General features: G+C 41.5%; 55 protein-coding genes, 1 tRNA gene and 4 pseudogenes (1 of these 60 only partly in view). 32 read left to right on the top strand and 28 right to left on the bottom strand.

Annotation, left to right across the window (positions count from 1 at the left end; all coding sequences use genetic code 11):
• On the top strand, positions 1–976 hold the 3' portion of the coding sequence (gene hemW / locus AACQ38_RS11035; RefSeq protein WP_011145503.1) for a radical SAM family heme chaperone HemW. It extends 155 nt beyond the left edge of the window; 976 of the gene's 1,131 nt are visible here — the last part of the coding sequence; the start codon falls outside the window, past its left edge; its stop codon occupies positions 974–976.
• 587 nt (positions 977–1,563) lie between these two features.
• Positions 1,564–2,226, top strand: a complete 663-nt coding sequence (locus tag AACQ38_RS11030) for a hypothetical protein (RefSeq protein ID WP_011145502.1) — start codon at positions 1,564–1,566, stop codon at positions 2,224–2,226.
• A 499-nt stretch (positions 2,227–2,725) separates the two neighbouring features.
• On the opposite strand, the gene AACQ38_RS11025 is transcribed toward AACQ38_RS11030, so the two are convergent.
• From AACQ38_RS11025 to trmB, 6 genes are all read right to left on the bottom strand, one after another.
• A complete protein-coding gene (locus AACQ38_RS11025) occupies positions 2,726–2,863 on the bottom strand; it encodes a hypothetical protein (RefSeq protein WP_165578116.1) in 138 nt (45 codons plus the stop codon).
• Between the two features lie 47 nt (positions 2,864–2,910).
• Entirely contained in the window at positions 2,911–3,861 is a 951-nt protein-coding gene (locus AACQ38_RS11020; protein WP_165578115.1) for a siderophore ABC transporter substrate-binding protein, read from the bottom strand.
• A 117-nt stretch (positions 3,862–3,978) separates the two neighbouring features.
• On the bottom strand, positions 3,979–4,701 hold the full coding sequence (locus AACQ38_RS11015) for a YggN family protein (RefSeq protein WP_011145500.1): 723 nt from the start codon (positions 4,699–4,701) through the stop codon (positions 3,979–3,981).
• Between the two features lie 47 nt (positions 4,702–4,748).
• Positions 4,749–5,675: a glutaminase B gene (glsB, locus tag AACQ38_RS11010; protein WP_058588827.1), complete on the bottom strand. Its 927-nt coding sequence runs from the start codon at positions 5,673–5,675 to the stop codon at positions 4,749–4,751.
• 79 nt (positions 5,676–5,754) lie between these two features.
• Positions 5,755–6,081, bottom strand: a complete 327-nt coding sequence (locus AACQ38_RS11005; protein WP_011145498.1) for a YggL family protein — start codon at positions 6,079–6,081, stop codon at positions 5,755–5,757.
• Complete coding sequence (gene trmB / locus AACQ38_RS11000; RefSeq protein ID WP_165578114.1) at positions 6,081–6,800, bottom strand: tRNA (guanosine(46)-N7)-methyltransferase TrmB; 720 nt, start codon at positions 6,798–6,800, stop codon at positions 6,081–6,083. Before trmB ends, AACQ38_RS11005 begins: the two co-directional genes overlap by 1 nt.
• Positions 6,801–7,169: 369 nt before the next feature.
• On the opposite strand from trmB, the gene mutY reads away from it, so the two are divergent.
• The 4 genes from mutY to AACQ38_RS10980 all read left to right on the top strand — a co-directional run bounded on the left by mutY (position 7,170) and on the right by AACQ38_RS10980 (position 9,886).
• Positions 7,170–8,210 (top strand): A/G-specific adenine glycosylase, encoded by a 1,041-nt coding sequence (mutY, locus tag AACQ38_RS10995; RefSeq protein WP_041379970.1) that lies wholly within the window; start codon positions 7,170–7,172, stop codon positions 8,208–8,210.
• Between the two features lie 30 nt (positions 8,211–8,240).
• Complete coding sequence (locus tag AACQ38_RS10990) at positions 8,241–8,513, top strand: oxidative damage protection protein (RefSeq protein WP_011145495.1); 273 nt, start codon at positions 8,241–8,243, stop codon at positions 8,511–8,513.
• A 63-nt stretch (positions 8,514–8,576) separates the two neighbouring features.
• Complete coding sequence (mltC, locus tag AACQ38_RS10985; RefSeq protein ID WP_165578113.1) at positions 8,577–9,650, top strand: membrane-bound lytic murein transglycosylase MltC; 1,074 nt, start codon at positions 8,577–8,579, stop codon at positions 9,648–9,650.
• Between the two features lie 160 nt (positions 9,651–9,810).
• Positions 9,811–9,886, top strand: a tRNA-Phe gene (locus AACQ38_RS10980).
• 378 nt (positions 9,887–10,264) lie between these two features.
• On the opposite strand, the gene AACQ38_RS10975 is transcribed toward AACQ38_RS10980, so the two are convergent.
• Positions 10,265–11,266: a tyrosine-type recombinase/integrase gene (locus AACQ38_RS10975; RefSeq protein WP_165578112.1), complete on the bottom strand. Its 1,002-nt coding sequence runs from the start codon at positions 11,264–11,266 to the stop codon at positions 10,265–10,267.
• 78 nt (positions 11,267–11,344) lie between these two features.
• Entirely contained in the window at positions 11,345–12,862 is a 1,518-nt protein-coding gene (locus AACQ38_RS10970; protein WP_339367041.1) for a conjugal transfer nickase/helicase domain-containing protein, read from the bottom strand.
• A 597-nt stretch (positions 12,863–13,459) separates the two neighbouring features.
• Here AACQ38_RS10970 and AACQ38_RS10960 point away from each other — a divergent pair.
• Complete coding sequence (locus AACQ38_RS10960; RefSeq protein ID WP_157866896.1) at positions 13,460–13,600, top strand: hypothetical protein; 141 nt, start codon at positions 13,460–13,462, stop codon at positions 13,598–13,600.
• On the opposite strand, the pseudogene AACQ38_RS10955 reads toward AACQ38_RS10960, so the two are convergent.
• The 5 genes and pseudogenes from AACQ38_RS10955 to tnpA form a co-directional block, all read right to left on the bottom strand.
• Positions 13,586–14,508: pseudogene (locus tag AACQ38_RS10955) on the bottom strand (DUF1281 domain-containing protein). The gene AACQ38_RS10960 and the pseudogene AACQ38_RS10955 sit on opposite strands and share 15 nt — an antisense overlap.
• Before the next feature lie 125 nt (positions 14,509–14,633).
• Complete coding sequence (locus AACQ38_RS10950; RefSeq protein WP_242685561.1) at positions 14,634–14,825, bottom strand: hypothetical protein; 192 nt, start codon at positions 14,823–14,825, stop codon at positions 14,634–14,636.
• 109 nt (positions 14,826–14,934) lie between these two features.
• Positions 14,935–15,846, bottom strand: a complete 912-nt coding sequence (locus tag AACQ38_RS10945) for a hypothetical protein (protein ID WP_165578110.1) — start codon at positions 15,844–15,846, stop codon at positions 14,935–14,937.
• Positions 15,782–16,938, bottom strand: a protein-coding gene (locus AACQ38_RS10940; RefSeq protein WP_445260622.1) for an IS3 family transposase whose coding sequence is annotated in 2 segments (ribosomal slippage) — positions 15,782–16,674 and positions 16,674–16,938 — 1,158 coding nt in all. Because the reading frame shifts where the segments join, the coding sequence is not laid out codon by codon here. The genes AACQ38_RS10945 and AACQ38_RS10940 overlap by 65 nt, the downstream gene beginning before the upstream one ends.
• A 54-nt stretch (positions 16,939–16,992) precedes the next feature.
• The gene (tnpA, locus tag AACQ38_RS10935) at positions 16,993–17,181 is read right to left on the bottom strand and encodes an IS66 family insertion sequence element accessory protein TnpA (RefSeq protein WP_011145380.1); all 189 of its coding nucleotides are present in this window, start codon (positions 17,179–17,181) and stop codon (positions 16,993–16,995) included.
• 416 nt (positions 17,182–17,597) lie between these two features.
• Here tnpA and ltrA point away from each other — a divergent pair.
• Positions 17,598–19,100: pseudogene (gene ltrA / locus AACQ38_RS24080) on the top strand (group II intron reverse transcriptase/maturase).
• A gap of 170 nt (positions 19,101–19,270) precedes the next feature.
• Here ltrA and AACQ38_RS10920 read toward each other — a convergent pair.
• Entirely contained in the window at positions 19,271–19,891 is a 621-nt protein-coding gene (locus AACQ38_RS10920; RefSeq protein ID WP_165578109.1) for a TetR/AcrR family transcriptional regulator, read from the bottom strand.
• A gap of 140 nt (positions 19,892–20,031) precedes the next feature.
• Here AACQ38_RS10920 and AACQ38_RS10915 point away from each other — a divergent pair, with 140 nt between their 5' ends.
• Together AACQ38_RS10915 and AACQ38_RS10910 are read left to right on the top strand one after the other, a co-directional pair.
• Positions 20,032–20,757, top strand: a complete 726-nt coding sequence (locus tag AACQ38_RS10915) for a Tm-1-like ATP-binding domain-containing protein (RefSeq protein ID WP_242685560.1) — start codon at positions 20,032–20,034, stop codon at positions 20,755–20,757.
• A gap of 598 nt (positions 20,758–21,355) precedes the next feature.
• A complete protein-coding gene (locus AACQ38_RS10910; protein WP_165578108.1) occupies positions 21,356–21,592 on the top strand; it encodes a helix-turn-helix domain-containing protein in 237 nt (78 codons plus the stop codon).
• Between the two features lie 514 nt (positions 21,593–22,106).
• Here AACQ38_RS10910 and AACQ38_RS10905 read toward each other — a convergent pair.
• Positions 22,107–22,291, bottom strand: a pseudogene (locus AACQ38_RS10905) (transposase domain-containing protein); the annotation flags it as partial.
• Positions 22,292–22,481: 190 nt separating this feature from the next.
• A complete protein-coding gene (locus AACQ38_RS10900) occupies positions 22,482–23,102 on the bottom strand; it encodes a TetR/AcrR family transcriptional regulator (RefSeq protein ID WP_165578107.1) in 621 nt (206 codons plus the stop codon).
• A gap of 140 nt (positions 23,103–23,242) precedes the next feature.
• On the opposite strand from AACQ38_RS10900, the gene AACQ38_RS10895 reads away from it, so the two are divergent.
• The 3 genes from AACQ38_RS10895 to AACQ38_RS10885 all read left to right on the top strand — a co-directional run bounded on the left by AACQ38_RS10895 (position 23,243) and on the right by AACQ38_RS10885 (position 25,600).
• Positions 23,243–24,487 carry a Tm-1-like ATP-binding domain-containing protein gene (locus tag AACQ38_RS10895; protein WP_165578106.1) on the top strand — a complete coding sequence of 415 codons (1,245 nt, stop codon included), beginning with the start codon at positions 23,243–23,245 and terminating at the stop codon, positions 24,485–24,487.
• Positions 24,471–25,301 carry a phosphoenolpyruvate hydrolase family protein gene (locus tag AACQ38_RS10890; RefSeq protein WP_011145374.1) on the top strand — a complete coding sequence of 277 codons (831 nt, stop codon included), beginning with the start codon at positions 24,471–24,473 and terminating at the stop codon, positions 25,299–25,301. The genes AACQ38_RS10895 and AACQ38_RS10890 overlap by 17 nt, the downstream gene beginning before the upstream one ends.
• A gap of 110 nt (positions 25,302–25,411) precedes the next feature.
• Positions 25,412–25,600, top strand: a complete 189-nt coding sequence (locus tag AACQ38_RS10885) for a hypothetical protein (RefSeq protein WP_165578105.1) — start codon at positions 25,412–25,414, stop codon at positions 25,598–25,600.
• 157 nt (positions 25,601–25,757) lie between these two features.
• Here AACQ38_RS10885 and AACQ38_RS10880 read toward each other — a convergent pair whose 3' ends face one another.
• The 3 genes from AACQ38_RS10880 to AACQ38_RS10870 form a co-directional block, all read right to left on the bottom strand.
• On the bottom strand, positions 25,758–26,216 hold the full coding sequence (locus AACQ38_RS10880; protein WP_011145372.1) for a hypothetical protein: 459 nt from the start codon (positions 26,214–26,216) through the stop codon (positions 25,758–25,760).
• Positions 26,217–26,325: 109 nt separating this feature from the next.
• The gene (locus tag AACQ38_RS10875) at positions 26,326–26,556 is read right to left on the bottom strand and encodes a helix-turn-helix domain-containing protein (RefSeq protein ID WP_071824087.1); all 231 of its coding nucleotides are present in this window, start codon (positions 26,554–26,556) and stop codon (positions 26,326–26,328) included.
• A 584-nt stretch (positions 26,557–27,140) separates the two neighbouring features.
• Positions 27,141–27,668, bottom strand: coding sequence for a hypothetical protein (locus tag AACQ38_RS10870; protein WP_011145370.1), 528 nt, complete (start codon positions 27,666–27,668; stop codon positions 27,141–27,143).
• 135 nt (positions 27,669–27,803) lie between these two features.
• On the opposite strand from AACQ38_RS10870, the pseudogene AACQ38_RS10865 reads away from it, so the two are divergent.
• Positions 27,804–27,974, top strand: a pseudogene (locus AACQ38_RS10865) (ribbon-helix-helix domain-containing protein); the annotation flags it as partial.
• 162 nt (positions 27,975–28,136) lie between these two features.
• Here AACQ38_RS10865 and AACQ38_RS10860 read toward each other — a convergent pair.
• From AACQ38_RS10860 to AACQ38_RS10825, 8 genes are all read right to left on the bottom strand, one after another.
• Positions 28,137–28,232, bottom strand: a complete 96-nt coding sequence (locus AACQ38_RS10860) for a hypothetical protein (protein ID WP_205068588.1) — start codon at positions 28,230–28,232, stop codon at positions 28,137–28,139.
• A 333-nt stretch (positions 28,233–28,565) separates the two neighbouring features.
• Positions 28,566–29,906: an MFS transporter gene (locus AACQ38_RS10855; RefSeq protein ID WP_242685559.1), complete on the bottom strand. Its 1,341-nt coding sequence runs from the start codon at positions 29,904–29,906 to the stop codon at positions 28,566–28,568.
• A gap of 66 nt (positions 29,907–29,972) precedes the next feature.
• The gene (locus AACQ38_RS10850) at positions 29,973–30,920 is read right to left on the bottom strand and encodes a TauD/TfdA dioxygenase family protein (RefSeq protein ID WP_011145367.1); all 948 of its coding nucleotides are present in this window, start codon (positions 30,918–30,920) and stop codon (positions 29,973–29,975) included.
• A 34-nt stretch (positions 30,921–30,954) separates the two neighbouring features.
• Positions 30,955–32,166, bottom strand: a complete 1,212-nt coding sequence (locus AACQ38_RS10845; RefSeq protein WP_165578103.1) for an MFS transporter — start codon at positions 32,164–32,166, stop codon at positions 30,955–30,957.
• 169 nt (positions 32,167–32,335) lie between these two features.
• Positions 32,336–33,520, bottom strand: a complete 1,185-nt coding sequence (locus AACQ38_RS10840) for a CaiB/BaiF CoA transferase family protein (RefSeq protein ID WP_207631836.1) — start codon at positions 33,518–33,520, stop codon at positions 32,336–32,338.
• 316 nt (positions 33,521–33,836) lie between these two features.
• The gene (locus tag AACQ38_RS10835) at positions 33,837–34,322 is read right to left on the bottom strand and encodes a hypothetical protein (protein ID WP_041379948.1); all 486 of its coding nucleotides are present in this window, start codon (positions 34,320–34,322) and stop codon (positions 33,837–33,839) included.
• Positions 34,315–35,523, bottom strand: coding sequence for an aromatic ring-hydroxylating dioxygenase subunit alpha (locus AACQ38_RS10830; protein ID WP_165578101.1), 1,209 nt, complete (start codon positions 35,521–35,523; stop codon positions 34,315–34,317). Before AACQ38_RS10830 ends, AACQ38_RS10835 begins: the two co-directional genes overlap by 8 nt.
• A gap of 10 nt (positions 35,524–35,533) precedes the next feature.
• Positions 35,534–36,628, bottom strand: a complete 1,095-nt coding sequence (locus tag AACQ38_RS10825; protein WP_162107520.1) for a cupin domain-containing protein — start codon at positions 36,626–36,628, stop codon at positions 35,534–35,536.
• Positions 36,629–38,630: 2,002 nt separating this feature from the next.
• Here AACQ38_RS10825 and AACQ38_RS10815 point away from each other — a divergent pair.
• The 7 genes from AACQ38_RS10815 (at position 38,631) to AACQ38_RS10785 (ending at position 45,759) form a co-directional block, all read left to right on the top strand.
• Entirely contained in the window at positions 38,631–38,798 is a 168-nt protein-coding gene (locus AACQ38_RS10815; RefSeq protein WP_165578100.1) for a hypothetical protein, read from the top strand.
• A 114-nt stretch (positions 38,799–38,912) separates the two neighbouring features.
• Positions 38,913–39,422, top strand: a complete 510-nt coding sequence (locus AACQ38_RS10810) for a fimbrial protein (protein ID WP_011145360.1) — start codon at positions 38,913–38,915, stop codon at positions 39,420–39,422.
• Between the two features lie 56 nt (positions 39,423–39,478).
• Positions 39,479–40,147 carry a fimbrial biogenesis chaperone gene (locus AACQ38_RS10805; protein WP_162107518.1) on the top strand — a complete coding sequence of 223 codons (669 nt, stop codon included), beginning with the start codon at positions 39,479–39,481 and terminating at the stop codon, positions 40,145–40,147.
• A 23-nt stretch (positions 40,148–40,170) separates the two neighbouring features.
• Positions 40,171–42,681: a fimbria/pilus outer membrane usher protein gene (locus tag AACQ38_RS10800; protein ID WP_339367040.1), complete on the top strand. Its 2,511-nt coding sequence runs from the start codon at positions 40,171–40,173 to the stop codon at positions 42,679–42,681.
• Positions 42,682–42,708: 27 nt separating this feature from the next.
• Positions 42,709–43,677 carry a fimbrial protein gene (locus AACQ38_RS10795; RefSeq protein WP_165578098.1) on the top strand — a complete coding sequence of 323 codons (969 nt, stop codon included), beginning with the start codon at positions 42,709–42,711 and terminating at the stop codon, positions 43,675–43,677.
• Between the two features lie 282 nt (positions 43,678–43,959).
• The gene (locus AACQ38_RS10790) at positions 43,960–44,970 is read left to right on the top strand and encodes a fimbrial protein (protein ID WP_011145356.1); all 1,011 of its coding nucleotides are present in this window, start codon (positions 43,960–43,962) and stop codon (positions 44,968–44,970) included.
• A gap of 45 nt (positions 44,971–45,015) precedes the next feature.
• Positions 45,016–45,759: a 4'-phosphopantetheinyl transferase family protein gene (locus AACQ38_RS10785; protein ID WP_165578097.1), complete on the top strand. Its 744-nt coding sequence runs from the start codon at positions 45,016–45,018 to the stop codon at positions 45,757–45,759.
• A gap of 76 nt (positions 45,760–45,835) precedes the next feature.
• On the opposite strand, the gene hpaR is transcribed toward AACQ38_RS10785, so the two are convergent.
• Positions 45,836–46,282, bottom strand: coding sequence for a homoprotocatechuate degradation operon regulator HpaR (hpaR, locus tag AACQ38_RS10780; protein ID WP_109791371.1), 447 nt, complete (start codon positions 46,280–46,282; stop codon positions 45,836–45,838).
• A gap of 386 nt (positions 46,283–46,668) precedes the next feature.
• On the opposite strand from hpaR, the gene AACQ38_RS10775 reads away from it, so the two are divergent.
• The 11 genes from AACQ38_RS10775 to hpaA all read left to right on the top strand — a co-directional run bounded on the left by AACQ38_RS10775 (position 46,669) and on the right by hpaA (position 57,577).
• Positions 46,669–47,301 (top strand): fumarylacetoacetate hydrolase family protein, encoded by a 633-nt coding sequence (locus AACQ38_RS10775; RefSeq protein WP_011145353.1) that lies wholly within the window; start codon positions 46,669–46,671, stop codon positions 47,299–47,301.
• Positions 47,298–48,059, top strand: coding sequence for a fumarylacetoacetate hydrolase family protein (locus AACQ38_RS10770; RefSeq protein ID WP_165578096.1), 762 nt, complete (start codon positions 47,298–47,300; stop codon positions 48,057–48,059). The genes AACQ38_RS10775 and AACQ38_RS10770 overlap by 4 nt, the downstream gene beginning before the upstream one ends.
• The gene (hpaE, locus tag AACQ38_RS10765) at positions 48,059–49,525 is read left to right on the top strand and encodes a 5-carboxymethyl-2-hydroxymuconate semialdehyde dehydrogenase (RefSeq protein WP_011145351.1); all 1,467 of its coding nucleotides are present in this window, start codon (positions 48,059–48,061) and stop codon (positions 49,523–49,525) included. The genes AACQ38_RS10770 and hpaE overlap by 1 nt, the downstream gene beginning before the upstream one ends.
• Positions 49,526–49,589: 64 nt before the next feature.
• On the top strand, positions 49,590–50,468 hold the full coding sequence (gene hpaD / locus AACQ38_RS10760) for a 3,4-dihydroxyphenylacetate 2,3-dioxygenase (protein WP_011145350.1): 879 nt from the start codon (positions 49,590–49,592) through the stop codon (positions 50,466–50,468).
• Positions 50,469–50,481: 13 nt separating this feature from the next.
• Positions 50,482–50,868: a 5-carboxymethyl-2-hydroxymuconate Delta-isomerase gene (locus AACQ38_RS10755; RefSeq protein ID WP_011145349.1), complete on the top strand. Its 387-nt coding sequence runs from the start codon at positions 50,482–50,484 to the stop codon at positions 50,866–50,868.
• Between the two features lie 2 nt (positions 50,869–50,870).
• The gene (locus tag AACQ38_RS10750; protein ID WP_162107516.1) at positions 50,871–52,100 is read left to right on the top strand and encodes a Bcr/CflA family multidrug efflux MFS transporter; all 1,230 of its coding nucleotides are present in this window, start codon (positions 50,871–50,873) and stop codon (positions 52,098–52,100) included.
• Positions 52,090–53,562: an NAD-dependent succinate-semialdehyde dehydrogenase gene (locus tag AACQ38_RS10745; RefSeq protein ID WP_165578095.1), complete on the top strand. Its 1,473-nt coding sequence runs from the start codon at positions 52,090–52,092 to the stop codon at positions 53,560–53,562. Before AACQ38_RS10750 ends, AACQ38_RS10745 begins: the two co-directional genes overlap by 11 nt.
• A 4-nt stretch (positions 53,563–53,566) precedes the next feature.
• Positions 53,567–54,370: a 2-oxo-hept-4-ene-1,7-dioate hydratase gene (gene hpaH / locus AACQ38_RS10740; RefSeq protein ID WP_011145346.1), complete on the top strand. Its 804-nt coding sequence runs from the start codon at positions 53,567–53,569 to the stop codon at positions 54,368–54,370.
• 11 nt (positions 54,371–54,381) lie between these two features.
• The gene (gene hpaI, locus AACQ38_RS10735) at positions 54,382–55,188 is read left to right on the top strand and encodes a 4-hydroxy-2-oxoheptanedioate aldolase (RefSeq protein ID WP_113025297.1); all 807 of its coding nucleotides are present in this window, start codon (positions 54,382–54,384) and stop codon (positions 55,186–55,188) included.
• A 96-nt stretch (positions 55,189–55,284) separates the two neighbouring features.
• Positions 55,285–56,661: a 4-hydroxyphenylacetate permease gene (hpaX, locus tag AACQ38_RS10730; RefSeq protein WP_165578094.1), complete on the top strand. Its 1,377-nt coding sequence runs from the start codon at positions 55,285–55,287 to the stop codon at positions 56,659–56,661.
• 25 nt (positions 56,662–56,686) lie between these two features.
• A complete protein-coding gene (gene hpaA, locus AACQ38_RS10725) occupies positions 56,687–57,577 on the top strand; it encodes a 4-hydroxyphenylacetate catabolism regulatory protein HpaA (RefSeq protein ID WP_011145343.1) in 891 nt (296 codons plus the stop codon).
• Positions 57,578–57,671 lie beyond the last annotated feature (94 nt).

Genomic DNA, 57,671 nt, shown 5'->3' with positions numbered 1-57,671 from the left:
AATGGTCAATGGTCGGGAAGTTACCACTATCTTTATTGGTGGTGGAACCCCTAGCCTGCTTAGCTCACAAGCAATGCAACAATTGCTGGATGGTGTCCGTGCCCTCCTGCCGGTATCGCCACAAGCTGAAATTACTATGGAAGCCAATCCGGGTACTGTGGAAGCCGACCGCTTTAGTGGTTATCAGCAAGCGGGTATTAACCGAATATCCATTGGCGTGCAAAGTTTCAGTCCAGATAAACTGGTACGCCTTGGCCGTATTCACGGACCGGATGAAGCCAAACGGGCAGCACATTTAGCCGCTAGTCTGGGGCTACGCAGTTTTAATCTGGATTTGATGCATGGTTTGCCGAACCAAAGCCTTGATGAGGCGCTAGATGATTTACGTCAGGCAATCGAGTTATCACCACCGCATCTTTCATGGTATCAGTTGACTATTGAACCTAATACCAGCTTTGGTTCCCGCCCTCCGGTTCTGCCCGACGATGATGCGTTGTGGGATATTTTTTCACAAGGTCACCAATTGCTGACAGCAGCGGGTTATCAGCAATACGAAACTTCTGCTTATGCCAAACCAGGTTACCAATGCCAGCATAATCTCAACTACTGGCGCTTTGGCGATTACCTTGGTATTGGCTGTGGTGCTCATGGAAAAATCACATTTGAAGATGGCCGTATTCTGCGTACAGTGAAAACCAAACATCCCCGTGGATATATGCAGGGGCGCTATCTGGATAAACAGCATCAGGTAGAAAATGAAGATCGGCCATTTGAATTTTTTATGAACCGATTCCGTTTACTAGAAGCAATGCCAAAACAAGATTTCAGTGATTTCACCGGGTTATCTGAAACCTCAATTCGTACTCAAATTAAACAAGCCTTAGCCGCAGGTTATCTCTCTGAAACAGCAACACACTGGCAAATTACGCAGAAAGGCAAACTGTTCCTAAATTCATTATTGGAACTATTTCTCTAGCACAAAAATTGCTTTTGGAAAATTCAGTTTCACAAAGGTTATCTTTACATAAAATTGATACCGCCATTGGTTTTGGTGCTATTCATAATCATTCCCCCTACTGAACTTCAGTGGGGGTACTCATTAGACAATAGCAACTGATTGTCCAGTGTTGAATTCCTTCTCTTTTCGGAGGGCTGATTATCCCTCCCAATTTAAATAAAATATAAATTACAAATTAACCAAGGTATTAATATTAAAATAATAATCCATATTTTAATTTTCAATAACAGAAAATCAATATTTATAAAAGAAAATCAACAAATAATAGTGTAAAAACAAATTAAAAATTCACAAATCTCTCCTGTAAATATACTTACCATGTAGATAATAGTTAATGTCGATCATTAATAAGTGTATTAATTAATAATTTAATAAAAACACGTTCTACACAATATTAATTTTAACATATGTGAATTACGACACAATAATATCATTTAAATTATCTCAAATACGACTATATTTAATTTGTGCTTGGTTATATTTCTATTAACAAGCACGAACATTTAAAAAAAACATTTTTAATTTCACTTTGCTTGGAGTAAAAAATGAATATTGAAAATAAAGAAATGTTATATACCTTGTCCAAAGAAGACCTCGCCACAGAACTAACTCCGTATTATCAAGATTTTTATGATCAACTTTCCGATCATCAAAAGGAAAATATTAGCTTTGACATGGTTGTAAATGATGCTTACAAGAGATTACATTTTAATAACTCAGAGCCAACTGACACTGATGGAAGATTAAAATTAATAGAGTACGCAGGTGAATCTCCATGCATTCATGCAATTGGTATAGTTGTCGCAGATGCTTTTAAACTTGCATTTAAATTCATGGGCATACATAAACCTGAAAGAGAATCAGCCACACAGATATTATTGAAAAAATTAGGTCATGATGCTATACATGAGCTACTTACTATAGTTCATAACCTTAAGAATTCGAATTCTATTACTGATAAATCAAAGCATACCTGGTCATTAATTTCCGCAGTTGAAAGTATTTTAGGTATTTCTGGAATAACTGATTGCTTAAAAGAGACAATGCATTGGTACAATTGGATGATTACTGGAATAACTGCAATCGCACAATTAACCATATGGTTTGCTACAGGTGGAGCTGCATTTATTGCAGAAATAGCACTGGCGGGTCCTGCTATAGCCAGATTAGCCCTTGACTCTGTAGACGCGGCTAATACTTGTTCATAAAACCTTTATCTGTAATCTCATTTAATTATCAAGGAACTTATTATTTATTATAAGTTCCTTTCAATATAAGTATCATTACCCATATTATAAACTCGAATAAATCAGACACTAAAATGTAAAATAAATAATAATTTCACCTTGTAAAACCAATATATAAATTACTATTAATATTTTTAAATAATTATTTTTTCACAGAAAGAAAATTACCATCCGAAAAAATATTTAGATCAATTCCCGTTATTTAAAAATGACCAATTTAAATAATTTTATAGCTTACTTACATATGAAATAAATATGTTTATTAATAACAATATTAGTTTTCACACTATATATCATGACACATTAACATTATATTTTATGAATAAATAAAGCATTATTTCGAATATAAAAATTATCTATATTTTCGCTGGAAATACGCATAATAAGCTAATTATTCATATACCCGTTATCTTTCAAGTTGCCTCTTTGTTGGCTGCACTCACTCACCTAGGTCACATAGTTACCCTATGCTCCCGGAGATTCGCTCCCTTGTCGTCGCGATCCATCTTGAAATCCATAGGGTATAGCTCAGACCAAACCTGACAGCCACCAGCATAAAATAACCGATAACTGTCAGACCAAATCTAAAACAATCCATTGTGAAACTTCAACAACTATTCAAATTCAAAATGGCGCATGACCTGATTAAAGGGCATCAGCTACAGCATTAACTTGTGCTGACAGGCTCTCCAAACCACCGCCAGACAAATACCACAGATCAGACTTCAGATAAGTAATTTTGCCATTCTTGTACGCTGAAGTAGATTTCACTTTATCATCTTCAAACTTCGCTTTATCTAGCTTACCAGCACCAATTGCTTCACTGCGGTCAATAATTAAAATTACATCTGGATTAGCTTGAGCAATCATGTCAGAAGTCACTACAACGCGTTTGGTTTTATCTTCACCAGCAGGAATAGCTAATTCCGCTTTCTGTGCTTTAACCACGTCATACACGACACTCTGGTTATTCAGCATTAGTTTATCTGCGTTATGTAACAATACTAAAACTTTTGCATCAGCAGATTTAGCTTTATCCTGAGCTTTAACAATGGTTTTCTCCAACTCAACAATTTGGTCTTTCACTTCACTCTGTTTACTAAATAATTCACCTAATAATGTTATGTTACTTTCAACCGAAACCAGATAATTTTTGCTATCAGTTCCCAAATTAATTGTCGGTGCTATTTTTGACAGATTTTCATAGAAAGAACCTTGACGGCCGGTAATAACGATCAAATCAGGTTTAAGCTGCGCCAGTTTTTCCAGATTAGGCTCTTTCATTCCTCCTGCATTTTCTACCTCTTTAGGTAAGCTATTACGGAGATATTCAGGCGTATTACCTGTAGGTAATGCCACAACCCTATCTGATAAACCTAATTTAACTAATGAATCATAAGTGCCGAAATCAAATGAAACAACTTTCTGAGGATTTTTTTTGACCTCAGTTTCACCGGAAAGGTGCTTAACTATAACCTTATCATCAGCCTGAACTGTAACAACATTTGGTGTAAATACAGCAGATTTCTGACTAAATGCGGAATGGCTTGCAACAGCAAATAACGATACCAGAACGACAGGGATTATCTTTTTCATATATTGCACTCCAAGAAAGAATATTTAGTAAGCATTTGCATTCTAGGTAGCGAAAAAAATATGTCAATCTAAATAAGAATCAATTTCAAATTGATTCTTATTTGTGATTATTAGCAACTATTTAATAGAATTCAGTAATTCAATTCGTTGTTGCTCAAGGCCACTGACCTTACCGCAAACCTCTTTGCCAAAACGCTGGAAATCTTCCTCCTGAGTCCGCCATTCAGCTTTCAAATTATTCTGCAATCCCCCCAAACTACCAAGCAAAGATTGTAGTGCCTGATTATTATCACCATTCAGGCTAAATTGTTTATTGCCAATCTCATTAATACTGTCCTGTAATACTCCACCAAGACTTTGCTCAATTAAGCTACGGCTATCTTTTTCAACCAGCTTAATCGCTTGATGGTGGAATGCCATACCATCAGAACGAGTTTCAATAATTCGGTTTATTTGCTGATTAAGCCCTGACTCAAGATCGGACAACCGATGACGCACATTGCTATCCTTGCCGATAGTCTCTACTACTACTTTATCCAAGGATTTACGCGCCGTTATCAGATGTTTTCCGGTTTCTTGTTTAATCCAAGGCAAATCCTGCCGCAAAGCCCGCTGATATCGCTGTGCTTTCTGACGCTGTTCTGTATTTAAACTTAAGTTCTTACCATCACGAATTACTGAACCATCAGGTGAAATCTGGAGATTGCCACTTGCCCCCACAACTTGAACTGATTGAGAAGTAATAATAATGTCATTCTGTGGATTTACCTGGCATTCATAACCAGCTTGAGTCTGAGCAACAAATAGCAAAGATGCAGCAATGATAATTTTGCGTAACATGTTTTCTCCTAAGAAAATCACCTGAGAATTAAAAAATGGATTGAGAGTTAAAAAACGGATCGCCCAACACGATCAGCTAACAATTCTAGGGCAGCACAACCGGCCAAAGAGTTCCCCGATCGATCCAATTCCGGTGACCAAACAGTAACAGTAAACTCTCCCGGCACGACACACACGATCCCACCACCAACGCCCGATTTTCCTGGCATACCAATCCTGAATGCAAATTCACCGGAACCATCATACATACCACAGGTCATCATCAGTGCATTAATCTGCCGGGCCTGACGAGGACTAAGGATTTGCTGCTCAGAACCTATCGTACTCCCTTGATTCGCCAAATAAATGAAACATTTAGCAAGCTCAATACAGTTCATTTTCAAAGCGCAATAATGAAAATAAGTTTGCAGTACCGCGAGCACATCGTTATCGAAATTACCGAAGGATTTCATCAGATAGGCAATCGCTGCATTGCGGTGAGAATGTTCCATTTCAGAACGGGCAACTTTGCTGTCGTAACAAATATCAGGACAACCAGCAAGTTTGCGCACCACTTCCAGCATACGCTGTTTAGGTGCACTCAATCGCGACTGCAACATGTCACAGACAATTAATGCACCCGCGTTAATAAAAGGGTTACGGGGTTTGCCTTTTTCCAGTTCCAACTGAACTAATGAGTTAAATGGCTGACCAGAAGGTTCCTGCCCGACCCGCTGCCAGATCTCTTGTTCCTGATAACGTGTCATGGCTAAAGTCAGACTTAATATTTTAGAAATAGATTGAATCGAAAAACGCTTCTCAGCATCTCCTGCATGAAATATCTGCCCATCAATAGTACAGATAGCTATTGCCAAGTTATCAGCAGGAACCTCCGCCAGTGCAGGAATATAATTTGCCACTTTCCCTTGGCCAATCAGGGGACGAACTTGTCGCAAAATATCCGACAATAACGTATTAGAGAACGTTGTACTCACTGATTTTACTCCAGACAGGGGCACTAATTAATCACCAGCTACCCCTGTTGTGATTCATGCAAGATATTTTATAGATTAATCAATCCCACCAAACATCAAACAATTCAGAGGTCATGACATCTTCCATACCGCGATCTTTCAGCCATTTTTCAACCAATTGGCGGTGTTCTTCTGTACACATACCAATTTTTTGCAAACAGATTAAGCCTTCCCAATCCAGATAACCGCTGGCATCCAATGCTAAGCCATTGGATTCAATCAGCTCATCAATAAATGCATCAACAGTGCTATCGATAACATCTATCGGTGTATTAGACGGGAAATTCCACTTAACAGAAAAACCCAACTCTTTAAATTCATCAATATGCATCTTTTTACGCAAACGACGACTGCGGTTTTTAGCCATTACTTAATCCTCTTAAACATGATGTCCCATACGCCATGCCCCAACCGCTGACCGCGCAATTCAAATTTCGTTATCGGGCGTGAAGATGGACGCGGCACATAATCACCATTTTCGGACAAATTAAGGTAATTATCTACGCCATTCATCACTTCCAACATATGCTCAGCATATGGCTGCCAGTCAGTCGCCATATGGAATACGCCCCCTACTTTCAACTTGCTTTTTATCAGTTCCGCAAATGGTGGCTGTACAATCCTGCGTTTATTATGACGTACTTTATGCCACGGATCCGGAAAGAAAAGCTGGACCATTTCCAAACGATTATCCGGGATCATGTTTTCCAGTACTTCAATCGCATCATGGCACATCACCCGCAAGTTACCGATATTTTCATCTTCAGCGGAAGCCAGACAAGCACCGACACCAGGCACATGAACTTCAATTCCAAGAAAGTCTTTTTCTGGATTCTGACTTGCCATTGTGACAAGTGATGCCCCCATACCAAAGCCAATTTCCAGCACCACAGGGGCTTCTCGCCCAAAAAGTGCTCCCAGCTCCAGTTTTTCTGCCTGATACTCAACACCTATTTTTGACCAGAGATTATCAAGCGCTTGTTGCTGACGATTAGTTAACCGGCCCTGACGACGAACAAAACTCCTAACACGGCGCAACGCCCTGCCATTTTCATCAAATTCCGGCGAAATTACGTTATTTATCATGGTATTTCTGTCAGTTTTAAAGGCATTTATTCAGCCGTTCATGGCTGCTTTACCAGCAAACCACCTATCCCCGTCATCTTTCAAGTTGCCTATTTTTGTTGGCTGCATTCACTCACCCCGGTCACATCGTTATCCATGCTCCCGGGGGTTCGTTCCCTTGCCGTCGCAATGCATCTTGAAATCCATAGGGTATAAAAGAGAGCGCATTATCCAAAGATGGGCGATTTTAGCAAGTCCGATAGTGATAAGTACAATTTTAATACTAAATTGCGTAGCACTGCGAAAACAAAGTTCCGGTTTACAGCGAGGTTACACTATGTTGCAATCCTATTCACGAAACACTGATTTTCCCTAAAGACAATTATCCAAATGATGGAAGCAAAGCAATTCTCCACAGTGGTACTGGATTGGTACCATCGTTACGGTCGTAAAACCCTGCCTTGGCAATTGGAAAAGACCTCATACCACGTCTGGCTTTCAGAAGTGATGTTGCAACAAACTCAGGTTGCGACGGTCATTCCCTATTTTCAGCGCTTTATTTCACGTTTTCCCGATATAACTTCACTTGCCGCAGCCCCCCTTGATGAAGTCCTTCATTTATGGACCGGCCTTGGTTACTACGCTCGCGCTCGTAATTTACATAAAGCAGCACAGCAGGTTGTGGAGCGGCACCAAGGTAAATTCCCGACAACTTTTGAAGATGTTGTCGCCCTACCTGGCGTTGGTCGTTCGACAGCAGGTGCAATCCTTTCACTTTCTCAAGGTAAACATTTCCCAATTCTTGATGGCAACGTTAAACGGGTATTGGCCCGCTGTTATGCCGTGGAAGGTTGGCCGGGTAAAAAAGAGGTTGAAAGCTGCCTCTGGCAAATCAGCACCAATGTAACGCCGGCGCAAGAGGTAGAATATTTTAATCAGGCGATGATGGACTTAGGCGCAATGGTTTGCACTCGCAGCAAGCCGAAATGTGAAATCTGCCCATTAAATCAAGGATGTATCGCTTACGCTAACCATAGCTGGACAAAATATCCCGGTAAAAAACCTAAACAGAGCATTCCTGAAAAAACAGCTTATTTCTTGCTGATGCAAAATAATGATTCTGTCTGGCTAGAACAGCGCCCACCAACGGGGATCTGGGGTGGTTTGTTTGCGTTTCCTCAGTTTGAGAGCATGGATTTGCTAAATGGCTGGTTAGAACAATCAGGCATTTCTCACAGTAAACACGAACAACTCACCGCATTCCGCCACACATTTAGCCATTTTCATCTAGATATTGTGCCGATAAAAATAAATATTTTATCTTTCACTACCTGCATGGATGAAAATAAAGGACTTTGGTATAACTTACAGCAACCCGCAACTGTTGGGCTGGCAGCACCAGTTGAATATCTATTACAACAACTGGGCTGAATCCCCCACCCACTATTTTGAGGATTTATTATGAACAGAACTGTTTTTTGTACTTTCTTACAACGCGAAGCCGAAGGGCTGGATTTTCAGCTTTATCCGGGCGAATTGGGCAAACGCATTTTCAATGAAATTTCCAAAGAAGCGTGGAGACAATGGATGAGCAAACAAACCATGCTGATCAATGAGAAAAAACTCAGCACCATGAACCCGGAAGATCGTAAATTGCTTGAACAGGAAATGACTAAATTCCTGTTCGAAGGTCATGATATTCAAATTGATGGATATACCCCACCAGAAAAATAATATTTAGCTTTCATCAGAGCCCGTGGCTCTGATGTTGTATTCAACACCAGATGGCAATGTAAGATGAAAAAACTGTTAGCGTTGTTTGTTATTGCCCCAATTCTTATTTCCTGTACCAGCAACAAAAATAGTGAATACCGCGAAGAATATATAAAAGATACCAATGGTTTTGATATTTTGATGGGCCAGTTTGCTCATAACATTGAGAAAATTTGGGGGTTGCATGAAGTATTAATTGCAGGCCCGAAGGATTACGTTAAATATACCGATCAATACCGGACCCGCAGCCATATCAATTTTGAAGCTGGAACGATCACAATTGAAACAATTTCTCCAATTGACCCTACAACCTATTTACGCAAGGCCATTATCACGACCTTATTAATGGGTGATGATCCAGGTTCAGTTGATCTTTATTCTGATACTAACGATATTCAGATCAGTAAAGAACCTTTCCTTTATGGACAAGTTATGGACAATAATGGCCAACCGATTCGTTGGGAATGGCGAGCAACACACTTTGCAGATTATCTGATTGCCAATAAATTACAAAAACGCCAATCCGGTTTACATGTCATTTGGTCTGTCACTATACAACTGGTACCAAACCATTTGGACAAACGTGCTCATAAATATCTGCCACTGATTCGTCAAGCTTCCATTAAATATGGCATAGACGAATCCCTGATTTTGGCCATTATGCAAATAGAATCCAGCTTCAACCCCTATGCAGTCAGCCGTTCTGATGCACTTGGATTGATGCAAGTTGTACAACATACTGCTGGCCGTGATGTTTTTAAAATGAAAGGTAAATCAGGGCAACCGAGCCGTAGTTATCTATTTGATCCAGAAAATAACATCGATGCCGGCACTGCATATTTATCGATATTACAAAACAGTTATCTGGTTGACATCACTAATGCAACATCTCGCCGCTACGCAGTAATAACGGCTTACAACGGTGGTGCAGGTAGTGTATTACGGGTATTTTCCAGCGATAAGAAAAAAGCGGCTCAAATTATTAATAAAATGGCTCCGGGTGATGTTTATGAAACCCTGACAACCAAACATCCATCGGCAGAATCACGTCGTTATCTGATGAAAGTCAATACTGCCCAGAAAGGCTATCATCATTAAGACATTAAAATATTAAGAAAATAACGGAGAGCAACTTTTCTACTCTCCGTTATTATTTTGCTTATATTTCTAGCTAATCGAATAATTTCAAAGCATAAATCACTATTTCCAAAGAAATCTATTGACGGGCTCTACCGAATACGGTTTAATGCGCCCCGTTGCCCGGATAGCTCAGTCGGTAGAGCAGAGGATTGAAAATCCTCGTGTCGGTGGTTCGATTCCGCCTCCGGGCACCAATTTAAAGCGCGTTGATTGAGAGATGAAAGCTCGACGGGCGTTCGATATCAGAACCTGGAATGCATAATTGTAGATTGATCAGTTTTGCGCCACTTAGATATAAATATAAAGGTTCTAGGATTAGGATATCTGAGAAATCAGATGTCCTTTTTCCGTCTGAGCGCAATACTTACAAGTTCTATTGCAACTGTCAAGCCATCCAAACTAAAATCAATGAATTAATTAACACGATGTTGTATGTTGGTTACTCAACTTTCCTCATTGATCAGAAGAAAGTTAATTATGGGTGATTGTATCAGCTCAAAAAAATTCCCTATCTTGCAACAGGGAATTTGTACAGAAAAAACAAGTCCAGGCAACAGCGAAGAGATTTTGTTTTATCCGATTAACATTTCTCCTTTTTCTGGCTCAGCATCGATATAAAGCATTAATTCACGCTCCAGCGCACGCCCGGCAGTATCCAGATTGATATCAATATATTCCATCGTCGTGGCAATACTGCGATGCCCCAGTAATCCGCGCACCATTTGCAAATTACGATCAGGCGCTTTCATCAGTTCAGTTGCCAGGGTATGCCGGAAACGGTGTGGACCCACATCAAATCCACACTCTTTTGATAAGCGCCGAAAGAATGATTTTATCGTCTGTAACTGGTCGGTTTCACTTCCTCTGTCTATTTTGGCGGTAAAATAGTTCACACAGAACAGAGGATCACTCAGTTTTGCCCCAGCCGCCAGGGCACGTTCCAGCAAAACTTCCAGTCGCGGATACAACCATTTCACCACCGGCACCAAGTGTTCATAATGGTTCTTACTCCCCTCGGAGCAAAGAATAATCCGGCGTTCTTTCAGATCAACATCTCCAAGCCGAATATGTAATAGCTGATTTTGCCGCATCCCGGTATAACGCAATGTATCCAGTACCGTCAGCCAATACCAGGTCGGATATAATGCACAGCGGGCACGATGGTTATCCCCTGCCTGTCGCTCCCGCTCTTCAAATTGCCCCATCGTGAGATACAGGGCTGTCAGCTGTTTTTTGGTTAATGTTTTCTTTTTCTTCTTGTTTGCATTAACCACGACACCATTAAATGGGTTTTCCGTTTGAGGCAGTATTTTTTCTTTTATCGCAAAATTAAACAACGCCCGCATATGCGCAATCTTACTGTTCCAGGTCACACCTTTCCGTCCGGACTGATGCAACACATATCTGCGCCACGCCAGCACCTGTTGTCGGGTCACTTGAGCAGGCCGATTGTCCACACCTGCAAACACCAGGAAGGTATTCACCACCTTGCGATAACTTGACTCCGTATCCGGCCGCAACATTTTGGCAAAGAAATACTCATCCAGCAGGTTATCCCAGGTCATACTGTCCATCTCTACTTCCTCACTTCATCAATTTAAAAACCCATTGCGGGGCGCAGAAAATAACATATTGTTATTAAAGATGCTTTCTCATGAAATCATGAGAAAAGGGCTATCCTCTGGTACAGAACGGTCACGATAAAGCAACGTGTTTTTGATTAAGTAGCCATGAATACGTTGATAGGAGCCAGTCCGATCAGCCGAATCATAAAGATGACAACAACAAAAACACTTTCCACCACTGACTCGATGTCGTCCCAACCGCTCAAATGCGGTTTGTACCCGTTTCCATTTTTCGCTAACCTCTTTGCCATCCACCTGTTTCTTCTCACTGAGAAACTGGAAGAAAATGGCCGGCGCACTCACAAACACAAAACCACTGACCAGATGTATCCGGGCTTTCGGCGTATTAATGGTCATCACCCCATGCCTTAATCCAGCGGACAGCCAGTCCCAAAATTGCTCTCCAATACAGGATGTCTCAATCGCATTTTCGTTCTGCAATGTTGCCTGAACCGAGTGTTGTGAAGGCACCGGCGTGTCTGGAGGTACGATTTCTGCTTCACTCGCCATAACCTGTTCTGTCACTGTGCCTGCGACATTCATCCCCATTAATGACAATAGCTGTTGCGTGCTCCCATCCACCGGTACCCCCTTCTCCGGTGCGACTGTCATGACGGCAGAAGAGCTCTCATCAACTGGCCTCACGGCTGATGAAACAATGTCAGTCATCGGGTTATCTTCCTGCCGGCTCTGAGAAGGCAGAACACTTTCCATTGCGGTTGATAAAGGCGTAGCAGAGACATCAGGATTTCCTGAAACAATCATTTGCGGTGATGCCGCCGTGACAGAGAATATTTCTGATATTGTCGGTGCGCCCGCTTTATTCAAAGCTTCTGTCATTATCTGATTTATTACGTCATCTTCCTTCATGTCACCGGATAAAATACAGAACAGCGCAGGCAAGGCATGAGGTACTGACGCCAGCCAGGTCAACGCCTTAGCCGGCAGCAATCGTCCGGCGAGTAACCCCCCGAAATGACAGGCAACCCTCGTCTCCACGGGAGGAATTTTGAACCGGAAACGATACGGTCCCTGCGGCACAACCAATCCCGGGTACCAAGGTTGGCCTTCATCCAGTTCCCCGTCAAACTGGGCCAAAACAGGTAAAAAATGAAATAACGCAGCGTAAAACACCACCGTGTTCCATATCACACTTTGTTCTGCCTGTGTTTCAGGGGACACCCCCGGCGGTAACATCTGCCCTTTCGCCAGACGTACGGCAGAGGCAGTACATTGCAGAGTCACATCTATCAAGCCGCCTGGGTGGGCATAAGGCCCCTGCGGTGCTGCCGGAAGTTGTTGCATCAATGCTACACACTCATGTAACGGAGCCAGCCACAATGCCTGATAGTGTGTTTTAGGTAATGCACTGTTGTCCCACAGACACTGTAAACACTGCCGTCGCCGGGAAATATCCAGCAAGAGCCTAGACTCAGACGGCAAAAAGTAGCCTGCTTTGACCGTTTCTGGGATGGAGGTGGGTTGTGGAAGTGACTTTTTTCCTGCGGAGGTTCCCGCCAGCAGGACTCTAATTTTTTTCAACACGATTAATCTCCTCTCTTTTCCCAAAACCCTAATACATCCTCTGACAGGGACAAGGCAAAACTCTTTTCCGGGAATAAAAATTAATCGATGAAAACCGCACGCAATGATTCAAACGTTTCCAATTCCGTCACGGGTAAACGCAGCGTGTATCCGGTCATTTCGTTGAATCAGTCATGATAAGTACAAAAGGCAAATGACGGCTCATGTAAGAAAGGATTAAGGGAAATAGAATGTGTCCAGTGCCTCTGGGAAGCACTACCGATTCAGACCAAAACGTGTCAGGGATAAACAAAACAACTTCAATCGATTTATTTTTCATCTCCGTCCTGTTGGATAAAACTCCGGCCCAAGAGCCGGAATTGGCTTAATCCAGTGTCTCAAACCGTTTGAACTTCATGCTGCTTACGATTTTTCCTGAGACGACACGACCAGTTCCCCAGCCAGTGTACCGGAGTATACATGACCCGATGACGTTCATTTGTCAGCGCATTACCTATCACCAGCTCGCCGGGGATCGCCTTTATGATTAATCAATACAGACAAAACGTGTTCCTGAGAAAAGGGGGGAACACGCCCCCTCAGAGGAAATATTCCCCAATGGGTAAATCGCCGGCGTCATATCCGCCGGCAATAGCGTTATCAGACGCTCAGGTAAACCTGAACCTGTTTTTTTATGTCAATTCACCACAAGAAATTGCCCTGCGGGATAACATTGTCAGTGCACTAACCGTCATGTGAAATATTGCCGAGAATGTAGTCCGGTCCGACCACTTTACGGGTACCGTCCTCATCTTCCTCACCAAATTCCAGTTCATCAATAATACCCGCTTCCCACTGCCCATTCCGGTATTTGTCGTAACCACAACAGCCACAGACCTCCTTAAAATAATGGGTGATACGGCAGTGATATTGCCTGGATAAAGGAACTATGATTTTTTCATACCACGGCTCCCTGAGTGTTTTGTCAAAATGCCCGGTCAGACTGCCATCATCATGGTGCTTCCAGGCTATATCATAACCTCGCGGCCGTGTCATACCGTATAATCGGAAATACAACTCATGAGTCGTCTCGTGATCCTTTAACAATCCGCCGTAAAATCCATTGATTTCACTCGCAAGACGGGTCGGTATCAGCAGAAACAAGTCACAAGGAACCGTCTCTGTCAGCCTGTCATCAAGATGAAACCATAGCATTTCCGTGTCACGTTCTCCGTTCCAATCAACCAGACCGAACCAGTCGCAGGACTTTTGGTTAAACAACGCCATGATGGTTTCCTGCTCTACCGGGAACAACGCCTCCCATTTTCGCGCGGCCAGACCACTTTGTTGGTATAGCCTGTCAATCTGTTGGCTGGTGACTTCATCAAGCGCAACATTCTCTTTTAACAAGGCCAGCCATTGCTCAAACGCCCGGTTTTCCGGTGAGTCTACCCTGTTCCTTTCGCTACCAGAGCCGGATAAAGTGGGTAATCTGTCGTTTCAGTGGGTCGCAGGAGACCGGCACAGTCCGCGACAAACAGCTTAATACTTTGATGGATAGCCTGCCCGTAATTGGGAATTTTGTCTCCCAATCCCCATTGTTGCAGAGCATCCAGTTGGTCAGGTTGACCCGTGATATGCAAACGATTAGCGTACCCCTTCGGCATAGTAAAAAATCCTCTTTTTTTACCTGAAATAGGGCATACCCTGTGGAGGTAATGCCCCCACAGGCCAGTGATAAGTTCAGCGATGTGAAAAAAGGCTATCCCGCTTTCGGATAGCCCTATCCAAATTATTTATAGCCGGACAGCCGGTCTCCACAATTTTGTGGCCTGTACATCAGGGCGCCTTCTTTTCCAAACGCCGCGATAATCCTGCCCATCATAACCCGATATAAATCAGGCCGGAAACGCCTGCCATGACGATGGGCAGCTTTGTTCTTGCGGACAGTTTTTGGGAATGTTTTGGTCTTAATCTTTTTCATCGGTAACGCTCCGAAAATAAAAACGGGCGTTATCCCCTGACGGGAAATAACGCCCGTCAGGGTAAAAAAACAACCACCGACTTACCCGCAAATCAGGGTTAACTCTCAATCAAGCCGCTAACTTTCGTATGGGGGTAATAGTGCTCTCCCGGTGGGTTTTCCGCACAAACTGCCCATCTACCCAGGTGATTGCCTCATCCACCACATCCCGATAATCTCTGACTGTTGGGTTGTTAACATCTTCAATGTCTACATCTGATCGAAAACTCGCTATCACACGATCATTTTTGTATACCACATCAACCCGAAACTGGACGGGTGTCATCAATCCATCGGAGACTGCATCGATATAGTCTTCGAGATACCCTGACTCAAATTCCTCTGCCTCAATATTGTGCAAATCCTGTGGCCCCATTAATACATCGATGTAACCGATAGCGAAGGAAAAACGCCGTATTAAACGGGGTTCAACCTGTAAGTAACGAAGAAATTGACCCAAACGTTCAAAACAATACCGACACGTTTCTGTCAACTGCTTATCCAAATAGTCCATAAAACGTGTCCAGTATTGTTGTGTTTTGCTGAACTGTTCCAGCCCCATTTGCTCATCTTCCGGCAGGCTGTCCTGCGCCGTCAGACGCAAAAACTGCTCTGCCGTCAGATTCAGTAACACGGCGGTATCCGGCCGGATAAGCGCATCCACACGACCACTGCTTTCCGGATGGGTATAAGGCATCAGCATCGGATCCTGATAAACATGAGATATCGCCTCCATTCCCCGTATCCACAACGTCAGGATACGCTCACTATTTCTGCATCTGGCCCGGTTTGCCGGATCCTCAGACAAACTGTCCAAAAGATGAGTCATGATGGGCAAAAGTAACTCTTTGGTAAACTTTATATGGGTATTGACGTAATCTCCCTGGCTCTCATGAAACAGATAGAAAATCGCGTCGTCATCCAGCGCCAGCCCCATTCGCTCTGCGAATTGATGCCGGATATAAAAACGTAATAAAGACATAAGGGAAATCTCGTGATTGACGGGGTTCCCCCTGTATATAATTCGTGATTGAGCGAAAGGCTTCTCTAAAATCTGAATATCCTTCTTCAGGAACCCATTCACTTTTTAAGCTCCTGAAAAAGCGCTCCATTGGGCTATTATCCCAGCAATTACCTCGGCGGCTCAGGCTTTGTTTGATACCATAACGCCACAATAACCGTCTGAACGCTTTGCGGGTATAGTGGCTACCTTGATCACGGTGAAACATGACACCTTGTGGCTTCCTCCTTGATTCAAACGCCATTTCCAACGCTCTCTTTGTCAACTCAGAGTCGGCAGAGAAAGACATCGCCCAACCAATGGGCTTACGAGCAAACAGGTCAAGCACGACGGCCAGATAGGCCCAACATTTACCTGTCCAGATATAGGTCACATCACCACACCAAACTTGATTGGGCTCGGTGACCGTGAACTGACGGTCAAGATGGTTAGGAATATCAAGATGTTCTTGTTCCTGATGTGAATAGCGGTGTTTTGGCTGCTGACGACTGACCAGCCCCAGTTCAGCCATTAATTTTCCTGCCCGCCATCGGCCTAATGGTATGCCTTTGGCGGTCACCATGGCGGCAATCGTTCGTGCGCCAGCTGAGCCCTTGCCCTCGTTAAACGCTTCCCGGACTAAACTTTTTAACCTGATGCGCTCAGTATCGGGCTTTTTCACTCGATGGTGCCAGGCCTGATAGCTGCTACGATAAACCCCGAACAGTTGGCAAAGGAAAGCCACTGGATAATGCACTCTGAATTGCTCAATTAACGAGAACTGTTCAAGTAGTCCGACATCAAGAGTGCAGAAGCTTTTTTTAATACTTCATTTTCCATTTCAATACGTTGCAGTTTCTTTTTCAGCTCACGTATTTCAATTTGCTCCGGCGTGATGGGCATGGCTTTAGAAGATTTACCTTGCCGCTCCTGTCTCAACTGACGAACCCAGCTCCCTAAGGCTGATTTGCTGACATTCATCGCTTTAGCGGCTTCCATAACACTGTAATTTTGATCAAGGACTAACTGGGCGGATTCCAGTTTGAATTCAGGGCTAAAACTTCTTTTCATCATGTCACCTGTTTGATTGTTGAAGTAAAAATATCACCTTTATTACGGTGACCAAAATTACTGTGCCACATCAGGCAGTGTCTGGCTGAGAGGTTGGTGCATTTTGTTATTGTCGGCAATCCAGTCACGGAAAGAGGAAAAACTCAGCTGATGCTGTTCGCAATACTGTTTTCGGGTCAGGTCACTGTGGCGCCATTGGGTCACATGTTGCTGTTTTTGCTCCGGGGTATATCGGCTACGGCTCATGGTGTTAGTCTCCAAATAGAAAATAAGGAAGCAGTAGCGTGCATGGGCCAGAGGGGGAGAACAAGGTGAGGTAACCGAACGTTTAGTACGCCAGGCAAGCTGGCGATAGAACAGAGGGTGAAAGTCCCTTCCGGGTAAGAGCTAGCCACTCACCTGGTCCTTTAGCTATGCGCGACTGTGGGTAACTCCTGTCGTGAAGTGTTAGCGAAGGCACTCACAGGCCAGGTATTGAGCCACGAAATCGGTAAATCGGAGGTGGTGATGCAGTTAAGGTAAGCAGAAACCCACAATGGTCAGGTTGTATTGGCGAAACCTGACCATACCTCCCGGGGTCGGAGACCCTGTGCATGTGAGGAAGTTCGTCGCGCGGAACCTGGGAGATCCTGAACGGTTTCCCATCGTGAGCAGTTGGGACGATAAGGTCTAAGTGTCAAAGCAGAAGCCTTAGGGAGTTCAGGAAGTCGGACGGGAGTATAGTACCGGAGAAATCAGTGAACAAAACAGAAAACAATGTGGCGGAATTGATGGAGGGAAGGCTCCCGACCAAGGGGAACAGCCAACAGTGCGCCCGTATCCGGACACAGAGCCGGGGAAATACGACGTTACGCCTGCTGGCTGTGCGAAAAGCAGCAAAGAGGGATAGGAAACAACAGTTTACTCACCTTTTTCATCACATCAGTGAAGAACTTTTATGTCAGAGTTTTCAGCAACTTAAACGTCAGTCTGCCCCGGGCTGCGAGGGTATCACATGGGAAAACTAGGCAGAAAATCTGCAAAACAACCTCCATGCGCTCCACGGCAGACTTCATCGGGGGCAATACAGGCCCCAGCCGGCAAGGCAGGTGATGATCCTGAAAGAAGACGGGACAGAAAGGCCATTGAGTATCCTGTGTCTGGAGGACAAAATCGTGCAGCAGGCGGCTGTCACGGTCTTAAATCAAATCTACGAGACCGATTTTCTCGGCTTCTCGTATGGGTTCAGACCGGGCAGAGGGCAGCACGATGCTCTGGACGCGCTGAATGTGGCCGTTATGGAGAGGAAAGTCAATTGGGTGCTGGATCTGGACATCAGTCGGTTCTTCGATACCGTGGAACATGACTGGCTCATCCGGTTTATTCAGCACAGGATAAGGGACGGTCGGATGGTGCGATTAATCAGGCAGTGGGTTACGGTGGGGATAGTTGATGAACACGGTCACCGACAGAAGTCGCATTGCGGCACGCCGCAAGGTGCTGTCATATCGCCACTGCTGGCGAATATCTATTTGCACTACAGCTTTGATCTCTGGCTCAACGCATGGCGAAAGCGGGTGCAAGGAGAGGTGGTGATGATCCGATACGCCGATGATGCAGTCCTGGGCTTCCAGAAACATCAGGATGCTCGGGCGTGCCAATCCCTGCTACAACGACGTCTGATGCAGTTTGGGCTGAAGGTACACCCAGCGAAAACCCGGCTGGTACGATTTGGCCGCTTTGCGTTAAAGCAATATGAGGAGCGACCGGAGAGGGGCAAGCCGGGGACGTTCGATTTTCTGGGATTTACGCATTATATAGGACGATTACACACGGGCAAGGATGCGGTGATGCGCAAAACCCAACGAAAACGGCGTCAAATACAACTGAAGCGAATAAAACAGGGGCTGCGGCAACGGCTGCAAACCGCCCGGAAGAAACGGGCCGGTGGCTGAAACGAGTGGTAGAAGGACACATCAATTACTATGGCGTCCCCTTCAACAGTAGAGCATTGTGTCAATTTGTGGAAGAAGTGAAGCGGATGTGGCTGAAGTCACTGAGACGGCGAAGCCAGCGGCACAAAATGACGTGGGCTCGTTACAGTCAGCTGGTGAAAATGGATACCGTCCCCCCGAACTGTGCATCCTTATCCTTTGCAGCGCTTTTACGCCAAACACCCGAGGTAGGAGCCGAATGCGTTAGTAGCGCACGTCCGGATCTGTGCGGGGGGTAGCCGGTAACGGCTATTCCTACCGCGACCATAACCACTCACAAAATACCCAGGCCCATACACCAAAAGAAACTTTTACCGGGCCTCATGCCCGGTTTACCCTTATGTTAAAAAATGGTCTTCTGATTACTTTAACTCCTCATTAATGGCCTGCCGGACAATCAACTTTGCGGCCCAACTCGTTAAGTTGATGATGTCATCATTTTCTAAACCAAAAGTGTCTTTCAGAATAGTCATAGCCTCTGTACCATATAAAACTGAAATCAACATAATAATCTTATGTATTGTGTCATCTTTAAGCTGACCTTTTAGCGGCGCTAACGCCGTAGAAAGTGTCTCTTTGCGGTTACTTTTTTTCTTCAAAACAGGTCGTTTGTGGTTATCTTCACCGGATAAAAATTCCTGCCAGCGTAACTGAGAAATACGTAAAGCATCCCTCATCAGTGCCTCATTGGCTTCTATTTCTTCATAACCCCATCTTAATAATTTCTCGATATTTTCCTCTGCATCATCGCCCATAGGGGGGATAACGAATGATCCAATGACTTGTTTTACAACATATTCGACAAAATCACTGTGGGTTGAAAAGTAGCTGCGCAACGTGGCCTTCGCATATTCAGCTTCATTAGCAATCTCTTCAGGAGACGGAAATTTTTTTTCACGATATAACTTCAGAGCTGAATGAGTGATACGTTCCAGGGTACGACGCCGGACTGGCGACAGATTTTCTTCATCAAACAGAATCATTTAATCCCCTTAAAATTTTAACCGTATAGCATTAACAGTAATAAATATCACTAATGATAAAAAATAACTTGCATGTTGTAAAATATTACAATAGGTTTACATTAGCCTTTGAACTAAGTATGCCACATGGGGTGAACACTATGACGCGATTTGTAGTTGTCGTTGGCACAGCAGACACAAAACTGCACGAGCTGGTCTGGTTGAAATGTTGTTTACACCTCGCAGGAGTTAATTCAATCATCATTGATGTGTCTACATCAATTCCTGAGAAAAATCATCAGAATAAAAAGATAGATATTCATTCACTTCAGGTGGCTGAGTATCATCCCGCTGGTGCTGATCCCGTTTTTTGTGGCGTACGGAATAAGGCGATAACAGCAATGTCTGTCGCCCTCACGAATTTCCTGAACAGTTCAATCGACGATATCGCGGGAGTGATTGGTATCGGAGGCTCAGGCGGAACAGCACTGATTACTCCGGCTATGCAAAGCCTGCCGATCGGGTTGCCTAAAATCATGGTATCAACGATGGCATCGGGGAATGTCTCAGCCTACGTCAGGGACAGCGATATTGCCATGCTTTATACGGTAACCGATCTCAACGGACTCAACCGTATTTCCCGTTCAGTCTTGTCTAATGCTGCAAATATGATGGCGGGCTCTGTCAATTATTTTACGCCATTGGCTGATATTCATAAACCCGCTTTAGGGTTGACGATGTTTGGTATGACGACTCCGTGCATTAATCAGATTAACATTAAAGATTATTTGGCTGTTGTTTGGATTATTGCCTGTGAGTTAAGTTTGATTGTTGAACCTAAATTAATAAGAAATAAAGTGTGGAAACAAGCTGAACGCACTTTTTAATATGAATTCCCTTTAATGAAATTTACGATTTTTTTTAATTAAAATGGAAATAAAAATATCCATTCAAGAATAAGGGTTTTAATGATTTAATATGTCAGATAATCAGAAAGAAATTTTAAAACGGCTCAGGCTAGAGCCATTGATGAAACCATCGGAATTAGCTGATATCTTTGGGATCAGATGTTCATGTACTCCAGGGCATAAAGACATTGTTCACTTTGAACAAGAATGCTCAGCTTTAGTCTTGTCCTTAAAATTCACCAATAATCCCAGCTTATCTCATAATAAAGTGAAAAATTTTTTGGAATCAAAATGAAAATTATTTTGGCAGGGTAATAACGCAAAACATTACTTGCAACAGTAATGGTCATGAATGAACAAGGACGTTTTTTAGTAATAGTAATTTGATAAATAACTAGGAATCATGGTCCTGTGTTCATGGACATTGGTAAGAAATTTTTTGCCGATATGTCTGTTATTAGCCTTTTCATGGCGGTTCTGGTGGGAGAGGTTTTGGTTTTACTCGCCGGAAATGAACACTGATTCATGCATCCTATTTGAATAGCCACCATAAATCAATTAGGGGAAGTAAACAGAGATGATAACGACTCAAAATGACTGGCATCCGGCAGATATTATTGCTGCATTGCGTAAACGCGGCACCACACTTGCCGCATTATCAAGGGAATCGGGACTGAGTCCATCGACACTATCTAATGCATTAATACGCCGGTGGCCTAAAGGGGAGAGGATTATTGCGGACAGACTAGGAGTACATCCTTCAGAAATTTGGCCCAGTCGGTATTTTAATCAGAACGGGGATCTCATTAAGTAAAATTTTCGAAATTATTTGAATAACAGCACTAATGATAATAGTCGATATGCTATCCAATTCTAATTTAAATTCACCATGATTTTTGTGTATTCAGAGGGGGTACTATAAAAAAATAGGTTTCATTAGATCAAGCTATGCATATATCAGGTCTGGCAACTTCTTTATATGAGGTGATCCTTGAAAAAATAACTAAAGAATGTTCATAACCCTTATCGGGTCTTATTACACTGGCGTGTGATATAAATCAAGAAGTTTATCGTACTCTTGTCGCATATAATGAGGAAAGAGATGCTAATGTTATTAATAATCCAGGGTTGGTTAAAACTCTTTTAAAAATTTACATGAGAAAGTTGTAAATATAATTTAAGCGCTACCTTTGAACCTTTATTTATATCTCTTAATCAAGGTCGGTAGCGCTTTCTTTGGTAATAACTCTGATTTATTGATAGTGATGAATATTCAAATACTCCCGCTCCCCTATGTAAGCAGCACATTCAAACCATATTGACGGTGGCTAAGAAGTGAGATCGACCCGTTCATGCATCCGGTTTGCAGGCCAGTCCGCAATATGACTAATGACATGGCGTAACCAGACCTCGGGATCCACTTTCTTTAGCCGACAGGTACCGATAAGATGTACAGAAGGGCCGCTCGTTCTCCATCTTTGTCAGCGCCGGCGAAGAGCCAGATGGTATGACCTTTATATCATCACTTTAATTTTCTTGGTCGAAAACTCTGTTTTTCGAACAGGCATTGAGTTCAATTTTTTTATCCAGAACTCAGATTATATCTAATCAGAGGATTGGTAACAGAAATTATCGGCACCAAAAGAAACTTTTACCGGGCCTCATGCCCGGTTTACCCTTTATGTTAAAAAATGATCTTCTGATTATTTTAGCTCCTCATTAATGGCCTGCCGGATAATCAACTTTGCGGCCCAACTCGTTAAGTTGATGATGTCATCATTTTCTAAACCAAAAGTGTCTTTCAGAATAGTCATAGCCTCTGTACCATATAAAACTGAAATCAACATAATAATCTTATGTATTGTGTCATCTTTAAGCTGACCTTTTAGCGGCGCTAACGCCGTAGAAAGTGTCTCTTTGCGGTTACTTTTTTTCTTCAAAACAGGTCGTTTGTGGTTATCTTCACCAGATAAAGATTCCTGCCAGCGTAACTGAGAAATGCGTAAAGCATCCCTCATCAGTGCCTCATTGGCTTCTATTTCTTCATAACCCCATCTTAATAATTTCTCGATATTTTCCTCTGCATCATCGCCCATAGGGGGGATAACGAATGATCCAATGACTTGTTTTACAACATATTCGACAAAATCACTGTGGGTTGAAAAGTAGCTGCGCAACGTGACCTTCGCATACTCAGCTTCATTGGCAATCTCTTCAGGAGACGGAAATTTTTTTTCACGATATAACTTCAGAGCTGAATGAGTGATACGTTCCAGGGTACGACGCCGGACTGGTGACAGATTTTTTTCATCAAACAGAATCATTTAATCCCCTTAAAATTTTAACTGTGTAGCATTCACAGTAATAAATATCACTAATGATAAAAAATAACTTGCATGTTGTAAAATATTACAATAGGTTTACATTTGTCTTTGAACTGGGTATGTCACATAGGGTGAACACTATGACGCGATTTGTGGTTGTCGTTGGCACAGCAGACACAAAACTGGACGAGCTGGTCTGGTTGAAATATTGTTTACGCCTCGCAGGCGTGGATTCAATCATCATTGATGTGTCTACATCAATTCCTGGGAAAAATCATCAGAATAAAAAGATAGATATTCATTCACTTCAGGTGGCTGAGTATCATCCCGCTGGTGCTGATCCCGTTTTTTGTGGCGTACGGAATAAGGCGATAACAGCAATGTCTGTCGCCCTCACGAATTTCCTGAACAGTTCAATCGACGATATCGCGGGAGTGATTGGTATAGGAGGCTCAGGCGGAACAGCACTGATTACTCCGGCTATGCAAAGCCTGCCGATCGGGTTGCCTAAAATCATGGTATCAACGATGGCATCGGGGAATGTCTCAGCCTACGTCAGGGACAGCGATATTGCCATGCTTTATACGGTAACCGATCTCAACGGACTCAACCGTATTTCTCGTTCAGTCTTGTCTAATGCTGCAAACATGATGGCGGGCTCTGTCAATTATTTTACGCCATTGGCTGATATTCATAAACCCGCTTTAGGGTTGACGATGTTTGGTATAACGACTCCATGCATTAATCAGCTCACTACTGAGTTAAATGCTCAATACGATTGCCTAGCTTTTCATGCTACCGGCAATGGTGGAACAAGCATGGAGAAATTGGCTAAGGACGGCGAATTGGTTTGTGTTTTAGATATTACATTAACAGAAATTGCCGATCTGTTATTTGGGGGTGTTTTGGGTTGTCCTGACACACGGTTAGACGTCATTGCAAAAAAAAATATTCCGTGGATCGGCAGTGCTGGTGCTTTGGACATGGTTAACTTTGGTGCAAAGGACACAGTTCCAGAACGCTACAGCAACAGGCTGTTTATTGAGCATAATTCTCAGGTGACATTGATGCGAACCACACCTGAAGAAAACTATCAGCTTGGTATCTGGATAGGGAATAAACTTAATAAGTGTGATGGACCTATTCGATTCATTATTCCGGAAGGCGGATTCTCTGCGCTAGATTGCCCTGAACAACCTTTTTATTTACCTGCATCAACACAGGCTTTCTGTCATGGATTAAAAAAAACAATAAAACAAACAGAATTGCGAAAAGTTATAAAAACACCTTTTCACATCAATTCACCACAATTTTGTGCTCTTGTAATACAACAATTCAAGGAAATTATAGGACTCCAGGGAATTCCTCATGAAGAAAAAATATAATCAGATTATTGAAACTCTAAAACAAAAAGTCGAACGTAACGAAACTATTATTGGGGCGAGTGCAGGTAGTGGTCTTTCGGCGCGTTGCGAGGAAGCAGGAGGGGCAGACCTCATTATCGTATATAATTCTGGACGCTTCAGAATGGCTGGCAGAGGATCATTGGCCGGATTAATGCCATACGGTAATGCAAATGAAATTGTCAGAGAAATGGGTAATGAAATATTACCGATAGTTAAGGAAACACCTGTATTGGCGGGTGTCTGTGGTACTGATCCATTCTGTAATTTATCTCTTTTCCTGGATGAACTGAAGGCACAAGGTTTTGCTGGTATTCAGAACTTCCCAACGGTAGGACTTATTGATGGAAAGTTCAGAAAAAACCTGGAAGAAACAGGCATGGGCTATGCACTGGAGGTGAAGCTAATCCGCCTGGCGCATGAAAAAGGAATGATGACCACGCCTTATGTTTTCAATGAAAAAGAGGCTGAGGCTATGGCACAAGCAGGTGCTGATATCATCGTCGTACATCTGGGGCTAACCACTGGCGGTGATATTAGTGCTAATACATCATATGATCTGAAATCTTGTATACCAATCATTAATGCTTGTGCTTCGGCAGCTAAAACTATCCGAAATGACATTATTACTTTGTGTCACGGTGGCCCAATTTCGGAACCGGAAGATGTCGCTTATATTTTGGCTCATTGTCCCAATTGTCATGGGTTCTATGGAGCGAGTTCAATGGAGCGTTTGCCAACAGAACAAGCCATCAAACACACTATCCAGAAATTTAAAGAAATTAATCGGAGTTAATGAGAATTATACTTAAGCTATGTGGAAACTTAGTACTGCAACCGTAATATCTGTTACGGTATGACGACGCATTGTTTTCTTTTCCTCAAAAATACGGGAAGATGCCCAATATGTCATCCTACCGGTCCGCAACAACTCAGTCTCGCTTGTCTCCGGGGGCTTACTCAGCGATTTTAATGAAAAAATGGCGGGCAACTGGCCGGACAGAAGCCCCTACACCAGATGGCATTCAATACTTTTTTGAACGTGCTGATCGAGGCAAAAACAGCCCTCAATATTCTACGTCTAGTGCGTGCTGATGCCGGGCAAAGTGCACGGTGACGACATCTCGGTGCCAGTTCAGACCTCGGGAAAGGGAAAAATCAGCTCTGATGAGTATCGAACACCCTGTCGGCGATAGTTTATGCCTTTAAACCGGAAAACCATCCAAAAATTTTCCGGTTTCATTTGACAAAGCTATTTTATCTCGTTTTTCGAAGTTCTACGACGATATTCACCACTCGCTTTTTCATGCATGGTAAACAGCATCGGTAATAGAGAACTCAGCGCTGATAGGCTATGCCCGAGCCGACACAAACTCTCTGGAGTAAATTCATGGATATTATTACTGGCAAACGACAACATTGAGTCACCAAGAAAAGTTATTCCATGACAAATGCCCATAGTATTTTCTTTGGATGATTCAATTAGCTGACACAGTACAGTATCACTAACACATGAGAGATCCAGTGATGCAATCGCATCCGACATGCCAGACCATAGGATATTCACATCATATTGCTTCCCAATTGGTTTACAAAAAATTAAAACCAAAGAAAAGCCTGTAAGCACGGTATGTGCTTCGGTTTCTACATTAGATTGCGCAAATGTATAACGCTTTGAGTATGAGGATATGTTACTATTCACATTAGCCATACATTAGTTCCTGTAATGTTGTGGTTAGACGCTCTGATTGTGTTGCAGCACTTTCAGAGCGTTGCTTTTATGGTTCCTATAACTGTCACCATATTCTTTCGCCTGGAGATCAATATCTCTTCCTCCTTTTCTGGTAACGGGAAGGCCAGATTTCATCAGGCTTCTGTCCCAGTGTGTTTGCAATAATTGTTTCACCTTTACACCAGGGTCTTTGCAAGGCATTAGATAACGTTGACGATGCCAGCCCTGCTTCTCTAGAAACAGCCGCCAATGACATTCCTTTCTTTTTTAACGCAGCGATAATATCTGCCGAATGCCAATCTTTTTTCTCCACAATAATTCTCCAATCAGGTATAACTATTTAATAACGTTGTAAAACAGCAAGTAACTTCGCTGCTTGAAGCTCTGCTAATGGTATGTTTCACTTCAATCTATATTTCAATTACCCTAAAAAGATGTCAGTGCAGATAATCCTTCAAGGATCATTCACTGCTGTAGATATTTATGATCTTTAAATAGAAGATTTCGTAAAAAGGAAGATATAAACAATAAGACTCACGAGGATTCTTTCCTTGAAGAAGGAAAAGAAACCTTTAAAAACAGGTTAAAACAAAATCGTCGTTCAGGCGTCCATTCATCACTATCAACAGAGAAAACCTTTTCGTTTTCAGGTAATAAACCGCGTTCCACCCATTCACATCTCCATCGTGGTAATACTCAGTCAGGATGTACACAGCAAAAACAGATTCATCATAACCGTTTATAGTACCGCGGTCTTATCCCTTGACTTCAATGATGAAAAAACAAACCGGTGCTGACTATGGGAAGCCCTTATAGTGCTTTAAATTCCGTTCTCTGAAGCGACCAGATTTTTAGAAACGCGCCTTTGGCACATAACCAAAGGCGTGTCCTTAACAGTTCGTATTAGTTGTAGTTTACCCAGCAGTCATAGGACGAAATGTACGGCGGCTGATACAACCCGCCCGTGATATTTCCGACTTTCATTTGCAAGGTAATCCTGCAATCTGCTGGAACATTCGATCCAGCCGCATTGACAGTGGCCGAGTCGCTGGCTACATCCAGAAATGCTTCCCATGCAGCAGAATTATTCGGGGTGGTGATGAGAAGACGCAACGTGATTTGATTTTGCCAGCCAGCCCAATTGAGTCGGTCATAGTTACACAGAATGGTGCTCACAATTCCTACTGGAGGCGTCTGTCCGGGAGCCAGGGTTGTACCAGAAACATACACCCCGCCTTGAGTTGGTTTAGGACCTAAACCAGAGCGATACCAACGTGGTCCGGCTAGTTGCGCGAGACTGTCCTCGGCTTCAATTTGCTGTTGTAGTAACTCCAGCAGAGATGAATCTTCTTTAGTTAGATCTACCTGGGTCAACGAAACAGTTTGTCCCTCTTTCAACAACATATCAGAGGGAAGAATCAGCTTACTCATTCATATTCTCCTAATTTATATCGAAAAAATAGTTACGGACATTAAAACATCACTTGCAAATGCAACACAATCAATGCGGCTCATTAAAAATTAGAGGAGTAGGATTGAATCCTATTGGTATAAGAGGAACCAATCGTGAGAACTACTCAGCAAATGAGTATTACCCTCCCCAACAACATGGCGGACGTGGTCAAGTCTAAAGTACGCACTAGTGAATACGCGAACGAAAGCGAGGTGATTCGTGATGGGTTATGGGCACTGATGGCGCGGGATCGTACTGTGGAAAGCTGGCGGCACAATCAACTTGGATCAGCGGGGCATTTGACGGTTTCGCACTGATAGAAACAACCTGAACCGTAAATTAATTCTTTCCAGCACTCCCCCTCAACAAAATAGGTCCCGTTTAGCAGTACGTGTTTGTAAGGCAGCAGAGATATGCACCAAGGTATCGTCGATCACGCTCTCTCCCTATTTTCTCAACTCATCCACAATATTGCTGATTTTATAGGTATTCCAGTACTGTATGACGTTAGACACTAGGCTGAAAGCGCTGGCCTTATTCATAATTTCCTCATAATCACCAGTAGTAAATTCCCCCTAGTTGGCAAAGTGTTGTAGTCAATAAAAATTGGTCACTAGCTTAGAATTTTCCTAAAATAATCCGCCTGTCATCAAACAACGTCCACGATGATATTTCAGGAACTCGGGAACAGGAGAAGTGATATACCAATGCCAGTATTGAAATCTTTAGGGTATAGTGGATAATATGTTGATTTATAGAAAATCTCCTCAATCGAGTAAAATAATAAAATTGATAATATAACATGATATTATCAAGTTAGACTTTTTTAAAACACCATATTTCATCAAGTTTAATCTATATAAATAAAATATAATTTATGATGAAAATGTTTTAATTTTTTTATTATTTAATACCATGAGTAAACTAAGTAATGAAATAGATGCAATAGCAGATGGAATGAATAAAGTCATAAGTACCCCTCGATAGCCTAATCCTAATTGCACTAGCCATGCTCCAAACATCGCACCTAATATCCCTCCTGCACGACCAATACCAAGCATCCACGATACACCTGTAGCTCTGGAGGTTGTAGGGTAATGAAGTGTAGCTATTGTTCCCATAGATGCTTGTGCACTGTTCATTGTCGTTCCGGCTAAGAGAATTAATATTCCTAAACTGATTATATTATCAACATACCCTATAGAGAAGAGCAAAATACCCGTTATGAGATAGTTAAATGATACTATCTTATGAGGAGATAGCTTATCCATGATAATTCCTGATATTATCGTCCCAATTCCACCACCTAAAGGAAATAAAGCAGTTAAAATAGTTGCATAACTTAATTCAAAACCAGAGTCTTTGATAAGTATAGGCATCCAATTTGTGACAACATAGAATATTAATAATCCCATAAAATATGCGTTCCAAAGAAGCAAAGTTGATGATAAGTGTCCATGGGATAAAATTTCATTAATAGGTTTAATTTTTTGCTTTTCGATAAATTTTAATCTTGAAAAATCTATTTTATTATAATTTTCACCAACTATTTTCTTGCAAATTCTCTTTATTTTATCTTCTGATTTGTTTTTATTAATCAAGAATAAAACTGATTCTGGAAGAATGAAAATAAGTGGGACAACTAAAAGTATAGGGATAATTCCGCCAATAACTAGCATACTCTCCCAACCAAACTTGGGAATCATGAAGGAGCCAAGAATACCGCCCATAGCTGCTCCGAAGGGAAATCCACAAAATACAGAGTTCACCATAAGTGACTTTCTATTTTCTGGTGCATATTCAGAAATCAATGTCAAGGCATTAGACATAGCAGCTCCAATACCTATTCCGGTTAATAAACGCCAGAATGATAATTGGTAAACAGTTGTAGAAAATATCGTTGCAATACTACAAATTCCAAACATGAAAACAGAAATTACAATAACAGGTTTACGTCCTAGTTTGTCTGATATAGGACCTGATGTTACAGCTCCCACAGATAAACCAACCAATGCTGAACTCATAGCAATTCCAAGGTCTGTTTTTGAAATCCCCCAACTATCAACAATAGCAGGAGCAATATAGCCGATCAGAGCAGTATCGAAACCATCTAAAATAAGAATGCTCAAACATAAAAATAATATTTTGATATGCAAAGATGATATCTTTGCAAATCTAATTGTGTCTTGGATACTCAACTTTATTGTAGAATTCATTTTATTAACCAATGCATCAGGTGAAAAGCAAAAAGGGACTTTAAGCGTCCCTTTGTTAAGTTAGCACTAACTTTCAATCTCGAATTGACGTTTAGCACGGCGTGAATCGTCATGGTTATATGCTGGTACTTTAAATTTACGCAATTGTTCAGGGCTTGCAGGTTCCGACTCACTAATTGGTTGATCACCTCCAATAGTCACCCGCTCCATATATCGGCGATTTGGATAGTAATCATGAACAGCAGCATGCTGTACAGAGCGATTATCCCACATTACTAACATGTTTGGTTTCCAATGGTGCCTATATTGATATTCAAGTACTGATGTTGTATTAAATAATTGTGCCAGTAGTGCATCACTATCTCGTTGATCCATATTTTTTATATAACGAGTGTAATTTGGGTTAACAAATAGGGTTTTCTTTCTCGTTTTTGGATGAATTCGAACAACTGGATGGGCGATTGGAGGATATTCCAACTCTTTCTTTTGCAATAATTTTTTACCTTCTTCTGTGTCTGGAAAAAGATATTTATACGATGAAAAGTCATGTATAGCTTCCAATCCTCGAATGAAATCTTGAGTTTTTATTGAAAGAAAATCATAAGCAGTTGTCATACTGCTAAAACAAGTATCACCACCTATTTCAGGAACAATTCTTGAATAGAGCATTGTAGCCATAGGGGGGCAAAGTTTATATGTTTCATCCGAATGCCAGCGATCGGTTAATACAGGTGGATTACCACTCTTATAATCAAATACTATTAACTCTGGATTTTTTTCACTGTTCTCTGCAAAAGGGTGTACAGTTAACTGGCCAAAATATCTCCCTATACGCATTAAATCTTCTGATGTGATATCTTGATCTGGAAATACCAATACTTCATGCTCTTCAAGATCTGATTCAATGGTTTTTATTATATCTTTATTTAATGGCTGATTTAGTTTGATATCACGTATTTCTGCACAAAAGTATGGAGTTAGTTTACGTATGGTATATTCAATTTTATCACTCATTTTGTTTTCTCTCCAAAATTATCACCGACAGATTTTAAATTTTATTTTTTATGACTTTGTTTACTATTGGTTTTTTTATTGCTGAAATAAGCAGGATGACTGAACATATCATCATAGGAAGAAATACATAACTTGGATTTCCTGAAATATCCCATGATAAACCACTAATTACTGGTGTTATAACTGCACAAGTATAACCAACTGTCAACATTAGTGAAGTAGATCTATGTACCTCGTGTGGCTCGCTAATCATACTAGGTAGTCCTAACATTAGTATTAAAACGATAGCAGAAAAAAAACCGATGAATGCTGAACTAATAACTATATATTCAGTACCAAAGTACATAATGCTGCTAAAAGATGCAATTAATCCTATTCCTGATATCAAATATGGATATCGTAGTTTTGCTACAGTGGCGCTTGTCATCATAAGAATAATAGAAGCAGGGACTTGTCCTAAATTTAAAGCAACCAAAGAAATAGATGTTAAATCCTCAAAATTAGTTTCATGTAAGTAACGTGGAATAAAAAAATTGGTTGCAAAATATGTTGCATTTACACATCCCATCATTAATCCTAACTTCCATAATATAATGTTATTCCATTCTGGCACCCACTTTATATTTTTATTTATCGATATTATTTCATGTTTATTTTTAGGTGCTAATTTGTATATAAAAACTGCAATTATTAATGTTATCGCAGCCCAAAAAACATATGTAAGTCGCCAAGATCCCAACATAGGTAATAAAATAGATTTTGTCACTGCAACAGGAATAACTTCTCCCCCAAGAAGAAGGCCATTAACATAAATAGCCGTTGCAATCACAATATGTTTTGGAAACCAATCCTTCACAATAGAAGGTAATGCAGGTTGCATAAAAGCAACTCCCAACCCTGTTATCATTGTCGCCATATACATGATAATTATATCATCGGCGGCTCCACGGAATGCAGAACCTAAACTGGTAATCAGCAAACCAAGGATAAGAGTCTTTATTGCGCTCGTTCTTGCAATTAATAGAGAGCCTAGAATTGCGGTACCTGCAAATAATACTGCTGGCAAGCCAGAAATAATCCCAACTTGAGTTTCAGTTAAATTTAGATCATGATGAATGTCAGAAATGATGGGTGGGGTAGCCAATATTGTCAAACGCGTTCCTGCACCAGCTAGCCATAATAAAAATAGCCTTATAAAAGATTTTATTGACCAAAAATTATATATTTCAGTGTACGGTGCATTCATTGTCTTATCCCTATTAATTAAATATATTTATACCCGTCATCTTTCAAGTTTCCTCTTTGTTGGCTGCGCTCTCTCACCCCGGTCGCATCGTTATCTATGCTCCCGGGGATTCGTTCCCTTGCCGCCGCGATCCATCTTGAAATCCATTGGGTATATTATCTTATTGCTTCTAAATAATTTCTATTTTGCGAAACAATGCAATTTCATCACTATCAAAACCAAGGAAATTTTTTAATAAATTTTCTGTGTGCTGCCCATGCTCTGGAGCAGGATTACGTACTGTATCAAAGTCAGAGAAAGCGCTTAGATGCATGGGTTGACCTACCAGAGTCAAATCGCCTAATAATGGGTGCTTAATAGAACATTTCATCTTCAAATACTGAATTTGCGGATCGGACATAGCTTGTGCTATATCATAGATGTAACCACTTGGTATCCCATTCTCGTTTAGAATTTGTATTAGCTGTTTACTCTCGAATTTCCGTGTTACAGCTTGAATTTCATCCATAAGCTGCTTTCTGTTTTTTGAACGATTATAAATATCTGAATATTGAGGATTCAAATAAACTTCCTCTATATCAAGTAGATGACATAATTTTCGGAATTTTTCATCTTCTGCTGCCGCAATATTTATTTCACCATCCTTAGTTCTTACGACACCAGTAGGCATTAATGTCGGGTGGTCATTTCCCATAAGCTCAGGTGTTTTGCCATCTGCAAGCCATCGAGCGACTTGGAAATCCATGATAGCTAAAGTTGATTCAAGAAGTGAAGTATATACCCACTGTCCTTCACCTGTTTTTTCTCGATGATATAGTGCCAGTAAAACTGCCTGAGCTAGATTCATGCCTGAGCTAATATCAGCAATAGCAACACCAGTCCTGAGTGCACCGCTTTCTTGAGTACCTGTCACAGACATAAGTCCTGACATGCCTTGTACTATTTGATCAACAGCTGGTCGAGAACTATAAGGGCCATTTTGCCCAAAGCCACTAATGCTGCCACATATAATACGAGGATTAATTTTTTTCAAAGATTCATAATCGACACCTAAACGAAACTTAACTTCGGGCCTAAAATTTTCAAGCACGATATCAGCCTTACAAACCAAACGCTGGAGAATCTCCTGTCCTTGCTTTGTTTTCAAATTAACTGATAAGCTTTTTTTATTTCTATGAAGGTTTTGGTAATCAAAACTTTCACGAGTGCCCCCCATACTGTCACCTTTATCGGTAGGTTCCTCAATCTTGATAATTTCGGCTCCCCAGTCACCCAGTAGTCGTGATGTGACTGGGCCCGCCCTATGCCGCGTTAAATCAACAACAACAATTCCTGATAATGGTAAGGCCGTCATTTCGCACCTCATTATTGTGATTTAAATCACAATCAATGTAATTAAATTTAGTAATTTCAATGTGCTTTATAGTCAATACCAACTGTTAATCTGATATTTCCCTTTCCAGGATCACAACAAATTTTCACTATAGAAATAATACCTATTTCTTTGATGGTGTGAATATTTTTTATCAAAAAAAACCTCACTTCTCAAAGAAACCCAAAAACCAAAAATGGTCTTGCTCATGTCTACATCTTTCGGAGAAAGAATTCCCAAAATTAATGCAAAATGTAGGATAAAAAATTCATTCTCATTTAATTATATAGAATGCAACTTAGATCGGATACACAATTGAATCTGTAATAATATCTGCTGTGCAAATACAGAGACGCTCTTTAAATAAAGCAGTACCACTTTTGTATTCGATAATATCCTTAGTTATACCACTTATTAGCAACTTATTTTCTTGACCACATATGCTTTCATGAATTGTAAATATTGTTTCTGTATTGGCTAATATTTTCTCTCCACAGTGTTCGAGCTTTGTCAATAATATATTAGATGTTATCCTTTGTTGTACTCTGTCTCTAAAGTAAATTGACCCAGATAACGCGGATGCACGGTCTATGAGCATTTTCTTTCCTTCACAAAAAACAAAGCATAGATCCCATCCATTATCTATATTCTGTTTTGAAGTAATTCGGTATATACAATCATCTGTAAAATATGATGCCCAATTATCTAATATTTTTGAGTCTAAATTTTTGTTGTATAAGCTATACAACCTATTGATAGTAAACCAAATTTTATAATCATCCAAGATTCATAACTCCTCGGTAATATTTATAAAATCCACGGATAGCCGCTTCTGTCATCATGTGGTCTTCACTCGACTCACCAACACTAGCTTCTAAAATGATTTCGGAGTCTGGCATGCTTTTAGCCCCTTCTTGGGTTACAGCCAAAATCTCATTATCATCTATGGTAACCAATCCTGAAGGACCGAGTAGGTTTGCTTGAAATAATCTCCGTTTCGTCAACGCCTCAGATTCATTTTCATAGCCAAAAAAAGTCCAAATTTTAATACAACTATCTGTACCATCAGGAATAACATGACGCATAGCTAAGCAATTGAGTTGTTGCAGCAGGATAAGATTTGGAAAAACAGTCATAATTGCGCCTGTACCATGGTCATATTCACGCTGATGGTCGATAATTCTCGGATCTAAAAGTGATAACTCTGTTTTTGTCTCTGCATTTTTTTTAATTTCAGCTTTGGTGAAAGATGCTGTTGACACTAATACACTGCTTTTGCCAGAAGAACAAACTTTTACACTAGTTTTTTGATCTGAACGCCAAATACCGAAGTTTTTAAAAAATGAATGCAGAAGTGCTGCATGAAATGGATCTTTTACATTTTCAATTTGAAGTTTCCAATTACAATTAACTCTATGCTGCATTTTCCCAATAACTTTTAGTTTCCTACCATCACAAACACGATCAAAGTATGAAAGCATGACAGGGTCTAAATATGTTTCAAATGGTTCAATATCATATGAAAAACTAGTAAATACAACACCATGTCTCTCAGTCACATTAAGAGCTTGCAAACCATGTTCTTCAGGATGAAAAAATTCAGACATTCCACCTTTTCCATTAATCCCTTTTCTAAAAGGCATCCCAGCTAAGTTACCCTCTAAACTAAATGCCCACTCATGATAAGGACATACAAGTAACTTAGTATTACCCTGAGGGTTATGGCAGATCTTTGCTCCTCTATGGGGACAACGGTTTACAAATACGCGCAATATTCCTTTTCTATCACGGATTAAAATGACAGGAATATTTCCCACAAATGTTTGTATATAGTCACCAAAATTTTCAACTTCTGAAGAAAGCCCAACATAATTCCATGTGTTTCCCAGAAAAATATTTTTAATTTCTTGTTCATATATCTGGTTACAGATATAAATTTTGGAGGGCACCCTTCGGGTGCCTTCTTTAGCCCATTGAAGGTTCATTAACCAACTCCTAGGATTCATTTCCTATTGCACTACTTTCGTATACTGTTAAATCAGCGATACGTGACATTACAGTCATTAACATAGCCCAGCCTTTATTTTGGATCTCAAATAAAGGTTTTCCATCTGCAATATTGTAGTTAGATATGAATTCATAGCCCATACGTACATGTTCATCATCTAGAATACTATGAACGTCAAAGTGAGCTTTAGGAGTCGTATCATCCATTACAGGTTTAATATGTTTGTAGAAGAAAATAGCTGAGGCTTCAACTACCAAATGGACTAAAACAACTTTTTCCAATTCAGTTGCTGTTGTCATTTTATAAGCAAACCATGAACTTGCGGCTTCAAGAACTGGATCAAATACAGGTTCAAAATCTACACGGTTATTTTTGAGAGCACGATTATGTCCGAGTTCTTCTTCTAGATGGGACATTGTAATCTCTTCAAAAACAGCGTTGTGTAATGTTGCAGCACGAGTTAACACCATTTTCTGAAAATGGTCAGACCAAACTTGGAAACAATCGAGAAATCTTTTCTTTGCTTGTGTTTTTTTTAATATTCCACGATTTACTAAGGCAAAAAGTTTATGTTTATCGAAACGTTCCATATAAATCTCATTACGAGAAAATAATTGTTCCGCAATTGTAGTAGCTAAATTTTTATTAACTTGCTCAGGAAGGAAAGTTGCCCAAGGGTCAGTAAAATCCTCGTAAAGGCCACGAGAATCAAATTGAATGGATAATCCCCAGAAACCATCGGGATAACCACCTTTAAAACCGTGGAGATGACCAGGTGGAACTAAAAGCGCATCACCTGCTTCCATAGCTGTTTGTATATCCCCTGTTGATTCAGCAGAGCCTTCACAGAGCAAAATCATTGATTCTACTGGATGAATATGTGGTACTAATTCTTCACCTGCTTCAAGACGAACCCATGCCATGGATATACGGTTATCATCTGGTAAAAAATCGCTCAATTGGTTGTTTTTCATGAAATCTTTTACGTGTCCTAACCAATGTTCCACACCATTCACTTCAATAGTGCGAATCGATGGAATATGATCTCGTTTTACTAATGTGACTTTAGATAGTTTTTTCATTTTTCATTCTCGATAATTGTCAAGGCGAGAGCATGAATGCTTATTTATCATCCAACAATTAGGTTCACATTTTTATAAAAAACTTAGTTTAAAAATAGCTCAGAATAAAATGTCATTTCAAAAAAATAAATGATCATTATATCTACACTGCTTAATTATAATTATACTTTACTATAAGTTAGGTGATAATTCCCCCATCTTGCAATAACAGTTTTTTATATTTTTAACGCCCAAATTAAGAGTAGTTAAATAAATTTTAATTGTTAACCATTTTATGGTAAAAAATATTTATTTTTTTGACACTAGTCACATTTGTCATCAAATGAAAATTAATCACTTGTTTTTCACAATACTATTTTCACCACTATTTTTTATGTTTCTTACTATTAACTTTGAATTATAGTTTACGTAATTTATTTTATAAATTAATAAAAAAATAAAATAATTTCATTAATTTATTTTTGAAATTTAATGAATATTTATATCCAATGGATTTCAAGATGGATCGCGACGGCAAGGGAGAGAATCCCCGGGAGCATAGATAACTATATGACTGGGGAATAGTGTAGGCCTTCCCAATCAGCGCCTAGTCCCGACACAGACGCATTATTGACAATACATCCTTTGCTTTTCAGCAAATAAGGCAAAGCAAAATAGCTACTCGGAGGAAAACAGCGTAAATACTTCCCCCATACTCCACCAGATTTGACTGTGGGAAATGGCGTTATGTAATCGCTATCATCATTTCCTATGGATAATAAACAGGCCCCTGATGATATTTCAGCAATTAGGATAATCATCGTGTAGTGAAAAAATAATATCTGTTGAAATAACAACATTGCCGCTGAAAGAAGCTAACAAAAAATATGTCCATTGTCAGCAATATAACCAAAACAGAATTGTGTTACCTCTACCTGATAGAACACCTTTATGTCCCATCACTACAACTCAGGTATCTGGAAAATTAGCCTTATTAACCTCAATACCTTCCATGACTTAATTTTTCATTACGTGACTTACTACTATTTCGATATTAGCACACTAAATGTCCACATCAGATAACAGGGGTTGACATCTGTTAACACAGTTGTTCCAGCCCGATTAATTTCTTCTCTGACTAAAACTGTGATTAATAATTTTGATGATGAAATATACAGACACATCGATAGCAACAGAATATCCGAATTAATAATAAGACAAAAATGAATCAATTTGTCTAATTTATATAATGATGAAAAATAAGACATTAAATAAACATCATTATTATTTCTTGATTGAATTAACTCAATCAATCGATTAATTTAATCTTATAACACAATGAAATAAAAAGAAATTTTTATTAATTGTAAAAAAAATACAATTTTTTTGTTGAAGTTGTTGAAAAAGATCATATTTTAGTTAATACTATTTTCCGTCGAGTGAGAATAAAACTAAAGCAAAAACGAAACTCTGAATTGGAATTCAACTTAAAATCCGAAGAAAAATAAGAAGAAATTTTCGTTATCTTAATCGCGGTTAAGATGGCAATTTACCCGATCGTATTAATATCGTTAATACGATGGCATTATATATTACGATTTGCCCAATCAGAATATTCACTTTCTTTGAGTAAGATACTAGTGTGTTGAGTAGCTATAGATTACTATTGTTAATATCGTTATTGAATCTCCATTTCAATAAAAATAGTGAAGATAAGTTTATCCATATGTGATATACACTTTACCTATAAGAGTTTTTCACTGTTATTAGCAGTACTTTACAAGAATTTTGCTATCAATATGGTACTTATCATGCTATAGCATTACAAGCATTTAAATAGAAATAAGAATCATTATTAACAACACGAATAAGCTTACAATAATAGATGATATCTCAGAGAAAAAACCATTCTTTTCTATATCAAAAATCAATATCAGAAATTTATTATCAACAATATGAATATAAATACACAGACTATAACATGGTGAGAAACAATGACTAAATTAGGATAAACTAAAGATATATGAAAAAAATGGTTAAATATGCGATTGCATTCTATACCCTATGGATTTCAAGTTGCATCGCGACGGCAAGGGAACGAATCCCCGGGAGCATAGATAACTATGTGACCGGGGTGAGTGAGTGCAGCCAACAAAGAGGCAGCTTGAAAGATGACGGGTATATACCATGATAAAAATGACTTCAATGATATTATCAACCATTAAACTATCCTAATGGTCAGATATATATCTTTATTGTATAGACAAGACTAAAAAACATATTTATTAAGGTAAGGTATTTTTAAATGAAAAAGAATTTTATTTTGGCTTCTTTAGTGACGGTATTAGCAGTTTTCAGTAGTTTCAGTGCGTTATCTTATGATGGAACAATTAAATTCCGAGGTACGATTATTAATGAAGGGTGTACGATAACTACCAAAGATGTTGCAGTAGACTTCGGTAAGTTGTCAAAAAACGCATTTGGAGGAAAGGCAAATATAGTTGGTATAAGTAAAGATTTTTCTATCTCCTTAACATCCTGTGATGTGACAGGAGCTCTAGGTATCTCATTTGACGGCGGACCTGACGCTGATAATAAAAATGTTTACAGTTCAGGACTTGCCGGCGTAGGTATTCAAATACTCAAAGGAAGTGATGGAAACAACATAGCACCAGGAACAAATGTCCCTGGGATTGCAACAATTGCAAGTAACACCGCCACTATGAATTTCAGAGCAGGACTAATTTCAACAAAAAATAATGTTTCGATTGGCTCTATAGATAAAACTTTCAATTTCACAATCATATATCCATAATCATCGAATAAACATCTTTAATATAATTAAACATTTTTATAACCAAAGGAGTAAAAATGCTTCGCTTTATTACTCCCTTTTTGCTTGTCTTTTTTATGGGACAAGTACAAGCAGGGATTACTTTAGGCGGAACTCGCCTGATCTATAATGGCTCACAAAAAGAAGCCACGATTTCTATCACCAACTCGGATACAGAAAGACCTTATCTTGTACAGTCGTGGGTAGATAATATCGATAACAATCAAAATAAAGTACCGTTCGTTATTACTCCACCATTGTTTAAGATGTCGAAAGAGAGCGAACACCAGATCCGTGTTTCATATATCGGCAATCATCTGCCTGTGGATCGGGAATCGATATTTTTACTTAATGTCAATGCGATCCCGGCCGTTGAAAAAAATGACAATAGCAAGATGATCATCACGATAAAAAATATTATCAAATTGATTTATCGTCCATCCGGGTTATCTGATAACGAGGCTAATGATGCCATTAATCGTTTGGCAGCATCACGTAATGCCCATGGTGTTCAATTAACTAACCCCACAGCTTATTACGTTAATCTTAATGAGATGAAAATTAACGGAACATTAATACCTAAACCCGGATTTATTCCCCCTTTTAGTCATAAGGTATTTTCAACCAAAAATGGCATAAAAAGCGTAACTCTGACTGCTATCAACGATTACGGTGGCACAACAGAAGAGCGCCAGTTTAATTTCTGATAATATTGTCTGATGAGTGTATTGTGAAAAAAATAATTAGCTTTGCTTTAATGATTTGTTGTTTATCGTTGCCAGCATATGCAGAGCTGTATTTCGATATCAATGCATTACAATTATCAGACGAAGATAGAGAAAATATTAATCTGGAGAGCCTGGCAAAAACGGACGCCCATATTCCAGGTATCTATAAAGTTAACGTTATCGTCAATAAAAGGGATATTGGCATTAAAAGCCTGTCCTTTATTGACTGTGGTGAGAAACTTTGTCCTGAATTATCTATCCGTTTACTGAAAGAAATCGGGGTAAAAATAGCAAGCTTCCCAGAATTAGCATCCCTTGCTGAACAAGAGATCATTTCTCAACCTGAGAAATATATTAAACAAGCGTCAGCAGAGCTGGATTTAAGTGCTCTTACGCTGATGTTGAATTTTCCGCAAGCGGCCATGCAATCGCAAATCAGGGGAGATATCTCCCCTGAGCAGTGGGATGATGGTCTGCCTATGTTTTTCACCAATTATCATCTGACAGGAATGCAATCCTGGAATAAAAATCAAAGTGAACAGAATCAATATCTGAATTTACGTAGTGGCTTTAATTTAGGTCCGTGGCGAATTCGTCATAATAGTTACTACAACCATACGGGTACAACATCTGAATGGCAATCGCTTAAAGCCTATGCTGAACGGGATATTCGCCCATTAAGATCTCGTCTGGTATTGGGTGAAACATCCACCGATAGCATGGTATTCGATAGTTTCACTTTTAATGGCATTAAATTGATGTCGGATAGCCAAATGTTGCCAGATAGCCAGCAAGGGTTTGCGCCTGTTGTCCGCGGTATTGCTATGACTCACGCAAGAGTAGAAGTGCACCAAAAAGATAATATTATTTATCAGACTTTTGTTCCACCAGGCGCGTTTGAAATTACTGATATTTACCCCAGTAACCTGAATGGTGATCTGGAAATATCTATTTATGAAGAAAATGGCAATATCAGAAAATTTACTCAGCCCTTTGCTGCCTCACCATTAATGATCCGTGCCGGCCAAATGAAATATTTTGCTAATATCGGTAAATTCAGCGGTGGTAAACAGGCCAGTAAAAAAAGATTTATTCAAACAGAAGCTATTTATGGGTTATGGGATAGCACCACCATTTATGGTGGAGTGATTATTTCCTCTGACTATCAAAGCCATGCATTAGGTTTAGGGCATAATCTGGGAAAAATTGGTGCGGTATCAATCGATGTCACCAATGCAGCAACCCATTTCCCAAACGGAGAAAAGAAAAGCGGGCAATCTTATCAGATACGCTACAGTAAAGGTTTTACTGAAACTAATACAACGGTGACATTAGCCGGTTATCGCTACAATACCAATGGTTATTACAGCTTTAGCGATGCCAATAATAACTATTCCAATAATAACTATTCCAATAATAACGACCCATTTGCTGATCATAGCAGAAATAGTGCGCCTAAAAACCGGATGCAAATAACGATGGGCCAAAACTTAGGACAATATGGTAATCTTTCATTATCAGCCTGGCAGCAAGATTATTGGCAAGATAAAACCCGTAAGAATCAGTCATATTCTATGTCCTATAACACTAATATTCATGATATCTCTTTATCATTAAGCTACAATTATCATCGTAATCGCTCAAGTATTAATAATGATCAAGTTTTTTCATTCAATATCAGTATTCCTCTGGATAAATGGCTGCCATCAGATAATCATAGCGCATCGGTAGATTATGATACCGCTTATAACACCAACGGTAGCAGCCAGCATTCAATGACATTATCCGGCTCGTTACTGGAACAACAAAATCTGAACTATATGATTTCTCAAGATTACAGCTACGAAAAATCAGAGAAAGAAAAACAATCAGGTAATGCCGCCAGTCTATATTACCGAGGCTCATATGGTTCAATTAATGTAGGTTATACCACCGATCATAGAAAAAATCAGCGGATTAATTATGGATTAGAAGGAGCTATTATTGCCCATCCCTATGGCGTTACTCTGGCACAAAATATTAGCGAAAGCGGTGCCAGCGCCTTAATTCGTGCCCCCGGGGCAACCAATGCCAAGGTACTGAATAATACCTCTATCAGTACAGATTGGCGGGGATATACCATTGTGCCTTATATATCGCAATATCGGGAAAATATGTTATCCCTTGATACCAATACATTCGGTGATGACGTAGATATTGATAATCCAACCACTAAGGTTATTCCAACCAAAGGCGCTTTGGTATTGGCGGATTATTCTATTCGTGTTGGTCATCGAGTATTTTTAACTTTACAACATAACGGTAAGAAACTCCCATTCGGCACGATAATTACAGGCCCAAATAGTGTCAATGGCATGGTGAATGAAAAGGGCGAAGTTTTCCTCAGTGGTGTGAGTGACACAGCAAAATTAACCGCCGATTTAGGCGATAAACAGAGCTGTCATATTCAATTCGATAGTAAATTATATCAAAAAATTAATGGTATTATTTTGACTTCATTGCGTTGTCAGTAATTAAGATAGTATTTATCTAGGGAAAGTATGAAAAATAAATTAATTATATTAGCAATATTATTACTAATACTACTCAACATGACAAAATCAATTGCCACATGTAAATTGAACAATAAATTTAAAGCGATTGATTTAAATGTTGATATAAATGAAATTATCAATGCAGACCATAATATTCGAAGACCTATTATCATCGCTGAATACGGTCCTATGGAGCTGGCTAACAAAATAGGAATTAAAGCCGATTCACCCATTGCTAGCTGTGATAATAATGAAAATATATCTTTCAAAATGACATCAGGAAGAATAGAACTCGCCAAAGAAAGTGGTTGGATAAAAACCAGTGTAGATAATTTATATTTTTTCATCTCTTATGATGGAGATGGGAAGGGTAGCTCTCATGATGGCATCAATAGAAAAATAACGTTAAGAGATATCGGTAAAATAACAATTAATCTTATTCAAACAAGTGATATAAAATCAGGCTCCATACTAAGAAGAGGGTTGATATCTTCTTTATCAACAAGTGATGGTAAAAAATTAATAAATATCAAATATAACAAAGACAATATAATTGGTAGTCAAAGCTGTATGACATCCACACCCTATAAAGAAATAAAACTTGGAAGGATTAATACTTCTTCATTTAAAGGGAAAGGCTCTACTGCTGGCCGTAATAACTTCCATATTCTCATTCAATGTAAAGATAAAAATATCCCCACTATTAAGTTCACAGGAGATGTAGTAAGCCCAAGTCTAAATAGCATTGTTAAACTACATCAATACAGCGAGGGAAAAACAGCCAAAGGTATTGGTGTTCAATTGTTACATAACAATAACCCTGTTGATATGGATACATCTCTTGCTATAACTGAATGGCGAGGTGAAAAAGATCTTTATTATTTACCGCTTACTGCCCACTACTACCAAATAGACGATAAAGTAACCGGCGGAAAAGCTAATGCAACAATACACTTCACAATTGAATACAAATAGCTTTACAAACCATCCAATTTGACTTAAATTATTAACATCACGATAACATGAGAAAAAAGAGAAATTTTCCTCAGTGGTGTTAATAATACAGCAGAATTAAAACCTGACTTAGACGATAAATAGATCTGCCATATTAATTCCACTGATAACTTATACCGAAAAGATAGTGGTGCCGCGCCACTCTCACTTCATTATTTTATTAATAAATAGTGTTATTAATGAGTGATGTTATTAATAATTCATGTTGTCAGTAATTAAGAATAAATCTCAATAGGCATAGATATGAAATATTATTTACGGTTATTAATTTCTGCTGTTTTACTTTTCAATATCAATAAAATACATGCTGCTTGTATTTCAGAATCCACAACGGGTAACGGCACTGTATATTTTGATTTAAATTCACTTAAATTAAACTTAAACACATCAAACACTAAAAGTATTCATGTTGTCAGATTCAGTGCTGAACAATTAGCTAGCAGCATGGGGCTCAATATAAATGATCCTATTTTTTCATGTGATGACAACGGATATTTGGTTTTTGGTGAAAGTGTTTATCCCAGCATGGCCGGTAATACGGAGCATGGGACAGGAAAGTTAACAACAGGTATAGATAACCTCTATTTATATTTTGTTGCTGCTACTGGAAATCTAAATAATATGAAATATCCCACAATTGATGGTAGAAGTTATATCTATTACCCGCCAGAAAAGAAAAAAATTACCTGGAAAGATATCGGTGATATTGATGTTTATCTCTATAAAGAGGGTGAAATTAAATCAGGAAAATCATTACACGCTGGAATAATTTCCCTATTACAAACATCGAACGGCATCCGTCTAATAACAATAAGAAACAAAACAAGATATCATGTTACTGCTCAAGGTTGCATGGCGCTATCTGGCGATCAAACCGTTAGATTTCATGATGTTTACAGCTCTTCGTTTAAAGGAAAAGGAACAACTGCCGGCCATGCTGATTTTAATATCAACATTGAATGTACAGAAAGAATCAAACCTACAATTACATTTTCCGCAAGAACAATCAGTGATGCCCCAGAGAGTATTATTCAATTAAACAGAACTAATGCAACAAATACAGCCAAAGGGGTTGGTGTGCAAATTTTATATATGGGAACGCCCGTTCCTATTGGGAAACCATTTGCTGTAGGCTATTCTGACAGGAATTCTCGTTATAATTTACCTTTCACCGCCCGTTATTATCAAACCGATGATAGAATAACAGGTGGAAAAGCTAACGCAATAGCACATTTTACCGTTCAATATGAGTGATATTCAGTATAAACTGGGCAGCATTTCCTTATCTGGATAATTAACATGGAACAGACAGTTATACACACCAATCAAGCATCACTGCCAGAATATGACAACGGATTTATCACTCAAATCGAGTATGGAACGGTTGTTAAACACCACCAAGTGCATTTCTGGCATGCCCGCTTTGATCTTTCACATTATCACGATGAACTCTTCAATCAATTAAACCTCCCCTTTCCTGCTACCTTAACTAAAGCAGTCAAAAAGCGGCGGGCTGAATATCTGGCAGCACGTTATTGTGCCAGACAACTTTTAGCACAATTAGGACAACCAGCATTTAATTTAATCTCTGGTCATGATCGCGCGCCAATCTGGCCGCAGAATATTTGTGGTTCTGTTTCTCATTCATCTCATTGTGCAATTGTGCTGGCTGCACCGCAAACTCATAACCGATTAATTGGTGTTGATATAGAAGCTATCGTCGATCGTCAAAATATAGATGAAATCACAAAAATAATTGTGAATGACAAGGAAATTCAACTTCTGAAACATTGCCATTTACCACTTGAACAAGCATTTACCCTTGCCTTTTCTGTAAAAGAGAGTTTGTATAAAGCACTCTATCCACAAGTAAAACGGTTCTTTGGCTTTGAAGCGGCTGAAATTATTGCCCTATCCCTAGAAGATAATGAAATAACATTAGCGCTGCGGGAAACACTCACCCCTCATTATCCGGCAGGTACACTATTTCGTGGGCAATTTATTATCTACCCACAGGAAATATTAACGTTAATTATTCAATAACCAAAATCGATAATTGCTGATTCTGCTCAGCAATTTCACGATTATTCATTACCATCGTTTTCAATAAAAATGCTATTTATTTAATATCCTTTCCTGTATTTATCAGTGAGTTCTTACCAACAGCAATTAATTCCTCCAACAATACTGAAAGCTGAACCATCTTCTCCGGCGAAAAGGCTTTTTCAATCGCCTGATATCCCTGTTCCACCTGCTCTTTCGCCTTTTCATAAAGTTTCTGACCATCCTGCGTCAAAGAAACATAAAGTTTGCGCTGGTCATTCATCGGTTTAAGACGAAAGATCAAGCCATCACGTTCCATGCGAGTCAATATCCCGGTCAGACTTGGACGAAGAATACAGGTCTGGCAGGATAAATCATAAAAATCAATCGACCGATTATCAGACAGTACACGGATAATACGCCACTGCTGTTCAGTCAAATTATGACTTTTAAGGATTGGGCGAAAAAAACCCATCGCGGTTTCTCGCGCTTGAAGTAATGCAATTGTCAGAGATTCATGCATGGGTAATGAAGGCTCTTATTTTAGTTAATCACTGATTTACTCTCTGTTGAAAGTACTATCTCACTCTATAACCACAATAAAAAAGACTAGCACGTCCCTCAGTCAACCACAAAGAAAAAATCATAAAAATATTAATAAGTAAACAAAAATTAACCCTAAAAATAAAGTTAATAAAAAGTTAATGCAAGAGTAACGCCTTTATCCGAAAAAAGATTAATATCTTGATTAATAATGATAAAAAACAAATTTAGTGGAGATATTGTTACTGAGATCACAATTAAAATTAACAAACACATTAACATATTGCAACAACGCGCCCCGTAGCTTATTAATATATTAATAAATGCATCTTAAAACCGCCCGTTTAAGTTTATGAGGAATCGTTAATGAAAGGCACTGTCTTCGCCGTAGCCCTCAACCACCAGAGCCAGGTAGATTTCTGGCATGGCTCATTTCAGCAAACACCTTATAACACTCTGCCTAAAACACCAGTATGGTTCATTAAACCCCGCAATACCGTTATCACCTCCGGTGAAGCAATTCCCCACCCGGTAGGTGAAGAGGTTCAAAGCGGTGCAACGCTGGCATTAATAATAGGTAAAACCGCCCGCAAAGTTGCCATTGAAAATGCGGCCGAATATATCGCAGGTTATGCATTAGCTAATGAAGTCAGCCTGCCTGAAACCGCTTTCTATCGTCCGGCAATTAAAGCTAAGTGTCGCGATGGTTTTTGCCCCATAGGCCAAATGACTCATCCTGAATCCATTGATGCGTTAGATATCATTACCGAAATCAATGGTCAGGAAGTCGATCGCTGGTCAACAGCCGATCTGGTGCGTTCAGCCACGGAATTAGTTGCAGCATTGAGTGATTTCGCAACCCTCAAAGAGGGGGATGTGATCCTGCTTGGAACGCCACACCAACGCGTGGCTATCAAACCGGGCGACAAAGTTGTTATTCGGGCGGCAGGTTTTCCATCACTGGAAAATCAAGTTGTGCAAGTGGGAGAAAAAGCATGAAACACGCAAGAGTTCACTATCAAGGTCGCGATTTGATTGTTACTGTCGATGAACAGGAAAATGTCTGCCTGCCTGATGGCAGTAAAATCAACAGCGAATCCGTTCAATGGCTGCCACCCGCAAACGGTACCCTGTTTGCCCTCGGTTTAAATTATGCTGATCACGCCACTGAGCTGGAATTTAAGCCCCCCGAAGAACCTCTGGTTTTTATCAAGGCCGCCAATACGCTAACCGGTCATCGTCAGGTTTCCGTTCGCCCTGATCATGTGGAATATATGCATTATGAAGCCGAGCTGGTGGTTATCATCGGCAAAACCGCCCACAAAGTGACTCAAGAACACGCGATGGATTACGTTGCCGGGTACACCGTCTGTAACGATTACGCAATCCGTGACTATCTGGAAAACTACTATCGTCCTAATCTCCGGGTAAAAAGCCGCGATACACTGACCCCCATCGGTCCGTGGTTCGTCGATAAAGAAGATGTCCCCGATCCGCATAATCTGACATTAAGCACTTGGGTTAACGGTGAATTGCGTCAACGCGGTACAACCGCTGATCTTATCTTCAATATTCCATTTTTGATCGCTTATCTAAGCGACTTCATGACGCTGCAACCGGGAGACATGATCGCCACCAGCACGCCAAAAGGATTATCCGATGTGATACCGGGAGATGAAGTTATTGTTGAAGTTGAAGGTGTTGGGCGTCTGGTTAACCGTATTGTCAGCCAGCAAGAGTATGAGGAGAGTCTGTAATGACCGTCATTAGCCATTGGATCAACGGCAAAAACATCAGCAGTAAAACCTATTTTGAAACCACAAACCCGGCTACCGGCGAAGTGCTGGCCGAAGTCGCTTCCGGCGGTCAAGAAGAGGTTGATCAAGCCGTTGCCGCCGCAAAGGCAGCCTTTCCCAAATGGGCTGATCTGCCGATGAAAGAGCGTGCACGCTTGATGCGCCGTTTGGGTGAATTGATCGATGAGAATGTGCCTGAAATCGCGGCAATGGAAACCAAAGATACCGGTCTGCCCATTCATCAGACACAAAATGTCTTGATCCCTCGCGCTTCTCACAATTTCAACTTCTTTGCTGAGATTTGTCAGCAAATGAACGGCCGTACCTATCCCGTTGATGACAAGATGCTCAACTACACCTTGGTGCAACCCGTCGGTGTTTGTGCACTGATTTCTCCGTGGAACGTGCCATTTATGACCGCCACCTGGAAAGTTGCCCCCTGTTTAGCACTAGGTAACACCGCAGTGCTGAAAATGTCAGAGCTCTCCCCATTAACCGCCAACCGTTTAGGCGAATTGGCACTAGAAGCGGGTATCCCTGCGGGTGTGCTGAATGTGGTTCAGGGATATGGTGCTACCGCGGGTGACGCGCTGGTGAAACATCACGATGTACGCGCGGTTTCGTTTACCGGCGGCACAGCAACCGGTCGTCAGATTATGAAAAATGCCGGCCTGAAAAAATATTCAATGGAGCTAGGGGGTAAATCTCCGGTTCTGATCTTCGAAGATGCGGATATTGAGCGCGCACTGGATGCCGCGCTGTTCACCATTTTCTCTATCAATGGTGAACGTTGTACCGCCGGTTCACGCATTTTCATTCAGCAAAGTATCTACCCTGAGTTTATTAAGCGTTTTGCTGAACGCGCTAATCGTTTGCGGGTGGGTGATCCACAAGATCCAACTACCCAGATCGGTGCACTTATCAGCAAGCCGCATTGGGAGAAAGTCTCCGGTTACATCCGTCTGGGAATAGAGGAAGGTGCAACGCTGCTGGCAGGTGGACCAGACAAACCGATTGACTTACCGGCACACCTAAAAGACGGCCATTTCCTGCGCCCAACGGTGCTGGCGGATGTTGATAACCGTATGCGGGTTGCTCAGGAGGAGATCTTCGGCCCTGTCGCCTGCCTGCTGCCATTCAAAGATGAAGCAGAAGGTCTGCGCCTGGCAAATGACGTGGAGTACGGTCTGGCTTCTTACCTCTGGACGCAGGATGTCAGCAAAGTCTTGCGGCTGGCCCGCAATATTGAAGCCGGCATGGTATTTGTCAACACCCAGAACGTCCGTGACCTGCGTCAACCATTCGGCGGCGTGAAAGCCTCCGGCACCGGCCGTGAAGGCGGTGAATACAGTTTTGAAGTGTTTGCTGAGATGAAAAACGTCTGTATCTCGATGGGGGATCATCCAATCCCACGTTGGGGGGTATAACCGTTCCGTCAGCGTTAACCACGGCGAATTCCGGTTCGCCGTCCTGATATCAAATGAGGATTTTATGGGTAAGTTAGCGTTAGCAGCCAAAATTACACATGTGCCATCCATGTATCTGTCTGAACTACCGGGGAAGCATCACGGTTGCCGTCAGGGAGCTATTGATGGTCACAAAGAGATCAGTCGCCGTTGTCGCGAAATGGGTGTCGATACCATTATTGTGTTTGATACGCACTGGCTGGTGAATAGTGCCTATCACATCAATTGTGCCGACCATTTCTCCGGCATTTACACCAGTAATGAATTACCCCACTTCATCCGGGATATGAGTTATGAATATGACGGTAACCCTGAATTGGGACAAATGATCGCAGAAGAGGCACGCAATGTCGGCGTGCGTGCTCAGGCGCATGAAATCCCAAGCCTGAAACTGGAGTACGGCACGCTGGTACCGATGCGTTACATGAACAGTGACCGACATTTTAAAGTTATCTCAGTCTCCGCATTCTGCACTGTCCATGCTTTTGAAGATAGCCGTCGTCTTGGAGAGGCAATTCTGACAGCGATTGAGAAATATGATGGCACCGTTGCGGTATTCGCCAGCGGTTCCCTTTCTCACCGTTTTATTGATGATCAACGCGCCGAAGAGGGCATGAATAGCTACACCCGAGAATTTGATGAACAGATGGATCATCGGGTGGTTCAACTTTGGAAAGAGGGCAAATTCAAAGAGTTCTGCAAGATGCTGCCGGAATATGCAGATTATTGTTATGGCGAAGGCAATATGCACGACACGGTGATGTTATTAGGTCTACTCGGTTGGGATAAATATGACGGTAAAGTGGAATTTCTGACTGAACTGTTTGCCAGTTCCGGCACCGGACAAGTCAACGCCGTATTTCCACTACCTGATTACATCACCGATAAACCCGCGATCCCCTGATTAGGAGCAACCTATGCCACATTTTTATGCTGAATGTACGGAAAATATCCGCGAACAAGCCAATTTGCCGGAGTTGTTTGCCAAAGTGCATCAGGCGCTGGCAGATACCGGCATTTTTCCATTAGGCGGCATACGCAGCCGTGCCATCTGGCTGGATACTTGGCAAATGGCCGATGGTCAACATGATTACGCCTTTGTCCATATGACACTAAAAATCGGTGCAGGACGCAGCCTTGAAAGCCGTCAACAGGTTGGTGAGATACTGTTTCCTCTGATCAAACAACATTTTGCCTCGCTGATGGCACAACGTTACCTTGCCCTCTCTTTTACGATGGAAGAATTAGACCCGGTATTGAACTACAAACAAAACAACGTCCACGCCTTGTTTCGTAAGGAGTAGTGATGCCGAAGCCCTTTCATCAGCATCCTCCTCGTTGGTTAATCCCTTTATTAGGTGCGCTAGTGGCCTTCGGGCCGCTGTCGATTGATATGTACCTGCCAGCCTTGCCAGAAATGGCAAGGCAATTACAGGCAACACAAGGGCAGATGCAACATACTTTAGGCGCATTTTTCGCCGGTTTCTGTATTGGCATGCTGTTATACGGCCCACTGAGCGACCATTTAGGACGCAGAAAACTGCTGCTCAGCGGTATCGCATTATTCGTCGTTGCCAGTGCGTTGTGTACCTTGGCGACACAAGTTGAACAACTGATTTTACTGCGCGCATTACAGGCATTTGGCAGCGGTGCCGCGGTGGTCATGGGCCGAGCGATCGCCCGTGATATCTACGGCCCGCAGGAATTACCACGCGTGCTATCACTCATGACTTTGGTGACCATGATAGCGCCGCTTATCGCGCCATTACTGGGTGGCTTACTGTTAACTTATTTCAATTGGCAGGCCATATTTACGCTATTGGGCCTGTTCGGTTGTATCAGTGGAATATTATTACTATTTTTCTTGCCAGAAACGCTACCCGCCCAGCATAACGGCGGAAAACTTATCACCGCGTTTAAAAATTACGGCAAGTTACTGACTGACGGTGAAGCTATGGCAACTATCGGCACATTGGCATTCACTTGTGCCGCCATGTTCGCATTTATCAGTGGTTCCCCTTTCGTCTATATCAACTATTTTCAGGTTCCGGCGAATTACTACGGCTTACTGTTCGCCTGTAATGCGCTAGGCATGATGGCAGTAGTGCTGCTCAATGTCCGTTTACTAAAAGTCTACGATGTTTCCCGTCTGTTATTTATCCAAACCAGTGCTCAATTACTGTTTGGCATCTTATTGGTTATCTTTTATCAGCAAAGTCTGACGGTGATCGTCATTTTGGTCGTACTGTTTATCTCGCTGGTTAATGCCATTGGTACTAACAGCCTCTCTTTATTACTTCAACATCGCGGTCAACTTGCCGGCAGCGCCAGTGCGCTCGCTATTTCCGCACAATTTGCTATGGCGGCATTCGCCAGTGTTGCCGTCTCTTTACTACAAGATGAAACCCCTTTTGCTATGGCCCTTGTAATGACTGTTTGTGCTGGATTGAGTTGGTTATGCCAGCAGCTAGCCACTTTCTACCGGCGAAAACCCCTCACACAAGTGTCTTTAGGAGAAAAAAATCATGACAAATAATGTAAATACCGAATTACTGCGTCAACAAGCTTATATCAACGGGCAGTGGGTTGATGCCGACAATCAAGCAACTTTTAAGGTGACTAACCCAGCAAATGGTGAAGTGATTGCCCACGTCAGTAATATGGGTGCGGCCGAAACAGAACGCGCAATTGCAGCCGCTCAACAAGCCCTACCAGCCTGGAGAGCCATGACAGCCAAACAACGCAGCCAAATTCTGCAACGTTGGTTTCAGTTAATGATGGCAAATCAACCGGCACTGGCTGAATTGTTGAGCCGGGAGCAAGGGAAGTCACAGACAGAAGCGATGGGCGAAATCGCTTATGGTGCCAGCTTCATCGAGTGGTTTGCGGAAGAGGGTAAACGCACCTACGGTGAAACCATTCCAAGCCCATTGCCTGGTCGCCGGATTGTCACGATCAAACAACCTATTGGCGTTGTGGCGGCCATCACACCGTGGAACTTCCCCAATGCCATGATCACCCGCAAGGTTGGCCCTGCTCTGGCAGCAGGCTGCACGGTGATCCTAAAACCCGCCTCGGAAACCCCACTTTCCGCTCTGGCTCTGGCTGCGCTAGCGGAACAAGCCGGTATTCCCGCTGGCGTATTCAATGTGGTGACCGGCATCGATGCGAAAGCCATCGGCGGAGCTATGACCCAAAGCCCGATTGTTCGCAAACTCTCTTTTACTGGCTCAACCCGTGTCGGTAAGCTCTTGATGGCACAAAGTGCCGACACCGTGAAAAAGCTATCATTGGAATTGGGTGGCAATGCGCCATTTATCGTTTTTGATGATGCTAATATTGATGCCGCTGTACAGGGAGCATTGATAGCTAAATTCCGCAACAGCGGTCAAACCTGTGTTTGCGCTAACCGAATTTTGGTACAGGAAACCATTTATGACACCTTCGCCGAACGTCTGGCACAAGCCGTTAATCAGTTGCAGGTTGGCCCGGCTAGCGACGCTAAATCACAACAAGGCCCCCTGATCAATCAAGCCGCCGTCGATAAAGTCGAGGAACACATCAGTGACGCCATTTCCCACGGTGCACGCATATTGGCCGGGGGTAAACCACACGCTCTGGGCGGTCTATTCTTCGAACCTACCGTACTGGCTGATGTCAATAAATCCATGCTTATCTCCCAAGAAGAAACATTCGGCCCTATTGCTCCCCTGTTCAAATTCCGTGATGAAGCAGAAGCCATCCATCTGGCAAATGAGACTGAATTTGGTCTGGCCGCTTATTTTTATTCCCGCGATATCGGCCGGATCTACCGTGTGGCAGAAGCGCTGGAAAGCGGTATGGTCGGGATCAATGAAGGTTTAATCTCTAATGAAGCCGCCCCATTCGGCGGCATTAAACAATCGGGCCTGGGACGTGAAGGTTCTCGTTACGGTATCGAAGATTATCTGGAAGTGAAATATCTCTGCTTTGGTGGCATAGAAGACACAGGAGTTTAACCGCATGTTACAGAAAGAAGTCGTATCACAGGTTGCACATCGTCTGCATCAGGCAGAAAAAAGCCGTGAACAAATACGCCAGATCTCATTGGATTACCCTGAAATCACCATCGATGATGCTTATGCTATTCAGCGTCACTGGGTGGAGTTGAAAATTGCCGAAGGTCGGGTACTCAAAGGCCATAAAATTGGCCTGACCTCAAAAGCCATGCAAGCCAGCTCACAAATCAGTGAGCCAGATTATGGCGCTTTGCTGGACGATATGTTTTTCCCTGATGGCAGTGATATTCCATGTGATCGCTTTATTGTGCCCCGTATTGAGGTCGAGCTAGCATTCATTCTGGCAAAACCTTTGTGTGGCCCGAACTGCACACTGTTTGATGTTTACAACGCGACCGATTACATCATTCCAGCGTTGGAATTGATCGACGCCCGTTGCCATAACATCGATCCGGAAACTAAGCGACCACGCAAAGTGTTCGATACGATTTCTGACAATGCCGCCAACGGCGGCGTCATTATGGGCGGCCGTCCGATTAAGCCCGATCAGTTTGATCTGCGCTGGATCAGCGCCCTGCTCTATCGCAATGGCGTGATTGAAGAATCCGGTGTCGCGGCTGCGGTACTTAATCATCCAGCTAACGGTGTCGCATGGTTGGCAAACAAACTGGCCCCACATGGTGTTCAGCTTGAAGCAGGACAAATCATTCTCAGCGGCTCTTTTACCCGCCCGGTTCCAGCCAATAAAGGGGATACCTTCCATGTGGATTATGGCCCCCTCGGTGCTATCAGTTGCCGTTTTGTTTAACGAGGAAAAATATGGATCGGTTAACCAATAAATTTAAACAGGCATTAAAAGCAGGCCAGCCACAAATCGGTCTATGGTTGGGGCTTTGTAACCCCTACAGTGCTGAATTAGTGGCCGGAGCCGGTTTCGACTGGCTACTTATTGATGGCGAACATGCACCGAACGATATTCAGACGATTCTAAGCCAGTTGCAAGCTATCGCCCCTTATCCAAGTCATCCCATTGTGCGTCCGCCCTGGAATGATTTGGTCATCATTAAACAACTACTGGATATCGGTGCCCAAACGTTATTAATCCCCATGATACAAAACGCCGAACAGGCTTACGAAGCGGTTCGGGCAACCCGTTATCCACCGGCGGGTATCCGTGGTGTAGGTAGCGCTCTGGCAAGAGCTTCCCACTGGAACAGAATTCCTGATTATCTGCATCGTGCCAACGATGAAATCTGCGTTCTGGTTCAGGTAGAAACCCGTGAAGCACTCCGTAACCTGCCGGAGATCCTCAAAGTAGACGGTGTGGATGGTGTCTTTATCGGTCCGGCGGATCTCAGTTCCGATATGGGCTTTACCAATAATCCGCAACATCCTGAAGTGAAAGACGCAATTGAGCAAGCCATCGCTCAAATCAAAGCGGCGGGTAAAGCGCCGGGCATTCTGATGTCCGCACCCAATGTTGCCGAGCACTACCTGAAACTCGGTGCTCTATTCGTTGCTGTGGGTATTGATACAACTTTATTGGCTCGGACAGCGGAAGCGCTGGCAGCACGATTTATCGCGGATAAAGAGCCGCCAGTAGCACCTTTATCCGGTGTTTATTAATCTTAGCAACCACAATTTAATAATTGATTTACTCAACAAGCATTTAATTTCCTAGACAACGTAATACACATAAAACAGTAAGTAAGGAAAATGATAATGAGCGATTCATCAACTGTTGTGCAACAGCCGGATCTTCCGGTTGGTCAACATAAACCGCTGACGGCACAACAGCAATCCGTCATTAATAAGCTATTCCGTCGCCTGATTATTTTCCTGTTCGTCTTATTTGTATTTTCGTTTCTGGATCGAATTAATATCGGGTTTGCCGGCCTGACAATGGGTAAAGATCTTGGACTGAACGCAACCATGTTCGGTCTGGCGGCAACGCTGTTCTATGTCACTTATGTCATTTTCGGTATTCCTAGCAACATTATGCTAAGCATTGTCGGAGCGCGACGCTGGATAGCCACGATTATGGTGCTCTGGGGGATCTCCTCCACTGCCACCATGTTCGCTACCGGACCAACCAGTCTGTATATCTTGCGGATGCTGGTCGGTATCGCCGAAGCAGGTTTCGTGCCGGGCATCCTGTTATATCTGACTTACTGGTTCCCGGCTTACTATCGCGCCCGTGCCAACGCACTGTTTATGGTGGCAATGCCGGTGACGATGGCGTTTGGTTCTCTGGCTTCCGGTTATATTCTGGAAATGGATGGCCTCATGAACCTTCACGGCTGGCAATGGTTATTCCTGCTGGAAGGTTTTCCTTCGGTACTACTGGGAATTGTCGTTTGGTTCTATCTTGATGATTCACCCAAACGCGCTAAGTGGCTGACAGATGAGGACAAAAAATGCTTACAAGAGATGATGGATAACGACCAGCCCGCTCTGGTTCAACCAGCAAGCTCATCAACTCATCAAGCAATGCAAAAACCCAGTATATGGCGTGAAATTTTCGCGCCGATCATGCTGATGTATACCCTGGCTTACTTCTGTTTAACCAATACCTTGAGTGCGATTAATTTCTGGACGCCACAGATTGTGCAAAGCTTCAATCAGGGCAGCAGTAACATCATGATCGGCATCCTGACCGCTATTCCTCAGTTTTGTACCATCATCGGCATGATTTACTGGAGTCGCCGTTCAGACCGGTTACAAGAACGTAAAATGCATACAGCTCTACCCTATCTGTTCGCCGCCGTGGGCTGGATATTGACCTCATTGACCAACCACAGTGTCATTCAGCTCATTGGGATTATTATGGCTTCAACCGGTTCATTTACCGCAATGGCGGTCTTCTGGACAACGCCGGATCAAGCTATCAGTTTACGTGCAAGAGCGATCGGCATTGCGGTTATTAGCGCTACAGGCAACATAGGTTCAGCACTCAGCCCGTTATTAATCGGCTGGCTGAAAGATCAGACAGGAAGCTTTAATACCGGGCTCTATTTCGTTGCCGGATTGCTGGTCGTTGGCGCAGCCATTATCTGGTTGATCCCAATGAAACACGCCAGACAGAGAACAGCGCCGTAATTTTCAATAAAAAGGAAAAACCATCATGACTGAGCCTATCATTGCCAATATTGATATCAGCAAGGATTATGATGAAACCCAAGGCACTGATGATGTGCACTATCAAACCTTTGGTCGGATGGCAGCATTTTTTGGTCGTAATATGCAAGCTCATCGTCACGATGGTTTCTTCCAACTTCATTTTTTGATCACCGGCCATATTGAATTACAGTTAGATGCTCAACACTATTCTGTACAGGCACCGCTGTTTATCCTGACACCGCCCTCCGTTCCTCACGCTTTTTTCACTCAAGATGACAGTGACGGATATGTCCTTACCGTACGGCAAGATCTGATATTACCGTTATTGGAATCACTCTATCCAGCTAATAAAGATATTCTTGATATTCCGGCTATTTGCTTATCCGTCGTCGATAAACCGGAAGAATTGGCCGCTTTTAATCACTATTGGGCGTTAATCGCCCGCGAATCATCGAATAACTTTATTGGTCGAGAGCAATCGCTGACATTTTTAGCACAAGCCATATTTACCCAGTTATTACGCAATATTCCTCTTGATGATCACCCGGTTAATGGCGTGCGAGGAGAAATTAAATTGTTTCAGCGCTTTAATCAATTAATAGACAATCATTATCATCATCATCTTTCCGTACCGGAATATGCTCATAAGTTAGATATTACAGAATCGCGGTTAAAAGATATGTGCCGTCGGTTTACCAATCGTCCACCAAAACGACTCATCTTCGATCGTCAACTGCGTGAAGCCAAACGGCTATTATTATTCAGTGATTGCCCAGTATTTGAAGTTGCTTATCAGCTTGGATTTAAAGATCCCGCCTATTTTGCCCGCTTCTTTAATCGATTAGTTGGCTGCTCACCTAGTTATTGGCGAGAAAGAAATATTCACGAAAAATAAATATCCCTGCTAATTATACCAAGCCCGGCATTTTATTCTGCCTGTTCAGCAAACCTCGTGCTATTAATTCGTGCTAAACTGACTCAGTTTTATT

It is taken from the genome of Photorhabdus sp. RW14-46 (assembly GCF_963887965.1).
Taxonomy (GTDB): domain Bacteria; phylum Pseudomonadota; class Gammaproteobacteria; order Enterobacterales; family Enterobacteriaceae; genus Photorhabdus; species Photorhabdus laumondii.
Note: the sequence above shows the minus strand (reverse complement) of the source record. Positions and strands in the feature narration are given on the sequence as shown.

Excerpts from the sequence above, each read along its gene's own strand:
- AACQ38_RS10910 (WP_165578108.1), top strand. The coding sequence starts at position 21,356 with ATGATAACGACTCAAAATGACTGGCATCCGGCAGATATTATTGCTGCA.
- hpaR (WP_109791371.1), bottom strand. The coding sequence starts at position 46,282 with ATGCATGAATCTCTGACAATTGCATTACTTCAAGCGCGAGAAACCGCG.
- AACQ38_RS10880 (WP_011145372.1), bottom strand. The coding sequence starts at position 26,216 with ATGGCTAATGTGAATAGTAACATATCCTCATACTCAAAGCGTTATACA.
- AACQ38_RS10960 (WP_157866896.1), top strand. The coding sequence starts at position 13,460 with ATGGGTAAATCGCCGGCGTCATATCCGCCGGCAATAGCGTTATCAGAC.
- AACQ38_RS10795 (WP_165578098.1), top strand. The coding sequence starts at position 42,709 with ATGAAAAATAAATTAATTATATTAGCAATATTATTACTAATACTACTC.
- AACQ38_RS10745 (WP_165578095.1), top strand. The coding sequence starts at position 52,090 with ATGACAAATAATGTAAATACCGAATTACTGCGTCAACAAGCTTATATC.
- AACQ38_RS10810 (WP_011145360.1), top strand. The coding sequence starts at position 38,913 with ATGAAAAAGAATTTTATTTTGGCTTCTTTAGTGACGGTATTAGCAGTT.
- hpaI (WP_113025297.1), top strand. The coding sequence starts at position 54,382 with ATGGATCGGTTAACCAATAAATTTAAACAGGCATTAAAAGCAGGCCAG.
- AACQ38_RS10915 (WP_242685560.1), top strand. The coding sequence starts at position 20,032 with ATGACGCGATTTGTAGTTGTCGTTGGCACAGCAGACACAAAACTGCAC.
- hpaX (WP_165578094.1), top strand. The coding sequence starts at position 55,285 with ATGAGCGATTCATCAACTGTTGTGCAACAGCCGGATCTTCCGGTTGGT.
- AACQ38_RS10950 (WP_242685561.1), bottom strand. The coding sequence starts at position 14,825 with ATGAAAAAGATTAAGACCAAAACATTCCCAAAAACTGTCCGCAAGAAC.
- trmB (WP_165578114.1), bottom strand. The coding sequence starts at position 6,800 with ATGATAAATAACGTAATTTCGCCGGAATTTGATGAAAATGGCAGGGCG.
- AACQ38_RS10785 (WP_165578097.1), top strand. The coding sequence starts at position 45,016 with ATGGAACAGACAGTTATACACACCAATCAAGCATCACTGCCAGAATAT.
- AACQ38_RS10790 (WP_011145356.1), top strand. The coding sequence starts at position 43,960 with ATGAAATATTATTTACGGTTATTAATTTCTGCTGTTTTACTTTTCAAT.
- AACQ38_RS10825 (WP_162107520.1), bottom strand. The coding sequence starts at position 36,628 with ATGAAAAAACTATCTAAAGTCACATTAGTAAAACGAGATCATATTCCA.
- AACQ38_RS10750 (WP_162107516.1), top strand. The coding sequence starts at position 50,871 with ATGCCGAAGCCCTTTCATCAGCATCCTCCTCGTTGGTTAATCCCTTTA.
- AACQ38_RS10770 (WP_165578096.1), top strand. The coding sequence starts at position 47,298 with ATGAAACACGCAAGAGTTCACTATCAAGGTCGCGATTTGATTGTTACT.
- AACQ38_RS11005 (WP_011145498.1), bottom strand. The coding sequence starts at position 6,081 with ATGGCTAAAAACCGCAGTCGTCGTTTGCGTAAAAAGATGCATATTGAT.
- mutY (WP_041379970.1), top strand. The coding sequence starts at position 7,170 with ATGATGGAAGCAAAGCAATTCTCCACAGTGGTACTGGATTGGTACCAT.
- AACQ38_RS10805 (WP_162107518.1), top strand. The coding sequence starts at position 39,479 with ATGCTTCGCTTTATTACTCCCTTTTTGCTTGTCTTTTTTATGGGACAA.
- AACQ38_RS10885 (WP_165578105.1), top strand. The coding sequence starts at position 25,412 with ATGTCATCCTACCGGTCCGCAACAACTCAGTCTCGCTTGTCTCCGGGG.
- AACQ38_RS10920 (WP_165578109.1), bottom strand. The coding sequence starts at position 19,891 with ATGATTCTGTTTGATGAAGAAAATCTGTCGCCAGTCCGGCGTCGTACC.
- AACQ38_RS10890 (WP_011145374.1), top strand. The coding sequence starts at position 24,471 with ATGAAGAAAAAATATAATCAGATTATTGAAACTCTAAAACAAAAAGTC.
- AACQ38_RS10990 (WP_011145495.1), top strand. The coding sequence starts at position 8,241 with ATGAACAGAACTGTTTTTTGTACTTTCTTACAACGCGAAGCCGAAGGG.
- hpaE (WP_011145351.1), top strand. The coding sequence starts at position 48,059 with ATGACCGTCATTAGCCATTGGATCAACGGCAAAAACATCAGCAGTAAA.
- hpaA (WP_011145343.1), top strand. The coding sequence starts at position 56,687 with ATGACTGAGCCTATCATTGCCAATATTGATATCAGCAAGGATTATGAT.
- AACQ38_RS11015 (WP_011145500.1), bottom strand. The coding sequence starts at position 4,701 with ATGTTACGCAAAATTATCATTGCTGCATCTTTGCTATTTGTTGCTCAG.
- hpaD (WP_011145350.1), top strand. The coding sequence starts at position 49,590 with ATGGGTAAGTTAGCGTTAGCAGCCAAAATTACACATGTGCCATCCATG.
- AACQ38_RS10900 (WP_165578107.1), bottom strand. The coding sequence starts at position 23,102 with ATGATTCTGTTTGATGAAAAAAATCTGTCACCAGTCCGGCGTCGTACC.
- AACQ38_RS10945 (WP_165578110.1), bottom strand. The coding sequence starts at position 15,846 with ATGTCTTTATTACGTTTTTATATCCGGCATCAATTCGCAGAGCGAATG.
- AACQ38_RS10845 (WP_165578103.1), bottom strand. The coding sequence starts at position 32,166 with ATGAATGCACCGTACACTGAAATATATAATTTTTGGTCAATAAAATCT.
- AACQ38_RS10775 (WP_011145353.1), top strand. The coding sequence starts at position 46,669 with ATGAAAGGCACTGTCTTCGCCGTAGCCCTCAACCACCAGAGCCAGGTA.
- AACQ38_RS10850 (WP_011145367.1), bottom strand. The coding sequence starts at position 30,920 with ATGAGTGATAAAATTGAATATACCATACGTAAACTAACTCCATACTTT.
- AACQ38_RS10840 (WP_207631836.1), bottom strand. The coding sequence starts at position 33,520 with ATGACGGCCTTACCATTATCAGGAATTGTTGTTGTTGATTTAACGCGG.
- AACQ38_RS11025 (WP_165578116.1), bottom strand. The coding sequence starts at position 2,863 with ATGGATTGTTTTAGATTTGGTCTGACAGTTATCGGTTATTTTATGCTG.
- AACQ38_RS10860 (WP_205068588.1), bottom strand. The coding sequence starts at position 28,232 with ATGAATAAGGCCAGCGCTTTCAGCCTAGTGTCTAACGTCATACAGTAC.
- AACQ38_RS11020 (WP_165578115.1), bottom strand. The coding sequence starts at position 3,861 with ATGAAAAAGATAATCCCTGTCGTTCTGGTATCGTTATTTGCTGTTGCA.
- AACQ38_RS10815 (WP_165578100.1), top strand. The coding sequence starts at position 38,631 with ATGAAAAAAATGGTTAAATATGCGATTGCATTCTATACCCTATGGATT.
- hpaH (WP_011145346.1), top strand. The coding sequence starts at position 53,567 with ATGTTACAGAAAGAAGTCGTATCACAGGTTGCACATCGTCTGCATCAG.
- AACQ38_RS11030 (WP_011145502.1), top strand. The coding sequence starts at position 1,564 with ATGAATATTGAAAATAAAGAAATGTTATATACCTTGTCCAAAGAAGAC.
- AACQ38_RS10855 (WP_242685559.1), bottom strand. The coding sequence starts at position 29,906 with ATGAATTCTACAATAAAGTTGAGTATCCAAGACACAATTAGATTTGCA.
- AACQ38_RS10975 (WP_165578112.1), bottom strand. The coding sequence starts at position 11,266 with ATGGACAGTATGACCTGGGATAACCTGCTGGATGAGTATTTCTTTGCC.
- AACQ38_RS10870 (WP_011145370.1), bottom strand. The coding sequence starts at position 27,668 with ATGAGTAAGCTGATTCTTCCCTCTGATATGTTGTTGAAAGAGGGACAA.
- mltC (WP_165578113.1), top strand. The coding sequence starts at position 8,577 with ATGAAAAAACTGTTAGCGTTGTTTGTTATTGCCCCAATTCTTATTTCC.
- AACQ38_RS10755 (WP_011145349.1), top strand. The coding sequence starts at position 50,482 with ATGCCACATTTTTATGCTGAATGTACGGAAAATATCCGCGAACAAGCC.
- AACQ38_RS10830 (WP_165578101.1), bottom strand. The coding sequence starts at position 35,523 with ATGAACCTTCAATGGGCTAAAGAAGGCACCCGAAGGGTGCCCTCCAAA.
- tnpA (WP_011145380.1), bottom strand. The coding sequence starts at position 17,181 with ATGAGCCGTAGCCGATATACCCCGGAGCAAAAACAGCAACATGTGACC.
- AACQ38_RS10895 (WP_165578106.1), top strand. The coding sequence starts at position 23,243 with ATGACGCGATTTGTGGTTGTCGTTGGCACAGCAGACACAAAACTGGAC.